Origin of the sequence: Geothrix limicola (assembly GCF_030268085.1) — a bacterium.
GTDB lineage: Bacteria > Acidobacteriota > Holophagae > Holophagales > Holophagaceae > Geothrix > Geothrix limicola.
Genome location: NZ_BSDE01000002.1, coordinates 173,015 through 229,571, shown reverse-complemented (window position 1 = coordinate 229,571; position 56,557 = coordinate 173,015). Strand labels below are relative to the sequence as shown.

Annotated in this window: 45 protein-coding genes (2 of these 45 cut by a window edge); 30 read left to right on the top strand and 15 right to left on the bottom strand. The window is 68.4% G+C overall.

The annotated features are described in order from the left end of the window. A protein-coding gene (locus tag QSJ34_RS06645; RefSeq protein WP_285572064.1) for a nuclear transport factor 2 family protein crosses the window boundary here: on the top strand, window positions 1-140 show its 3' end. Its footprint begins 226 nt before the window's first position; 140 of the gene's 366 nt are visible here — the last part of the coding sequence; its start codon lies off the left edge, out of view; the stop codon is at window positions 138-140. A 38-nt stretch (window positions 141-178) separates the two neighbouring features. On the opposite strand, the gene dnaE is transcribed toward QSJ34_RS06645, so the two are convergent. Next, window positions 179-3,805 carry a DNA polymerase III subunit alpha gene (dnaE, locus tag QSJ34_RS06640; protein WP_285572062.1) on the bottom strand — a complete coding sequence of 1,209 codons (3,627 nt, stop codon included), beginning with the start codon at window positions 3,803-3,805 and terminating at the stop codon, window positions 179-181. A 173-nt stretch (window positions 3,806-3,978) separates the two neighbouring features. After that, on the bottom strand, window positions 3,979-5,193 hold the full coding sequence (locus QSJ34_RS06635; RefSeq protein ID WP_285572059.1) for a 7TM diverse intracellular signaling domain-containing protein: 1,215 nt from the start codon (window positions 5,191-5,193) through the stop codon (window positions 3,979-3,981). Between the two features lie 115 nt (window positions 5,194-5,308). Between QSJ34_RS06635 and QSJ34_RS06630 the strand changes: the two genes are divergently transcribed. The 7 genes from QSJ34_RS06630 to QSJ34_RS06600 all read left to right on the top strand — a co-directional run bounded on the left by QSJ34_RS06630 (window position 5,309) and on the right by QSJ34_RS06600 (window position 14,314). Next, a complete protein-coding gene (locus QSJ34_RS06630) occupies window positions 5,309-6,232 on the top strand; it encodes an ABC transporter ATP-binding protein (RefSeq protein WP_285572056.1) in 924 nt (307 codons plus the stop codon). Between the two features lie 3 nt (window positions 6,233-6,235). Then, window positions 6,236-7,096 carry a hypothetical protein gene (locus QSJ34_RS06625; protein WP_285572050.1) on the top strand — a complete coding sequence of 287 codons (861 nt, stop codon included), beginning with the start codon at window positions 6,236-6,238 and terminating at the stop codon, window positions 7,094-7,096. Next, window positions 7,096-8,016 carry an ABC transporter ATP-binding protein gene (locus QSJ34_RS06620; RefSeq protein ID WP_285572037.1) on the top strand — a complete coding sequence of 307 codons (921 nt, stop codon included), beginning with the start codon at window positions 7,096-7,098 and terminating at the stop codon, window positions 8,014-8,016. Before QSJ34_RS06625 ends, QSJ34_RS06620 begins: the two co-directional genes overlap by 1 nt. A 166-nt stretch (window positions 8,017-8,182) precedes the next feature. After that, window positions 8,183-8,971 (top strand): hypothetical protein, encoded by a 789-nt coding sequence (locus QSJ34_RS06615; protein ID WP_285572029.1) that lies wholly within the window; start codon window positions 8,183-8,185, stop codon window positions 8,969-8,971. Between the two features lie 133 nt (window positions 8,972-9,104). Then, window positions 9,105-10,397 carry an immunoglobulin domain-containing protein gene (locus tag QSJ34_RS06610; RefSeq protein ID WP_285572025.1) on the top strand — a complete coding sequence of 431 codons (1,293 nt, stop codon included), beginning with the start codon at window positions 9,105-9,107 and terminating at the stop codon, window positions 10,395-10,397. 34 nt (window positions 10,398-10,431) lie between these two features. Further along, on the top strand, window positions 10,432-12,990 hold the full coding sequence (locus QSJ34_RS06605) for a DEAD/DEAH box helicase (protein WP_285572022.1): 2,559 nt from the start codon (window positions 10,432-10,434) through the stop codon (window positions 12,988-12,990). Window positions 12,991-13,045: 55 nt separating this feature from the next. Continuing rightward, on the top strand, window positions 13,046-14,314 hold the full coding sequence (locus tag QSJ34_RS06600) for a M16 family metallopeptidase (protein ID WP_285572021.1): 1,269 nt from the start codon (window positions 13,046-13,048) through the stop codon (window positions 14,312-14,314). A gap of 217 nt (window positions 14,315-14,531) precedes the next feature. Here QSJ34_RS06600 and pdxR read toward each other — a convergent pair whose 3' ends face one another. Further along, window positions 14,532-16,001 (bottom strand): MocR-like pyridoxine biosynthesis transcription factor PdxR, encoded by a 1,470-nt coding sequence (gene pdxR, locus QSJ34_RS06595; RefSeq protein WP_285572018.1) that lies wholly within the window; start codon window positions 15,999-16,001, stop codon window positions 14,532-14,534. Between the two features lie 86 nt (window positions 16,002-16,087). Here pdxR and QSJ34_RS06590 point away from each other — a divergent pair, with 86 nt between their 5' ends. From QSJ34_RS06590 to rlmN, 4 genes are read left to right on the top strand one after another with little or no spacing between them, the layout of a single operon-like run. Beyond that, window positions 16,088-16,528, top strand: coding sequence for a carboxymuconolactone decarboxylase family protein (locus QSJ34_RS06590; protein WP_285572016.1), 441 nt, complete (start codon window positions 16,088-16,090; stop codon window positions 16,526-16,528). 8 nt (window positions 16,529-16,536) lie between these two features. Continuing rightward, complete coding sequence (locus QSJ34_RS06585) at window positions 16,537-16,998, top strand: GNAT family N-acetyltransferase (RefSeq protein ID WP_285572013.1); 462 nt, start codon at window positions 16,537-16,539, stop codon at window positions 16,996-16,998. A gap of 36 nt (window positions 16,999-17,034) precedes the next feature. Beyond that, window positions 17,035-17,928: a DMT family transporter gene (locus QSJ34_RS06580; protein ID WP_285572010.1), complete on the top strand. Its 894-nt coding sequence runs from the start codon at window positions 17,035-17,037 to the stop codon at window positions 17,926-17,928. A gap of 20 nt (window positions 17,929-17,948) precedes the next feature. Next, complete coding sequence (rlmN, locus tag QSJ34_RS06575) at window positions 17,949-19,049, top strand: 23S rRNA (adenine(2503)-C(2))-methyltransferase RlmN (RefSeq protein ID WP_285572009.1); 1,101 nt, start codon at window positions 17,949-17,951, stop codon at window positions 19,047-19,049. Window positions 19,050-19,163: 114 nt separating this feature from the next. On the opposite strand, the gene QSJ34_RS06570 is transcribed toward rlmN, so the two are convergent. Together QSJ34_RS06570 and QSJ34_RS06565 are read right to left on the bottom strand one after the other, a co-directional pair. Further along, window positions 19,164-19,718, bottom strand: a complete 555-nt coding sequence (locus QSJ34_RS06570; protein ID WP_285572007.1) for a metal-dependent hydrolase — start codon at window positions 19,716-19,718, stop codon at window positions 19,164-19,166. A gap of 160 nt (window positions 19,719-19,878) precedes the next feature. Next, a complete protein-coding gene (locus QSJ34_RS06565; RefSeq protein WP_285572004.1) occupies window positions 19,879-20,979 on the bottom strand; it encodes a hypothetical protein in 1,101 nt (366 codons plus the stop codon). Between the two features lie 187 nt (window positions 20,980-21,166). Here QSJ34_RS06565 and dut point away from each other — a divergent pair, with 187 nt between their 5' ends. The 10 genes from dut to QSJ34_RS06515 all read left to right on the top strand — a co-directional run bounded on the left by dut (window position 21,167) and on the right by QSJ34_RS06515 (window position 30,071). Beyond that, complete coding sequence (gene dut / locus QSJ34_RS06560; protein ID WP_285572001.1) at window positions 21,167-21,622, top strand: dUTP diphosphatase; 456 nt, start codon at window positions 21,167-21,169, stop codon at window positions 21,620-21,622. A 128-nt stretch (window positions 21,623-21,750) separates the two neighbouring features. Further along, complete coding sequence (locus tag QSJ34_RS06555) at window positions 21,751-22,464, top strand: dienelactone hydrolase family protein (RefSeq protein WP_285571999.1); 714 nt, start codon at window positions 21,751-21,753, stop codon at window positions 22,462-22,464. Window positions 22,465-22,589: 125 nt separating this feature from the next. Then, window positions 22,590-23,432, top strand: coding sequence for a helix-turn-helix domain-containing protein (locus QSJ34_RS06550; RefSeq protein ID WP_285571996.1), 843 nt, complete (start codon window positions 22,590-22,592; stop codon window positions 23,430-23,432). A gap of 198 nt (window positions 23,433-23,630) precedes the next feature. Next, window positions 23,631-24,893 (top strand): porin, encoded by a 1,263-nt coding sequence (locus QSJ34_RS06545; RefSeq protein WP_285571993.1) that lies wholly within the window; start codon window positions 23,631-23,633, stop codon window positions 24,891-24,893. Between the two features lie 66 nt (window positions 24,894-24,959). Then, window positions 24,960-25,115, top strand: coding sequence for a twin-arginine translocase TatA/TatE family subunit (locus tag QSJ34_RS06540; protein ID WP_285571991.1), 156 nt, complete (start codon window positions 24,960-24,962; stop codon window positions 25,113-25,115). 79 nt (window positions 25,116-25,194) lie between these two features. After that, the gene (locus QSJ34_RS06535) at window positions 25,195-26,880 is read left to right on the top strand and encodes an FAD-dependent oxidoreductase (protein ID WP_285571990.1); all 1,686 of its coding nucleotides are present in this window, start codon (window positions 25,195-25,197) and stop codon (window positions 26,878-26,880) included. Between the two features lie 104 nt (window positions 26,881-26,984). Next, window positions 26,985-27,368: a cytochrome c3 family protein gene (locus QSJ34_RS06530; RefSeq protein WP_285571988.1), complete on the top strand. Its 384-nt coding sequence runs from the start codon at window positions 26,985-26,987 to the stop codon at window positions 27,366-27,368. Window positions 27,369-27,463: 95 nt separating this feature from the next. After that, a complete protein-coding gene (gene tatA, locus QSJ34_RS06525; RefSeq protein WP_285571986.1) occupies window positions 27,464-27,622 on the top strand; it encodes a twin-arginine translocase TatA/TatE family subunit in 159 nt (52 codons plus the stop codon). An 84-nt stretch (window positions 27,623-27,706) separates the two neighbouring features. After that, a complete protein-coding gene (gene tatC / locus QSJ34_RS06520; protein ID WP_285571983.1) occupies window positions 27,707-28,477 on the top strand; it encodes a twin-arginine translocase subunit TatC in 771 nt (256 codons plus the stop codon). Between the two features lie 31 nt (window positions 28,478-28,508). Continuing rightward, entirely contained in the window at window positions 28,509-30,071 is a 1,563-nt protein-coding gene (locus QSJ34_RS06515) for a M28 family peptidase (RefSeq protein ID WP_285571980.1), read from the top strand. Between the two features lie 12 nt (window positions 30,072-30,083). Here the strand turns inward: QSJ34_RS06515 and rsmH are convergent, their stop codons facing one another. The 3 genes from rsmH to QSJ34_RS06500 form a co-directional block, all read right to left on the bottom strand. Next, window positions 30,084-31,130, bottom strand: a complete 1,047-nt coding sequence (rsmH, locus tag QSJ34_RS06510; protein ID WP_285571978.1) for a 16S rRNA (cytosine(1402)-N(4))-methyltransferase RsmH — start codon at window positions 31,128-31,130, stop codon at window positions 30,084-30,086. Between the two features lie 23 nt (window positions 31,131-31,153). Then, entirely contained in the window at window positions 31,154-34,834 is a 3,681-nt protein-coding gene (locus QSJ34_RS06505) for an ATP-binding protein (RefSeq protein WP_285573576.1), read from the bottom strand. 138 nt (window positions 34,835-34,972) lie between these two features. After that, window positions 34,973-36,925 (bottom strand): TonB-dependent receptor plug domain-containing protein, encoded by a 1,953-nt coding sequence (locus QSJ34_RS06500; RefSeq protein WP_285571976.1) that lies wholly within the window; start codon window positions 36,923-36,925, stop codon window positions 34,973-34,975. A gap of 142 nt (window positions 36,926-37,067) precedes the next feature. Between QSJ34_RS06500 and tsaA the strand changes: the two genes are divergently transcribed. The 3 genes from tsaA (at window position 37,068) to QSJ34_RS06485 (ending at window position 39,072) form a co-directional block, all read left to right on the top strand. Beyond that, on the top strand, window positions 37,068-37,622 hold the full coding sequence (tsaA, locus tag QSJ34_RS06495) for a tRNA (N6-threonylcarbamoyladenosine(37)-N6)-methyltransferase TrmO (RefSeq protein WP_285571974.1): 555 nt from the start codon (window positions 37,068-37,070) through the stop codon (window positions 37,620-37,622). A 78-nt stretch (window positions 37,623-37,700) separates the two neighbouring features. Then, complete coding sequence (locus tag QSJ34_RS06490; protein WP_285571971.1) at window positions 37,701-38,267, top strand: hypothetical protein; 567 nt, start codon at window positions 37,701-37,703, stop codon at window positions 38,265-38,267. A 34-nt stretch (window positions 38,268-38,301) separates the two neighbouring features. Continuing rightward, window positions 38,302-39,072, top strand: a complete 771-nt coding sequence (locus tag QSJ34_RS06485) for a class I SAM-dependent methyltransferase (RefSeq protein ID WP_285571968.1) — start codon at window positions 38,302-38,304, stop codon at window positions 39,070-39,072. Window positions 39,073-39,078: 6 nt separating this feature from the next. Here QSJ34_RS06485 and QSJ34_RS06480 read toward each other — a convergent pair whose 3' ends face one another. After that, a complete protein-coding gene (locus tag QSJ34_RS06480; RefSeq protein ID WP_285571965.1) occupies window positions 39,079-39,948 on the bottom strand; it encodes an aldo/keto reductase in 870 nt (289 codons plus the stop codon). Window positions 39,949-40,117: 169 nt separating this feature from the next. On the opposite strand from QSJ34_RS06480, the gene QSJ34_RS06475 reads away from it, so the two are divergent. Next, window positions 40,118-40,318, top strand: a complete 201-nt coding sequence (locus QSJ34_RS06475; protein ID WP_285571962.1) for a hypothetical protein — start codon at window positions 40,118-40,120, stop codon at window positions 40,316-40,318. A gap of 115 nt (window positions 40,319-40,433) precedes the next feature. Further along, on the top strand, window positions 40,434-41,114 hold the full coding sequence (locus tag QSJ34_RS06470) for a hypothetical protein (protein WP_285571959.1): 681 nt from the start codon (window positions 40,434-40,436) through the stop codon (window positions 41,112-41,114). A gap of 13 nt (window positions 41,115-41,127) precedes the next feature. Here QSJ34_RS06470 and QSJ34_RS06465 read toward each other — a convergent pair whose 3' ends face one another. The 4 genes from QSJ34_RS06465 to dinB form a co-directional block, all read right to left on the bottom strand. After that, window positions 41,128-43,122 (bottom strand): ATP-dependent DNA helicase, encoded by a 1,995-nt coding sequence (locus QSJ34_RS06465; protein WP_285571956.1) that lies wholly within the window; start codon window positions 43,120-43,122, stop codon window positions 41,128-41,130. Continuing rightward, window positions 43,115-46,495, bottom strand: coding sequence for a UvrD-helicase domain-containing protein (locus QSJ34_RS06460; RefSeq protein ID WP_285571953.1), 3,381 nt, complete (start codon window positions 46,493-46,495; stop codon window positions 43,115-43,117). Before QSJ34_RS06460 ends, QSJ34_RS06465 begins: the two co-directional genes overlap by 8 nt. Further along, window positions 46,492-49,959 (bottom strand): exodeoxyribonuclease V subunit gamma, encoded by a 3,468-nt coding sequence (locus QSJ34_RS06455; protein ID WP_285571950.1) that lies wholly within the window; start codon window positions 49,957-49,959, stop codon window positions 46,492-46,494. Before QSJ34_RS06455 ends, QSJ34_RS06460 begins: the two co-directional genes overlap by 4 nt. 71 nt (window positions 49,960-50,030) lie before the next feature. Beyond that, window positions 50,031-51,209: a DNA polymerase IV gene (gene dinB, locus QSJ34_RS06450; protein ID WP_285571944.1), complete on the bottom strand. Its 1,179-nt coding sequence runs from the start codon at window positions 51,207-51,209 to the stop codon at window positions 50,031-50,033. A 191-nt stretch (window positions 51,210-51,400) separates the two neighbouring features. Here dinB and QSJ34_RS06445 point away from each other — a divergent pair, with 191 nt between their 5' ends. From QSJ34_RS06445 to QSJ34_RS06435, 3 genes are all read left to right on the top strand, one after another. After that, window positions 51,401-52,621: a hypothetical protein gene (locus QSJ34_RS06445; RefSeq protein WP_285571942.1), complete on the top strand. Its 1,221-nt coding sequence runs from the start codon at window positions 51,401-51,403 to the stop codon at window positions 52,619-52,621. 37 nt (window positions 52,622-52,658) lie between these two features. Then, window positions 52,659-53,228 carry a peptidylprolyl isomerase gene (locus tag QSJ34_RS06440; RefSeq protein WP_285571939.1) on the top strand — a complete coding sequence of 190 codons (570 nt, stop codon included), beginning with the start codon at window positions 52,659-52,661 and terminating at the stop codon, window positions 53,226-53,228. A 115-nt stretch (window positions 53,229-53,343) separates the two neighbouring features. Continuing rightward, entirely contained in the window at window positions 53,344-53,685 is a 342-nt protein-coding gene (locus QSJ34_RS06435; protein WP_285571936.1) for a hypothetical protein, read from the top strand. 19 nt (window positions 53,686-53,704) lie between these two features. Here the strand turns inward: QSJ34_RS06435 and QSJ34_RS06430 are convergent, their stop codons facing one another. Both QSJ34_RS06430 and QSJ34_RS06425 read right to left on the bottom strand, forming a co-directional pair. Continuing rightward, window positions 53,705-54,862: a DUF4382 domain-containing protein gene (locus QSJ34_RS06430; RefSeq protein ID WP_285571933.1), complete on the bottom strand. Its 1,158-nt coding sequence runs from the start codon at window positions 54,860-54,862 to the stop codon at window positions 53,705-53,707. A gap of 208 nt (window positions 54,863-55,070) precedes the next feature. Beyond that, a protein-coding gene (locus QSJ34_RS06425) for an IPT/TIG domain-containing protein (RefSeq protein ID WP_285571930.1) crosses the window boundary here: on the bottom strand, window positions 55,071-56,557 show its 3' portion. The gene runs 5,242 nt beyond the window's last position; the window shows 1,487 of its 6,729 coding nt (coding positions 5,243-6,729); the start codon falls outside the window, past its right edge — the gene reads right to left on this strand; it ends in the stop codon at window positions 55,071-55,073.

Below are 56,557 nucleotides of genomic sequence, written 5' to 3'. Positions count from 1 at the left end.
AGCTGGCCGTCCGGGTGGAATTCCGGGGACGGAAGAAACAGTTTCCGGCCGTCCTCGTGTTCAGGTTCGACGAGGCTGGGGCCATCCTGCGCCTGTCGATCCTCTACGACCTGCGGAAAACGGTGACTGAACCGTTCTGAGGCCCGGGCACCATCGTGGAAGGGTGAGACCAGGTGCCCTAGTAGGTCCAGCTCAGGGCGCAGCCCGTTTCCTTGGCGAGCTTTTCGGCCAGGTCCGGATCGTGTTTCAGGCGCAGGTCGTGTCCGGCCTTCACCCGGGCCGTGAGGCCCTCCTTCGATCGGTACTCGAAGGTCACGGGCAGGTCCCCCTTGTGATCGGCCAGCAGCGTCGCCATGCGTGGCGGGCATTCCCCCGGGGGCAGGCGGATGAGCGCGCCCGTGAAGCCCTGGCCCTGGAAGCTTTCCAGGGGCTCGAGCATGGTGGCGAAGACCTTCACGACGGTCTGCTCCTCGTCTTCTTCCCCTTCGGCGCCATTGCCGTTGCCCTGGATCGTCTCCACGCGCAGTTCGCCCGTGATGCGGAGCATGGCCTCGGGCACGGCGAAGTGGCGGTAGCGCTCGAAAGGCCGCATACCGGGTTTCTTGGTGACGGGGTCCCACTTGCTGGCCATGAGCAGCACTTCCATTTTGCCCGTGAGATCTTCCACCACCATGATGGCCCAGGGTTCGCCCTTCTGATTGGCCTTGAAGGCGACGGTCGAGACCATGGCGCCCAGCGTCACCTCGTTGCGGTCGCGCAGCCGCCCGGAGGTGGCATCCTCCACGATCTTGGCGAGGGTGCCGTGGGTGTGCACCTGGATGGCGTCCGCGAATTCCTCCAGCGGATGGCCGCTGACGAAGAGGCCCAGCACCTCGCGCTCCGCGGCGAGGCGCGTCTTGCGATCCCAGGGCTCGATGTTCTCGGGCACGCGCCAGTCCTCTTGAAGGGTGGCCATCTCCGCATCGTCGAAGAGGCTGGTCATGCCCGCGTCGTCGTTGCCCCGCGAAGCGGCGGACACGGCGTCCGGAAGGCCCTGCAGCAGGGCCGCGCGGTTGGGTTCCAGGCTGTCGAAGGCGCCGGCCTTGATGAGGCATTCCCACACCTTGCGGTTGGCCTTGGAGAGGTCGGTGCTCTTGAGGGCGTGGAAGAGATCCTTGAAGCGGCCCTCGGCCCGGCGGGCCTCCATGATGGCCTGCAGGGCGGCGTCGCCGAGTCCCTTGACCGCGGCAAACCCGAACCGGATCTGTCGTTCGGAAGTCGCCGTGAAATCCAGCGCCGATTCGTTGATGTCGGGGCCCAGCACTTCGATGCCGCCCTCGCGGCAGTTCTGCACGTACTTGGCCACGTCATCCGTGCGGCCGGACTTGGTGGAAAGCAGGCCCGCCATGAACTCCACCTTGAAGTTCGCCTTCAGGTAGGCGGTCTCGTAGGCCACCATGGCGTAGGCGGCGCTGTGGCTCTTGTTGAAGCCGTAGCCCGCGAAGAACTCGATCAAGTCGAAGAGCTCGGCGACCTTGGTCTTGTCGTATTTCCGATCGACGCCGCGCTCGATGAACTTGGTCTTCTCCTTCGCCATCTTCTCCTTGTCCTTCTTGCCCATGGCGCGGCGCAGCATGTCGGCCTCGCCGAGCGAATACCCGGCGATGAGGCTGGCAATCTGCATGACCTGCTCCTGGTAGAGGATCACGCCGTAGGTCGGGGAGAGGATGGGCTCCAGGTCGGGGAACATGTAGGTGACGGGCTCGCGGCCGTGGCGGCGCTCCACGTACGTGGTGCCCATGCCCGCGCCCAGGGGGCCCGGGCGGAAGAGCGCGTTGAGCGCGATGAGGTCGTCGAAGCGGTCGGGGCCCAGCTGTCGCAGCAGCTGCTTCATGCCGCCGGATTCGAACTGGAAGACGCCGTCCGTGTCGCCCGCGGCGAAGAGGTCGAAGGTCTTCTTGTCGTCGAAGGTGCGGATGGTGGTCATGTCCATGGGCTGCCCATGGCGCCGCGCGATGACCTCCTGGGTCTTGGCGATCTGCGTCAGCGTTTCCAGGCCCAGGAAGTCCATCTTCAGAAGGCCGGCGCGCTCGGCGTCGATCATGGTGTACTGCACCATCACCTTCTTGTCCTTATCCATGCTCAGCGGCGCGAACCGGGTGAGCTCGTCAGGGGCGATGATGACGCCCGCCGCGTGCACGCCGGTATTGCGGGCCAGGCCTTCGAGACGCGCCGAGATGTCGAGGATGTTCTTCACCTCGGGATCGCTCTCGTACAGCTCGCGCAGCTTGTCGCTCTTCTCCAGCGCCTCGCCCACGGTGATGGGCTTGCCGGGCTCCTGGGGCACCAGCTTGGTGAGGTTGTTGGCGAAGGCGAAATCCTTCTCGAAGACCCGCGCCACGTCCTTGATCACGGCCTTGGTCTTGAGCTGGTTGATGGTGACGATGTTGCTGACCTTGTCCTGGCCGTACTTCTCGGTGACGTAGTCGATGACGCGCTGGCGGCCGTCGCGGCAGAAGTCGATGTCCACGTCGGGCATGGATACGCGCTCGGGGTTGAGGAAGCGCTCGAAGAGCAGGTCATACTGCATCGGATCGATGTCCGTGATCTTCATGGACCAGGCCACGATGCTGCCCGCCGCCGAGCCGCGGCCGGGGCCCACGGGCACGCCCATCTCCCGGGCCTTGCGGATGAAGTCCCAGACCAGCAGGAAGTAGCCTGGGAATCCCATCTTCAGGATCATGTCCAGCTCGAAGGCCAGGCGCTCGCGGTATTTTTCTTCGGGATGCTTGAGGGCGCCGGCCTGCCAGAGGGGGCGGCATTCCGCCAGGCGCTGCTCGAAGGTCTCCTTGGCGATATGCACGAAGTAGGATTCCAGGTCGAAGCCCTCTGGCACGGGGAAGCGCGGGGTGACGGGCTTGCGCGTGATGGGGAAGAGGTCGACCTTGGCCGCGATTTCGAGGGTGCGCTCCAGGTATTCCGGGTGATCGGGGAACACGGCCCGCATCTCCTCGGGCGTTTTCACGAAAAACTGATCCGTTGAGAAGCGCATGCGGCGCTCCTTGGCCTTGGTGGTTTTGGTGCCGATGCAGAGCAGCGTGTCGTGCAGGTCGGCATCCTCGTGATTGAGGTAGTGGGCGTCGTTGGTGGCCACGAGCGGGATGCCCAGACGCTCTGCGAGCTGCTGCTGGAAGGGGATGATCTCCTTCTCTTTGTCGAAGCCCTGGTCCTGGATTTCCAGGTAGAAGTCCTCGCCGAAGAGGTCGCGGAAGTCCCGGGCCACGCGCTCCGCCTGGTCCAGGCGGTTCTGGAGGATGCGGGCCTGCACCTCGCCGCCCAGGCAGGCGGACAGCGCGATGAGACCCTCGCTGTGCTCGCGGAGGATGTCCTTGTCGATGCGCGGCTTGTAGTAGAAGCCCTCGGTGAAGCCCGCCGATACGAGCTTGGAGAGGTTGGCAAAGCCCACGGGGTTCTTGGCCAGCAGCACCAGGTGGTAGCCCGCGTCACGGCTGCCGCTGGGATCCACGCAGTCCTCCAGTCCCTCCTCGCCCGTCGTGTTCTTGGCCTCGAGCTTCCGGTCGAAGCGCGTCTTGGGGGCGACGTAGACCTCGCAGCCCAGGATGGGCTTCACGGCCCAGTTGCCATCGGCGTCCTTCGTCTTCTCGCAGGCGTCGAAGAGCTTCATCATGCCGAACATGTTTCCGTGATCCGTCACGGCCACGGCGGGCATGCCGGAGTTGCGGCATTTCTTGACCAAGTCGGGAATGCGCGTCAGGCCGTCGAGGAGGGAATGCTCGGTGTGCAGGTGCAGATGGGCGAAGCTCATGCGGCACCTCCTGTGCCGCACCCTTCGGGCTGCGGCTTCGCCAAAGTGGTATTTCGCTCATGCTTCATACTCATAAATCCATTCTCCGACGGATGCCGCGGTTTCGGGCAAGTGCCCCCGGGTCAGTGCCTGCCGGCCCTCACGGTCTCGGCGCCTGCCCGGCCTTCACGGCCTCAGCGCCTGGACAGGAGTTGCTCGAGGCTGTTCCGCAGGCTTTCCTCGGTGGGGCCGGGCTCCAGGCGGGCGTGGGGTCCCTTGGTGGCCGGGCCGCCGATCTGGATCCAGCGCGGGCGGCGCCGGAGCAGGTCATCCTCCCGCCAGACGGCGAGGATGCTCGGTTCCCGGGCCCAGATGAGCACACTGGGATAGGGTCCTTCGCGCGGAGGCACGGTGCCCCAGAGGTGCACGTTCGCGCCCCAGGAGCGCAACAGCCCCTGGATCCTCGCGCTTTCGATGGCGTTGTCCAGGCCGATGGCGACGGTCCACCCGGACAGGAAGCCTTGATTGCCGGGTTGGGCCTCCTCCTCGCGCTCGTAGGATCCGAGGCGTTCGTGGTCGTAGAGGGGTCGGCTGTGGACGCGGTAGGTGGCGCCGTCCGAGCCCACCAGCGAGGCCTCCGGCGAGGTCCGGATGCGGTCGGGCCAGCTCGTCCCGAAGAGGGCGTCCATGGCCTGGGAGGGGCGGTCCGTGCGGAACGCGTGGCCCGGGACGAGGCTGCGCCAGGTTTCGCTTTCGGTTTCGGCCGCGTGGATGCGCGATTCCATGCTGTTCACCACGAGCCACTGCCAGGAGGTGCCGATGGCCATGGCCAGGATCACGAGGCTGAAGCCCGAGAGGCGGATCTTGAGGTCGAAGAAGCTGAGGGCCGTGATCTCCACCACCACAGGCAGGGTGAGGCCCAGGAGGCCGAGGAAGAGCCGGCGTGCCATGGGATCCCCGTCCTGCCGCGCCCTCAGCGTCCAATAGATGAGGAAGCCGCAGCCCACCAGGTAGGTGACGTTCGCGGCGTTGTGCATGAACGTGTCCCAGAAGCCGGGATGCGGCAGCAGCAGATTTCGCGCGTAGTTCGGGACCATGCCCAGGGCGATCCATCCGGCGAAATGGCGCGGGAAGTGCCGGGGGAACAGGTTGGTCAGGGCGGCGCAGAGGGCGATGAACCCGCAGGTCACCAGCAGGCTCTGGGCACGGTCCACCAGGTCGGGGTTGAGGGTGGGCAGGGTGCCCAGGGCCAGCACGGCGTGGCGCAGGCCCACGAGGAGGCAGGTGACGGCCAGCCAGCCCATCATGCGGTCGCGGCGGGAGAGGGCGTCGGTGCCGAAGCTGAAGAACAGGGCCGCCAACGCCCCGGTCTGCAGGGCGTCGAGGAAGGGCCAGTCCAGGAGTTGCATGCGGGGCCTTCGGGGAAGTGGGAGGATGATGGTGGTCTACAGCCTAATCCATTCCCGCGCCCGCTCGTAGCCGCCAACATCCTGGAGCATTTGTGACCGCAGCCTGGAGGCCCCGTTGATCGCCTTCGAGAACCTGGAAGTGCGCTACGCCGCGACGTCGGCGCCCGCGCTGAAGGGCCTGACCCTCTCCCTCGACCGAGGCATCGTGGGCCTGCTGGGCCCCAACGGCGCCGGCAAGTCCACCCTGCTGAAAACGCTGCTGGGCCTTCTGGCGCCCTCCATGGGCTCGGGCACGGTGCTGGGCGTGGCCCTGGATGCCGCGGAGTCGGCGAAGCTGCGGGCCCGCATCGGCTACATGCCCGAGTACGACGCCCTCATCGAGGACGCCTCGGCCTACGAGCAGGTGGCCTTCTGGGGTGAATTGAGCGGCCTCGCGCCCGAAGCCGCGCGGGACCGCGCCCACGAGGTGCTCTACTTCGTGGGGCTCGACGAATCGCGCTACCGCCCCGTCAGCGGCTATTCCACGGGCATGCGCCAACGGGTGAAGCTGGCCCAGGCCCTTGTGCACAGCCCGGAGTTGATCTTTCTGGACGAACCCACCAACGGCCTCGATCCCGATGGTCGCCGCCGCATGCTGGACCTGGTGCTGCGCGTGCACGCCGAACTCGGCACGGGCGTCATCCTCGCGTCCCACCTGCTGGGCGACGTGGAGCGCGTGGCGGATCAGCTCGTGATTCTCGACCAGGGCCAGATCAAGGCCGCGGGCTCCATGGCGGGCCTGCGCAAGGCGCTGGCGAAGCGGGTGGAGCTGCGTTTCCTCGATCCGCTGGACGCGGCCCAGGAGGCGGCCCTGTCCGAACTGGGCGCCGTGCTGGAGGCTAGAAACGGCCTCTACGATCTGGAACTCACCGAGGCCGATCCCCGCGGTGCCTTCCGCTGGGCCGAAGGCCAGGGCGCCACCCTCGTGCAGGTGACCCCGCGCCACGACCGCTTGGACGAAGTGCTGCTCCGGGCCCTCCATCCTCAGACGGGAGCCTAGTCCATGCCCATCTACGCCCCCACGCTCCCGCCCGCGCCGGATCTGCACCTGGGCCAGCCTCCGGTCCTCGTGCTCATGCGCTTCGACTTCACGCGGCTCTGGCGCCAGAAGATCGGCCGCTTCTTCGGCTTCGCCTTCCTCATGCTGCTGCTCTGGAAGGTGGCTCGCATCTATGTCGACCACCTGCTCCACACGAACGAGGCTTTCAAGCCCATGCAGGATTTCGCGAAGACGATCCTGACCCAGGGCGCCGACTTCCAGGCGGACCTGCTCAACCCCGCCAGCTACCTGCTCTGGTTCCTCGTGGCCCTGGTGGGCGGCGGCCTCGTGGCGCGGGACACGCTCTACCGCGTGCGGCCCCTGATGTATGCCCACCCCGTGGCACCCAAGGATTACCTGCTCGCCAAGCTGGGCTTCGCCTCCCTGCTGCCCTTCACGATCCTGCTGCCCTTCGCCATCCTGCCCTGGCTCATGTCGCTCCTGCTGGCGGGCTTCCACGGCCCCGTCTGGGCCACGGCGCCCCTGCGCCTGCTGCCGGCCATGGCCATCGCCTCGGCCCTCATGGGCTCGCTGGCCGTGGGGGCCTCGAGCATGGCAGCCACGCCCCGCGCGGGCATCGGCTGGGTGCTCGGCCTCGTGCTGGGCGCCAGCACCCTGGCCTCCATGATCCACGGCCTCACGGGGATTGCCGCCGTGGACGCGCTGAACCCCATCATGCTGGCCGAAGCCTGGCCCCAGCTCTTCGTGGGTGTGGAGCGCCCCATGGTGGCGTGGCTGCCCGCCTTCCTCGGCACGGCCCTGCACATCGCCCTCTGGACCTTCGTGGCCGCCAAGCGCACACGACCTTCTGAAGCGGTGATCTGATGATCGTTCTCGATCGCGCCTCCCTGCGCTACGGCCCCATCCTCGGCCTCAGCCCCACCACCTTCGAGCTGCCGGACGGCGGCGGCATCACGGGCCTGCTGGGCCCCAACGGCGCCGGCAAGTCCTCCCTGCTGCAGCTGCTCTCGGGCCTGCTGCCACCCTCGGGCGGCGACGTGCGGGTCTTCGGCCAGGCCCCCTTCCGCAACCCGGCCGTGCTCGCGCGCCTGGGCCTCGTGCCCGAGGGCGACCGCCTGCCCACGGGCCTGCGCGCCGACCGCTGGCTGCGCATGATGGGCGAACTGTCCGGCCTCACGGGCGAAGCCTTGAATGCCGCAGTGGCCAAGGCCCTCGAGACCGTGGGCATGGCGGACCGCGCCCACCTCACCTTCACCCGCATGTCCAAGGGCATGCGCCAGCGCATCCGCCTGGCCCAGGCCCTCATGCACGGGCCCGAGCTGCTCATCCTGGACGAGCCCTTCAACGGCCTGGATCCCGAAGCCCGCCTCACGCTCATGGCCCTCCTGCGCGATCTGGCGGAGAAGGGTACGCGCATCCTCGTGTCGAGCCACATCCTCGGCGAGATCGCCCAGCTCACGGACCGCATCCTCCTGTTGTTCCGCGGCCGCCTGCTGGCCGAAGGCACGGTCACCGAGATCCGCCAACTGCTGGACCGCCATCCCGTGGAACTGCGCCTGACGGGCGAGGCCCAGGTGCTGGCCCGCTGGGCCGTGGAGCAGCCCGAACTGGCCGCGATGCGCATGGAGGAGGACGCCGTCGTCATCTCCGTGCGCTCCCCCCGCGACATCCTCCCGCGCCTGCAGAAGGCCGCGGCCGAAGGCGGCATACCCCTGCGCGCCCTGGATCCCCTGGACCTCAACCTGGACGCGGTCTTCCAGTATTTGACGAAGGATCACGCCTAATGCTGTCCGGGGGTTCCTCGCTGCGCGCCTCCATGTATCGCAACGCTGCGCGTTGCTCCCGCTCGCCGCTGGCTTGCGGACATGGAGCCTCCCCCCAGGCCCCCGCGCCTGGGCCAGGCGGAGCCTGTCCCAGGCTTGCTCCACACCGTTGTCATTCGAGGTGCCGATGAGCACTGCAATTCCTTCTCCCCTGGCGACGATCCGCGCCACGGCGCTGGGCTACGCGCCCCGCGTCCTTCAGGGCCGCGGCTGGGTGCTGGCGGGCCTCGTGGCCCTGCCGGTGGGCCTCAGCATCGTCATCTTCACCGTGACGCGCTTGCAGGGCGTGGAGGGCAATCCCGGCGAGGCCCTCAAGATCTTCCACGGCGTGCTGGTGATGATGATGCTGCCCATCATGGCCCTCGTGGCCGCCCCCGCGGGCATCCGTGAGGATCTCGAACAGCGCACCCTGGCCCTCATGCTCGTGCGGCCCGCCCCCGCCTGGGCGATGCCCCTCGGCAAGGGCCTGCCCTGGTTCTTCTGGGGCGCGGCCTGGCTGGTGATCGGCACGCTCGGCCTTCAGGTCATCGGCGGCGATCCCGCCCTGCTGCCCGGGCGCCTGGTGGCCCTCGTCAGCGCCTGGTGGGGTGAGCTTGCTTTGATGACGCTCGTGGGCCTGCTCTTCAAGCGCGGCACCCTCTGGGGCGCCCTCTATTTCTTCATCTGGGAGCCGCTGGTGCGGGTCTTCCCGCCCTTCCTGCAGCGCCTCACCTTCACGCACCACATCGAAAGCCTCGCCGGCAGCCGCGCCGCCGAGGTCCGCGCGAATCAGATGCTGGCCCAGGAACAGGTGACCACCCATCCGGTGCTTGCCTGCCTGGCCCTCCTCGCCTTCGGCGCTCTCTGCTGGGCCCTGGCCGGCTGGAAGCTGCACCGCACGCCCATCGGACTCGCGGGGAGCGAGGCGGAGGGCTAGTTCCAGCCTCCTCGCATCACCCCCAGGACTTAAGTCGGGATTCCTGAAATCAGGACTTTGGGTGGATGGACCGGACTGATCCCATCCCCATCTTCCTCCCTGTGAAGCCGGTTCTGGTTTCGCGGGAGGCCCCATGAACAAGCTCGCCGTGCTGTCCCTGATCGCCGTGTGCCTGGTCGTTCCAGGGTGCAGGCCCAAGGAATTTTCGTTTCCGGCAGATGCCTCCAATCCGTGGCCGCATCCCGTGCCAAGCAGTCCCTTCTTCCAGGTGTCTCCCTCGGATCAGAGCGTCAAGGTCGGCCAGTCCGCCACCTTTGTCAGCCTTGCGTCCGGTGTGGGGAGCCTGAGCTACCAGTGGTACCGCGACAATGCCCCCATCCAGGGCGCCCAGTCGGCGACCTACATCCTTCCGGTGGCGAAGCTGGAGGACGATGGCGCCCGTTTCCGGGCCTTGGTGGTCGATGCCCATGGCTCGGCCTGGAGCCTCCCCGCCCAACTCAAGGTGCAGATCTGGCTGGCGGACCTGGCGATCAGCGGCATCCAGGCGGTGCTTCCCGAGGGGCCATCCCTCCTCCCGGGCGGGAGCCTGCCACTGGTGATCGCGGCCACGCAGGCCTCGGGCCCGGCGCTGGCGACGGAAGGCCGCGGCGGCGGAAAGGTGGGCTGGGACAATTTCACCTTCCAAACCGAGGTGGTCGCCGTGGATGCGTATGGAATCGTTTCCCTGCCAGAGGATCCGCGGGTGAGCGATGGGGTGCTGCCCCACCTCCACGCTTCCGTCGTCGATCGCTCGGACCTTGCGGCGGACCTCGACATCCCCGTTCGCTACGACGGTGCCTTCCTTTGCGATGTGTCCGGGGCGGCCGGAGCCCAGGGCAGCAGCGGATCCGATGGCTATTCCGGATTCTCCGGAAGCATGGGCTCCTGTGACCCGGACAATCCGCAGGCCGGAGGCAACGGCACGGATGGCGGGTCCGGGGGCAGCGGTGGCGATGGGGGACCGGGGGCGCCGGGCCCCGATGTCCAGGCCTGGGTGTGCCTGCATCCGGGAGCCGTCCCGCGGCTCGAAGTGAAGGTCGCCACCCAGAGTCAGGTGCGGTATTTCTTGGTCGATCCCCACGGCGGAAGCCTGCTCCTGAAGGGCGATGGTGGGGCGGGCGGGCCCGGAGGCAACGGGGGACGGGGCGGCGCCGGCGGTTCCGGAGGGTACGGTTGTCCGAATGGCTCCGATGGGATGTCCGGTTCGGATGGCCCGGGCGGCTCAAGCGGTGTGGGAGGGCCGGGCGGCAGCATCACGGTGTGGGTGGATCCGGCCGCGAGCCCCTTCCTGTCCACCCTCCACTTCTCGAACAAGGGGGGCCTGCCCTACGGCCAGGACGGGCCGCCACCCGTCATTCACGTCACGCCTGTCGAACCCCTGTGGTGAGGGCGCCCCTGCGATGATGGGGGCTGGAGCCCTGATGCCGCTGTCCCTCTTCGAACACCTGCCCGCACCCGCCGAAGCCACGCCCGACGCCCTGCTGGGGGCCTTCCTGGCCTACGTGGAGACGAAGCGGCTGGCGCTCTACCCGGCCCAGGAGCAGGCGGTGCTCGAGCTCTTCGAGGGGAAGAACGTCATCCTCAACACGCCGACGGGTTCGGGGAAATCCCTCGTGGCCTCGGCGCTGCACTTCGCGGCCCTGGCGGCGGGACGGCGCTCGGTCTACACCTGCCCCATCAAGGCCCTGGTGAACGAGAAGTGGATGGCGCTCTGCCGCGAATTCGGGCCCGAGAACGTGGGCCTCTCCACGGGCGACGCCACGGTCAACCGCGACGCGCCCATCCTCTGCTGCACGGCGGAGATCCTGGCCAACATGGCCCTCAGCGAAGGCGAGGAGGCCGACGTGCGGGACGTGGTGATGGACGAATTCCACTACTACGCCGACCGCGAACGGGGATTTGCCTGGCAGGTACCCCTGCTGGCCCTGCCGCAGACACGCTTCCTCCTGATGAGCGCCACGCTGGGGGACACGACCTTTTTCGAATCCGAACTGACCCGGCTCAACGGGTTGCCCACGGTGGCCGTGAAATCCGGCGATCGCCCCGTGCCGCTGGCCTTCAGCTACTCGGAACTGCCCCTGTCCAGCACGCTGGAAACCCTGCTCGAAGAGGGCAAGGGGCCCATCTACCTCGTGCATTTCACCCAGGCCGAGGCCGCCGCCAGCGCCCAGGACGTGTCGAGCCTCAACGTGAGCACCCGCGAGGAGAAGACGGCCCTGGCCGCGGAGATCGGCGACTTCAAGTTCAACAGCCCCTACGGTCCCGATCTCAAGCGCTGGCTGCGCGTGGGCATCGGGCTGCACCACGCGGGCCTGCTGCCCAAGTACCGCCTGCTCGTGGAGCGGCTCGCCCAGAATGGCCTGCTCAAGGTCATCTGCGGCACGGACACGCTGGGCGTGGGCATCAACGTGCCCATCCGCACGGTGCTCTTCACGAAGCTCTGCAAGTACGGCGGCCAGAAGACCTCGATCCTCACGGCGCGGGACTTCCACCAGATCTCGGGTCGCGCGGGGCGCAAGGGATACGACACGGTGGGCTACGTGGTGGCCCAGGCCCCCGAGCACGTCATCGAGAATCTGCGCCTGTCACAGAAGCCCGGCAAGAAGTTCGTGAAGCGCCCGGCGCCAGAACGCAACTACGCCCATTGGGAGAAGGCCACCTTCGAGAAGCTCCAGGCCGCCTCGCCCGAGCGCCTCGTGAGCCGCTTCCAGGTGAACCACGGGATGCTGCTCAACGTGCTCAGCCGCCGTGGCGATGGTTGCGCCGCCATGCGCGGGCTTATCCACGACTGCCACGAGACCGAGCATCAGAAGGCGGCTCATTTCCGCCGGGGATGGCAGCTCTTCAAAACGCTCGTCGTGCGCGGCATCGTTGAATTCCAGCCACCGGACGAGCAGGGTCGCAAGCTGCGCGTGAACGCGGATCTGCAGGCGGACTTCGGCATGGACGAGACCCTCAGCCTCTACCTGCTGGACACCCTGCCGCTGCTGGATCGCGACTCGCCCGAGTACGCCCTGGACCTCATCACCCTCGTGGAAAGCATCCTCGAAGATCCTGACTTCATCCTGCGCAGCCAGCTGCACAAGCTGAAGGGCCAGGCCGTCGCCGAGATGAAGATGGCGGGCATCGAGTACGAGCAGCGCATGGAGGAGCTGGAGAAGCTGGAATACCCCAAGCCCCTGCGGGATTTCATCTACAGCACCTTCAACGAATTCTCGGACAAGCATCCCTGGGTGGGCCAGGAGAACATCCGGCCCAAGTCCATCGTGCGCGAGATGTTCGAAAGCTACCTGAGCTTCGCCGACTACGTGCGCACCTACGAGCTGCAGCGGGCCGAAGGTCTGCTGCTGCGCCACATCAACAGCACCTTCAAGGTGCTTTCCAAGACCGTGCCCGACGCCGCCAAGACCGACGAGGTGCGTGAAATGGAAGCCTACCTCGGCGCCATGCTGCGCCAGGTGGACTCGAGCCTTCTGGACGCCTGGGAGCAGATGCAGAACCCCGACTTCGTGCGTCAGGAGGAGGCTCTCGCCATGCCCGGCGCCGAGGAGGCCGCTCGCGACGTCACGCGGGACCGCAAGGCCTTCACCGCCGCCATCCGCGCCAAGCTCTTCGCCTTCCTCCACGCCTGCCTGGCCGGCGAATGGGACGAGGCCCTCGCGGGCCTGGGCGCGGCCGCGGAAGCGGAGCCCGGCGAGGGCGAAGCGGCCTGGACCCCGGATCGCCTCAAGGCCGCCTTCGCCGAGTACCGCGCCACCCATGACGGCCCCCGCCTCGATCCCGAGGGGCGGAACCAGCGCCACACCTACGTTCAGCCCAAGCCCGACGAGGCGGGCGTGTGGCTCGTCCAGCAGATGCTCGTGGATGCGGACGAACTGAACGACTGGGTGCTGGAGGTCGACGTGGATCTCGCCGCCAGCCGCGAGGCCAAGCAGGCCGTGCTGACCCTGAGGGAGATCGGCCCCTTCGGCGCGCGCTGAGGGCCGCCAAGCTTCCCCTCTCCGGCTCGGTCCCCCCAGCCTGTAAACTGGATGGATGGCTGAACTCACCCGCACCCTCACGCCCGAGGGCACCGAAATCCTCATCGAACCGCTGCCCCATGTGCGGAGCTGCGCGGTGGGCTTCTGGGTGCGCCGAGGCTCGCGCCACGAGGGCCCCGCTGAGGAGGGCCTGGCCCACTTCCTGGAGCACACGGTCTTCAAGGGCACGGAAGCCTACCCCACCCCCGATGAGCTGGCCGCCGCCACGGACCGCCTGGGCGGGCACGTGGACGCCTTCACGGGCAAGGAGGTGGCCTGCTTTTACGGCAAGGTGCTTTCCGATCAGCTGCCGGACCTGGTGCACCTGCTGGGCGAGCTGGTGACCGCACCGAGCTTCGACGCCGACGAGCTGGTGCGCGAGCGGGGCGTCATCCTCGAGGAGATCGCCCAGAGCGAAGACCAGCCTGACGACTGGGTGAGCGAGCTCTTCTACGGAGGCTTCTGGGAGGGCACGCCCCTGGCCCACCCCATCCTCGGAAGCCGGGAGCAGGTCTCGGCCTACGGCCCCGCCGAGGCCCGGGCCTTCTTCGACCACACCTACCGCGCCCCCAACCTCGTCATCGCGGCCGCCGGCGCCATCCAGACGGGCCCCTTCCTCGACCTGCTGAAGCCCATCCTCGACCGCCTGCCCAAGGGCGTATCGCAGGCGCCGAGCGCCCAGGCCCGGACCCGCCCCTTCGTTCTGAACGTGCCGCGCAAGGACTTGCAGCAGGCCAACCTCGTGATGGGCTTTCCCGCCCCGGATCACCATTCGCCGGATCGCGCGGCGGCCCACCTGCTGAGCCACGTGCTGGGCGGCGGCATGGCCTCGCGTCTCTTCATGGAACTGCGCGAGCGCCGCGGCCTCTGCTACCAGGTCGGCAGCTACCTGAGCCCCTACGCGGACACGGGCGCCCTGCAGATCAGCGCCAGCTGTGCGCCCGCCCAATTGCGCGAGCTGGTGCAGCGCACCATGGCCGAATGCGCGCGCGTACGCGCGCTGGGCGTGGAGGCCGACGAGCTTTCCCGCGCGAAGCTGCAGGCTCGCACGGGCCTCGTCTTCAGCCAGGAGAGCAGCAGCAGCCGCATGTTCAGCCTGGCCCACCAGGCCATCCACCAGGGCGAACTGCGCAGCCTCGATCAGCAGATGGCCGAGATCGAAGCCGTCACCCTCGACGACATGCTGCGGGTGGCCCGCGAGCTGCTGGATCCGGCCCAGCTGGGCCTCAGCGCCCTCGGCACCCGGCGCGGTTCCGACATCCGCCCGCAGGATCTGGTGGCCTGATCGCACAGCAGGGAACCGCGAAAATCCTGAAACGCCCTTCGGGCGCACGAAAAAGGGAATGGGTGCCTCTTTTCTGTATTCGCTCCACACCTTCCATGGTCAAAAACCTGAACCGCGAATGACGTGAATGTTCGCGAATGAAGTGGGGATGATCGTGCCTTGGGCAGAGGCGAATGCATGCCTGTCCGTCATTCGCGGTTCCCCGTACTTGCTTATTTCAGCACGGCAGGGCCCGGGCCAGGCGGCGGACGGCCTCTTCCAGTTCGCGCTCGTCCAACGAGGAGAAACCCAGGCGCAGGTTGGGCCGCGGGCGGTCGTGGAAATCGAAGCGGCGGCCGGTGTAGACGGCGATGCCGGCCTGCTGCGCGCGCTGGGCCCAGTGCTCCACGTCCACGGCGGGATCCACGCGCAGCCACAGGCTCATGCCGCCGGGGGGCAGGTCGAAGCTGGCGATGCCCGCGAGGTGCCGGTCGAGGGCCCCGGCCAGGGCCGTGCGGCGCGACAGGTAGGTCCGCCGCATCTTGCGGGCGTGGCGCTGCAGCAGGCCTTCTTCCAGCAGCTCGGCGGCGACCCGCTGCAGGGCCGGATCGCCTTGGCCGTCGGCGGCGGCGCGACGCGCGGCCAGGGTGTCCACGAGGGGCCGGGGGCCGCTGATAAAGCCGATGCGCAGGCCCGGCGCGAGGATCTTCGACAGGGTGCCCAGGTAGATCACGACGCCGCCCGGATCATCCCCGGCCAGAGGCAGCACGGGGCGGCCGTCGAAGTGGAATTCGTTGTCGTAGTCATCCTCCAGGATCGCCAGGCGGTGCTGGCGCGCCAGGTCCAGCAGGCGCAGGCGCCGCGCGGCGCCCATGGTGACCGTGGTGGGGAACTGATGGTGGGGCGTGAGGTAGACGGCGCGAAGCGGGCCCGACTGAAGGGCCTTCTCCAGGGCCTCGACCCGGAGGCCGGCCTCGTCCACGGGCACCGGCACCAGCTCCGCGCCGGCGGCGCGTAGGGTGGTCCAGGCCGTGGGGTAGCCGGGATCCTCCACGGCCACGCGGTCACCGGGACGGATGAGGGTGCGGGCCACCAGATCGAGGGCGCCCTGGCTGCCGGCGGTGATGAGCACGCGGTCCGCCGTGACCGCCAGTCCGCGCATCTCCGAGAGCAGGCGGGCCAGGGCCGTGCGCAGGCGCGGTTCGCCATGGGCGTCGCCGTAGCCCAGCAGGGAGGGCTCCTCGAGGGCGCGCCGGTAGGCCCGGGCTAGCAGATCCGTTGGTACCAGGCGCAGGTCCGGCAGCCCGCCGCCGAAGCTGAGCAGGTGGGCGGGATGCTCGAGGGCGCGAAGCTGGGAAGGCGCGGAATTGGGGCCTTCCAGATCGTAGCCCGGGCCCTCGTCGGCCCTGGTTCCTCGACGACGGTTCGGGGATGGCCCCTCGGGTAGATCTCCGGCCACGCGCGTCGTGCGCTGTTCGGAATGGATCCAGCCCTCGGCCTCCAGCTCGCGGTAGGCCGCCAGCACGGTGTTGCGGTGGACGCCCAGGGTCTGGGCCAGGCTGCGGGAACCGGGCAGGGGATCGCCGGGCCGGAGGCGGCCCCGGCGGATGTCGCCGCGGATGGCCTGGGCGATCTGCTGGAAGACGGGATTCCGCGGGCCCGATTCGGGGCCGGACTGCAGGGCGACGGGGAAGGTCCAGGGGCGCATGGTCTAGTCCGAATTTCAAAAGTGGATCTTTTCAGTGTGCCATACGGGGCCATTCTGGAAGGGCCGACCAGGCTTCCGGAGTTTCCATGCGCACGTCCAAACCCCATCCCGAATTCGCCCCCGCGGGCTTCCAGGGCTTCCTCCAGGTGGTCCGCTACCTGCACAACAGCAGCCTGGATCCGGCCCTCAAGCACCTGATCGAGCTGCGGGCTTCGCAATTGAACGGCTGCGCCTACTGCATGGACATGCACGCCACCGACGCCCTCAAGGGCGGCGAGACCCAGCGCCGCCTGAACCTCGTGGCTGCCTGGCGGGAAGCGCCCTGCTTCACGCCCCGCGAACGCGCGGCCCTGGCCTGGACCGAAGCCCTCACGGAACTGGGCCGCCACGGCGTGGACGACGCCCTCTTCGAGGCCACCCGCCAGCATTTCAGCGAGCAGGAGGTGGTGGATCTCACCTACGCCATCGCGCTCATCAACGCCTGGAACCGCCTGGGCGTGGGCCTCCTGCCCGATCTTCCCGAGTGAGGATTCGCATGACAGAAGCCATCACCTACCATCCGGACTGCTGCCCCGGCGTGGAGGCCATCCGTGCCCTCTATGCCGCCGCGCCTCTGCGCCGCCCGGTCCACCAACCCGAGCGAATCCGCCGCATGTTCGAGGGTTCCAACGTCGTGATCTCGGCCTTCGTGGGGGAGCGCCTGGTGGGCCTGCTGCGGGGCTGGACGGACTTCGTCTACGACGGCTACATCTGCGACCTGGCCATCCACCCGGCCTATCAGAACGCCGGCGTGGGGCGCCGCTTGCTGGACGAGGCCCTGCGCATCGGCGACGGCGTCCAGTGGGTGCTGCTGGCCTCGCCCATCGCCAAGGACTACTACGCCCACGTGGGCTGGGAGAAGGTGGAGAACGGCTGGAAGGTCGCCCGCGGCGGCTGGAACCCACCCAGCCTCGAAGCCTTCCAGGCCGAACACGCCGACTTGGCGGCAAAGGCATGACAGTCCCTCGCGGGCCCAGTGCGATGATGGCCCCCCATGAATAACCTCACGCTCTACCTCGCCTCCGTGCTCATCTGGGGATCCACGTGGATCGCCATCACCTTCCAGTACGGCCGCGTGGCACCCGAAGTCTCCGTGGCCTACCGCTTCGGCCTCGCCGCCCTGATTCTGCTGGTCTGGTGCCTGCTCCGCGGCCTCAACCTGCGCTTTTCAAAGCGCGAGCACGGCTGGATCGCCCTCCAGGGGGCGACCATGTTCGGGATGAACTACGTCTTCGTCTACCTGGCGGAACAGCGCATCCCCTCGGGCCTCATGGCCGTGATCTTTTCGCTCATGGCGATCATGAACCTGCTGGGCGCGCGGGTCTTCTTCGGCACGGCCCTGCCTCGGAAAGCCTTGTGGGGTGCGGTGCTCGGCGTGACCGGCGTGGGTCTCATCTGCCTGCCCGGCGCCGCCGGATCGCTCTACGGCGCCGGCATCCGCACGGGCCTGATCCTCGCCCTGGCGGGCACGGTGGCCGCGAGTTTCAGCAACCTCATCTCCCAGCGCAACCAGCGCTCGGGCATCCCGGTGGTGCAGGGCAACGCCCTGGGCATGAGCTACGGCGCCCTCTTCGTCGCCTCCTACTGCGCCCTGGCGGGGCGTCCCTTCCTTTTCGATCTCTCGCTGCGCTACGTGGGATCGCTGGCCTTCCTCGCGGTATTTGGATCGATCCTCGCCTTCGGCGCCTACCTCACGCTGGTGGGACGCATCGGCGCGGGCCGCGCGGGCTACGCCATGGTGGTGATCCCCGTGGTGGCCCTGGCGCTCTCCACGGTGATGGAGGGCCTCCATTGGCACGCCTGGCTGGTGGTGGGCGTCGCCCTCTGCCTGCTCGGCAACGTTCTCGTTCTGCCCAAGGCACCCCGGGCTGAAGAAAGCCCGGCCTGAACGCCCGGTAGAATGGTTGAATGACGAGAATGGCCGCCATGCCCTGGGATCAGCCCGCCCCTGAACGGGAGGGGCTGCCCTCGGCCTGGTCGCTGTTTCCCGAAGACCTGGAGGCCCTCGGCTGCCCCGGCAGCGCCCTGGAGACCTTCCGCCGACTGCACCGGCCCTGGACCTGGAAGGACGGCGCGCCGGAGCTGGGCGTGAGCATCCGCCGCTGGTTGTCGGGCGTGGCCGACCTGAACCTGCCGCGCCTCGCGGAGAAGCAGCCTTCCGAAGACGGCTCCACCAAGCTGGCGCTGGAACTGGCGGACGGCAAGCGCATCGAGGCCGTGCACATGCCGCGCAAGGTGCGCAACCCGCGCGTGACCTACTGCATCTCCAGCCAGGTGGGCTGCGCCATGGGCTGCACTTTCTGCGCGACGGGCAGCATGGGCATCCTGCGCAACCTGCAGCCCGGCGAGATCCTGGGCCAGGTGCTTTCGCTCATGAGCGAACTGGGCCCGGACCGCGGGCACCTGCTCACGCTCGTCTTCATGGGCATGGGCGAGCCCCTGCACAACCTGGACAACCTGCACCGCGCGATCCGCCTCATGTGCCACCCCGCGGGCCTGGGCCTGGGGAAGAACCGCATCACCGTGAGCACCTCGGGCCTGGTGAGCGGCATCGAGAAGCTGGCCTTGTTGGAGCCGCGTCCCCTGCTGGCCCTCAGCCTCAACGCCACCACGGACGAGGCGCGCAGTCGCACCATGCCCGTGAATCGCGTGTGGAACCTGGCGCGCCTGCGGCGGGCCCTGGACACATGGGGCGCCAAACGCGGCGAGAAGTTCTGCTTCGAGTACGTGCTGCTGGCGGGCGAGAACGACACCGAAGCCGATGCGGAGCGCCTGGCGGACTGGCTGGGCGACCTGCGCTCGGGCCACAACCTGAACCTCATCCCCATGAACGAACACGCCGCCAGTTCCTTTCACCAGCCCAGCGAGGACCGCGTGCAGCAGTTCGCCGAATGGCTGAAGGCCCGGGGATGCTTCGTCACCGTGCGCCGCAGCCGGGGCCGGGACGTGCAGGGCGCCTGCGGGCAGCTGGTGAAGGGGAAGGCCGGCAGCCCGACTGAAAATACGTGAACCGCGAATGACGCGAATGGGCGCGAATGAAAAACGAGGAATCTATTGGGATTTTTTTATTCGCGTGGCCGAAGGGCGATTCGCGTCATTCGCGGTTGATCGCTTTTGGCAAGATCAGGGAGTGTCCTCGGAACCTTGCCACCTCAGCCTCGCCCACTGGATGAGGCGGGGCGCGGCGAAGATGAGGGCGGCGGGAATGCCGATCCACACGAGTTCGGTGCCCAGGGAGAAGAGCAGCCAGTCGAGCAGCTTGCCCGACAGGGGGATGGGCGAGACGAAGATGGGCTGCCAGACGCAGACGAAGCGGGCCGCGGAGAAGGGCAGCAGGAAAGCCACGCCCGTGCCTCCGAAGGTGCAGGCATCCAGCAGGCCGTGGGAGAAGGCCGCCATCAGCATGCAGGCCCAGTGCCTTGGACTGCGGAGCTGATCCCGGAAGCCGAGGAGCATGGCGGCGGCGGCGATGAGCAGGGCGGCGAGGAGGGAATGGCTCAGGCCCCGGTGGCTGAGGCTGCTGTGATCCGCGAAACCCAGGAAATCCGTGAACCAGTCCAGATCCGGCGCCACGGCGCAGGCCATGGCCAGGGCCCAGGTCCGGCGGGGGGGCCGGCTTTGCGTGGTGGCCGCGCTGATGGCCAGGCCCGCGAGGGCGTGTCCGAAGAGGGAGGACATGGGGGTTCCAGGGGGATGAAGCGACAGACTCGGCTCTGAGGGAACCGAAACCTTCTTGCGGGGCCTGGCCGATGGAAAAGCAGATGCGACGATCGGCAAAGCCGGAACTTCCATGGTACCGCCAGGGGCCGGAGGGGTCCAGCCTGGCAAGATGGAGGGGTTATTCCACGACGGCGAAGACCACCTTGTCGTTCTTGAAGCGGGGCGGGGCGAGCAGTTCCACCGTGGCGGTCTGCCGGTCGGCGCTGAGGGTGAGGCGGTAGTGCTCGCCGGCCACATAGGAGCCGGGGACCAGGCTCACCTGGCTGATCTGCTTCAACCCGAGGTCGCGGGCCTGGATGACCAGCGTGGTGCCAGCGCGCAGATCCAGATGCTGGGTGAAGACCGCGTCCCGCCAGTTGGGGCCCGAATGATCCTTGCCGATGAAGGGCACCTCGATGATGCCTTCGGTCTCCAGCCTGTCCCGCACGCCCACCAGGTAGTGCAGGGAATTGAGCCGGGCCGCCTGCTGGGCGTTCTCGGATTGCAGCTGGTTGCGCCCTTCGAGGAAGGCCCTGCGCTCCTCCTGGATGGCCCGGATCTCCGCCTCGATCTGCCGTCGCTGGCCTTCGAGTTGGCTCAGCTCCTTCTGCAGGCGGCGGCCGGTGGCCACGGCCTGGTCCCGCTCGCTGGCCAGGTCCGGATCCTGGTGGGCCAGCTCCCGCGGGGAGATCCAGGCCCTGCCCTGGGACACCCAGGTGCCGTACTGGCCGTGGACGTAGAAGTGGTAGACCTCGAAGCCCGGGACTAGGCGCTCTGAGATGGGCACGTGGTTGAGGGCCCTGCGGGCATCATCCTCCGACAGGCCCTGGCCCTTCAAAAAACGGAGGGCCAGTCCGTAGTGGCTGTCGTTGGGCCGTACGATCTCGGGCTCGGGCAGGGCGGCCCTGAGGCCAGTCAGGTGGTCGTTCAGGGCCCGGAGCTCCACGTCCTTGTCCAGGATTTCGCGGAGGAGGCCCCGGCGTGAATTGTCCTTCTCGGCCCTTACGCGGGCCTCCAGGGCCTGCTTCTGCTCGGCCGTGAGCAGCATGAGCTCCGTGCCGGGAGTCAGGCCCTTGATCCGGGCCAGGTCGAGCCGCCGGAACTGCGCGCTCCAGGCCTGCCGCAGCAGCTGGGCGGCCTCGTCGGCCTGGGAGGCTTGCTCGGTAAGGGCGCGGATCTGGGGATCCTCGCGCTTGCAGGCCAGGGGGGTCACCAGCAGGAGGGCCGGCAGGGAAGCCATGAGGCCCCTGGCGCGTCGCTGGCCGCCGCAGGTCCCTCCGCTCATCCCACCCCTGATCCCACCTCTGATCAATGAATTCCCCCAAGGACAGCCCGGAACATCCGGGCAACCTTCGAGTGTATTCAGGCCGCCGAAGGGATCCGCGATTTCTCTTTGCGACCGGGGCCCTTCTGTGGAGTCTTTTCCTATGCGCATTCCCGTTCACCAGCTTCCCCACGGCCTCGGCCTCGACCTTCCTGCCGCCGCCACGCCCCACGCCGCGGGCATGGATCTGCGCGCCGCCATTCCCGAGGGCCACACCTGGACCCTGGCCCCGGGCCAGCGCCGTCTGGTGCCGACGGGCCTCGTGATGGCCATTCCGCCGGGCTTCGAAGGCCAGGTGCGGCCCCGCTCGGGCCTGGCCCTGCGCCACGGCCTCACGGTGCTCAACGCTCCCGGCACCATCGACGCGGACTACCGCGGCGAGGTGCAGGTGCTGCTCATCAACCACGGCGAAACGCCCTTCGAGCTGCAGCGCGGCGAACGCATCGCCCAGCTCCTCGTGGCGCCTGCGGCCAGCTGGACCTGGGTGCCCGAACCCAGCGTCGAGGCCCTGGGCGACACCGAGCGCGGCGGCGGCGGCTACGGCAGCACGGGACGCTGATCCTGGAAAAGGGTTGCGTTTCTGTTCCGCTGGATCGCCGGTCGGAACCGCTATAGCATCGGTCTCCCATCCCAGGAGGTTCTATGCGTCTGGCCGCCCTTGCCCTCTCTCTTTTGGAGCTTCCTGTGATGGCTGGCCAACCCCTGAACTACGCGGACGGCGCCACGAAACTCGCGGGTTACCTCGCGCGGCCCGAGGCCGCCAAGGGGAAGGCGCCGGGCGTGGTGGTGGTGCACCAGTGGATGGGCCTCACGGATCACGAGCGCAAGGTTTCCGACGACCTGGCCCGCTTGGGCTACGTGGCCCTGGCGGCGGATATCTACGGCGAAGGGGTGCGTCCCAAGGACACGGCCGAAGCCGGCAAGATCTCGGGTGCGTTCAAGGGCGACCGCGCCCTCTACCGGCGCCGCATCGCTGCGGCCCTCGACACGCTCAAGGCGCAGAAGGGCGTGGATGCCGGACGCCTGGCCGTTATCGGCTTCTGCTTCGGCGGCACCGGAGCCCTGGAAGCCGCCCGCGCGGGCCTGCCGGTGAAGGGCGTCGTATCCTTCCACGGCGGGTTGGACGTGCCCGCGGGCTTTGAACCCGGCCCCATCTCCGCCAAGGTGCTGGTCTGCCACGGGGCCGATGATCCCTTCGTGCCCGCCAAGGATGTGGCCGCCTTCCAGGAGGAGATGCGGAAGGCCAAGGCCGACTACGTCTTCGTGGCCTACGCGGGGGCCGTGCACGCCTTCACGCAGAAGGAGGCGGGCAGCGACAACAGCAAGGGCGCGGCCTACAACGAGGCGGCCCACCGGCGGAGCTGGCAGCACATGAAGAATTTCTTCCAGGAAATCTTCTAGCTCGGTCCGGAGTGCTTGAGCGAATCCGCCCCACGGGTGGTTGGCCCTCGGGTAGGGGCTTGTAATCGACAACCCACTGGACAAAATAGACCTCGAAGGTATTTATGCCTTCCGGAAGTTCCATTATGGATACGCTCTTCTCGGTCTGGCCCCTCGACGAACGCAGCAACCTGAACTGGCGCTTGGGGGAACCTGCGCTCCACTGCCACCCCTTCCACCAGGTCTTCTTCGTTACCGAGGGCACCGGCACCCACTGGGTGGATGGCGAGGAAACCCGTATCCACGGGCCCTGGGTGATGCTGGTGGCCAAGGGCAAGACGCACCTCTATCTTCCGGATGTGCAGGCCGCCGGCTGGATGTTCGATTTCGGCGAGGACTTCCTGGATGCCGACGCCTCGTGGCTGTTCTCGGACTTCCTCGCCTCGCCGAATCTTCCGTTGCCCAAAGACGAACTCTTCCAGCAGGCCTCCATCCTGGCCCGGCTCATCTGGGACCTGGGGAAGATCAAGAACGACGAAGCGCGTCCCGTGTTGCGCCATCTACTGTCGGCCTTCCTCCACCTGCTCCAGGGGCGGATTCGCGAACAGGCTGCGCACAAGGAGGCGCACCGGACCTCCGACTTCAAGCTTTTCCAGGCCTTCCTGCGGCTGCTGGACGCCAGCTTCGCGGCTGAGAAGGAGGTCGAGTTCTACGCCAGGAAGCTGCGTTGCACGACTCGCAGCCTGGCCTCCGCCTGCAGGCTCGTCCTCGGCAAGAAACCCCAGAGTCTCATCAACGAGCGCTGTATGCTGGAAGCCAAGCGGCTGCTGCTCCACTCGGATCTGAGCATCCAGCAGATCGCTGCGGAGCTGGGCTGCGAGGACCAGTCGAACTTCACCAAGGCCTTCCGAAAGGCCACGGGGGAGACGCCCTCCAAGTTCCGGAAGTCACGAATCCTGATCCAGCCCGGCTCTGGCACGAAGAGCTAAGGCCCGCCGGAGCACCCCCTCCGCGTGGATCCGGCTCGTCTGATCCGGGATTTACCAAAATTTGGTCGCCGCGTACCAGGAGGAAAAGGCCTTCCGGAGCTAATCTCTGGCCATGTCATGGGTAATAGAAAACCCATGAGTCGTCATTAGCTAAAACAGTTGAAATGTTGCCACTTGGCAACCTGACGGAGGTCTGTCGTGACATCGAATAAAACCCTTCTTTTCACCCTGGCGGGCGCTTGCGCGCTTCCGCTAAGCCTGTCGGCGCAGGCGAGCGAGCTGCAGATCTACGGCACGTTCCTGCCATTCGTGGACCATGTGAAGACCAGTGGCGCCACGGCGCCGGGCCTCTCTCCCGCCAATGGCGGCGCCACCCAGGTGGCGGCCTCGGCCTACACGGGCGACCTGGGTAACCTGCCGGCGCGGAACCGCATAACCTCGGGCACCTCGAACCTGGGCTTCAGGGGCAGCTACAAGGTGAGCGAGGATCTGAAGATCATCTGGCAGATCGAAAGCGCCGTGAGCCCTGATGGTGATGCGCCCAACAGCCTGACCAGCCGCAACAGCGCCCTGGGTCTGGAGGGTAGCTGGGGCCGGGTGTTCTTCGGCAACTGGGACACGCCCTACAAATACCCGCTGCTCTTCGTGGGCGCGCTGCGGGGCCTGAACCCCTTCGACAATGCACTGACGGCCAATCCCGGCTTCAACGTGCCCGGCACCACCACCCAGAACGGACGGGCGAACACCTCGGCGGACGCGGCCTTCAACCGCCGACAGGGGAACAGCATCCAGTATTGGAGCCCCGTGGTGAACGGCTTCTCGGGCCGGATCGCCTACTCGGTGAACGAGGGCAAGAACACCGCCACCACGACGTTGCCTTCGGTCAGCCCGGACCTGTGGTCGGCGCTGCTGAGCTACAAGGCGGGCGCCTTCAACATCAGCTACGGGTTCGAGCGACACAACGACTATTTCGGCCTCGCTCAGCTGGGTGGTTCTGCGGGTGCCACGGCCACCAACACCGGTTCCAAGGATGTGGGCCACGAGCTGGTGGCCAGCTACGGGTTCAGCACGGGCACGAAGGTCTCGGCCATCGTGGAACGGCTGAGCTACGACTCGGACGACACGGTGGTGGGCAAGGTGAACCACTACGAGCGAGACGCGTGGTACGTGCTGGTGCAGCAGCGCTGGGGCGCCCACCAGCTGTTCGGGGCCTATGGCAAGGCGAACGCCGGCAGCGCGACGCTGGTGGGCGGAGGCCCCGTGACGACGAATGGCCTGGGCGGCGCGCAATGGAGCGCGGGCTACACCTACAGCCTGACGAAGACGGCGGACCTCTACACGTCCGTCTACGGGATGACCAACGAGCGGTCCGCGACCTACGCCTTGTTCCCGCCCGTGGGCAGGGTCGCCCCCGGCGCCTCCACCACCGGCTTCGGTCTCGGCATCCTCTACACCTTCTGAGGGGCCGGCGGAGGCGGCCCAGCCTACCGCTTTCGCGACCCGACACCACACCCTACGGAGTACACCATGGGCAACTTGGGTATGACAGAAATCCTGTTGATCGGCGCGGCACTGCTGATCTTCTTCGGCCCTTCGCGGCTGCCCGAACTGGGCAAGTCCCTGGGCAAGAGCATTCAGGAATTCAAGAAGGCCGGCCGCGAGATCACGGACCCGGCCAAGTAGCCAGGGAGCAGGGCGGGCGGTTCCATTCCGCCTGCCCCGACCCTGTGACATGAACCCGTCCATCAAGGAGGCATGAGGCATGAGTCAGGACCATTTCCAGGAAGACCAGGAAACAGATCAATACACGAAGCAGACCATCGAGAACGGTTTCTCGCGTCGGAGCTTTCTGTCTCGGGCTGCCGGAGGAGCGGCCGCCGCGGGTCTCTTCGGGCTTTCCAGCCTGCCGGCTGCGGCCGCGGGACCCACGAAAACCAAGGATCTGGAGTTCGCAACGAGCACGGATGGGGGAGCCACGCTTTCCTTCCTTCCCAAACCCAAGCCCATCCGCGACCGCGAGATCGCGGAAACCCTGACCTTCGATGTCGTGGTGGTCGGTGCGGGCGCATCGGGCGTTCCCGCGGCCCTTTCGGCGGCTGAGAATGGCGCCAAGGTGGCGGTGATCCAGAAGGCGCCCTTCGCCCTCTCCCAGGGCAACACGGGATCCGGCGTCGATCTGGCCACGAGCGAGAAGGCCGGCATCGAGGCGCTGGTCGCGAGGCTCATCGCCGACAGCAATCACCGCTGCAATCCCAAGCTCATCCGGCAGTGGGCCTACCACTCGGGCGAGGCAGTGCGTTGGGTCATCGACCGCGCCAGGCAAGGGGGCTCTCCGGTTGTGGACCAGGGCAGTCCCGCCCAGCGGGCCATCCTCAAGGTCAACGGCTACAGCATGGGTTACGTCACCTCCTTCTTTGGACCGAAACCCTATACCACCGGTGACGGCATGCGCCACCTCGCCAAAACCGCCGAGAAGGCCGGTGTCCGGTTCTTCTACCGCACCCCCGCGGTCCAGCTCGTGCAGAACAAAGCCGGTGAAGTCCTGGGCGTGATCGCCAAAGGTCCCAATGGGAAGTACACGAAATTCCTAGCCAAGAAGGGCGTGATCCTGGCCACGGGCGACTACCAGAACAACAAGGCCATGTCCGACTACTTCGTGCCCGATGTGAAGCACCTGGAGCGCAAGCAGCTCGACAAGACCGGCGATGGCTTCGCCCTGGCCTACTGGGCCGGCGGGGTGATCGAGCCCATCGGCCACACCAAGATGCTTCACGACTTCGACGCGGGACCAGCCTCCATGTGCGACATGCCGTTCCTGGCCGTGGACCGCAAGGGCCGGCGCTTCGTGAACGAGACCGTGGAGATGTCCCTGCTCAACAACTACCTTCGCGACGCCGAGAACGCCGGACACTACTCCCAGATCTTCGATTCGAACTACATGACCCAGGCCGCGACCTGGCCGGGCAAGCTGGTACCGCCCGAGGGCCTGAAGAACTACATGCCCGATGATCCAAGCCCCAAGAAGGGCGTGTTCGAGTCACAGGTCAATACGCACGTGGCCGACACGATCGAAGAGCTCGCCCGGAAGCTCGAGGCGGACCCCGCGATCCTGGTCGCCACGGTCAAGCGCTACAACGAGGTGGTCGCCTCAGGCAAGGACAGCGACTTCGGCAAACCCGCCGACCGCCTGATTCCCGTCGTCAAGGCGCCCTTCTACGGCATCCACCGTCGTGTCCGCGTTTCCGCCATCTGCTCCGGCATGCTGGTGGACGAGAACCACCAGGCCCTGAACGCCGAGGGCAAACCCATCAAGGGGTTGTTCCTGATCGGCAACCTCGGAGGCGGGTTCTACGGCGGGGTGGATTACCCGCTCACCGTCTTCGGCCTCTCGCTGGGGCGCTGCTACACCTTCGGGTACCTCACCGGAAAGCATGTCGCCAAGCTCTAGACCCAAGCTCTAGGCCGAGGCCCGGGAGGTCCCTCCAACGATCCATTCCAAGCTGAGGAGGCCCCCCGACCGCCTTCTCAAAAGACGCCACGATGGGAGAAGAAATGAAACAGATGATCGTTCCAAAACAGGCTGCCGCACTCCTGGTGCTGCTCCTGACCGCCTTGCCCGGGGGCAGTCTCGCCGCCGGGCCCGTTGTGAAGGGTCAGGTGGCTCGCACATCCAAGCACGCCACCCAGGGGATCACCTGCGCCCAGTGTCACGGGAAGGCTGCCAAGAAGTCGGTTGTGGCGATGCAGCAGTGCCTCGGCTGCCATGGGGACACGAAGGAACTCGCCGCGCGGACCGCCCAGGTCAAGCCGACGAATCCCCACGAGAACCGCCACTTCGGCACGGAGGCAGATTGCAACCGCTGCCACCACGAACACGCGACCTCGGAGAACCTCTGCCTGCCCTGCCATCTGCGGTTCGGTTTCAAGGTTCCCTGATCCGGCATAGCGTTAGGGGCGGGGCTCTGGCCTCGTCCATTTCAGTCTCCCGCTGGTGGGTCGACCGTCCCACAGCACCCTCCCTGGAGTCCACGATGGGCAACCTCGGCATGATGGAAATCCTTCTGATCGGCCTCGCGCTGCTGATCTTTTTTGGGCCCTCCCGCTTGCCGGAACTGGGCAAGAGTCTGGGCAAGGGCATCCAGGAGTTCAAGAAGGCCAGCAAGGAGCTGACGGATTCCGTGAAGGAATGACGCCGTCATCGACCGCGGGAAACAGCCCATGAATCTCCACCGCCCGGCCTCCCTCGGGGCCGGGCGCTTTTCTGATCGGACACCATGCCCATTCCGGCCACGCCGCCTGAAAAGATGAGCTTCTGGGAGCACCTGCATGAACTGCGGGTGCGCCTCGTGCGGTCTCTTCTCGCGGTGGCGGTGGTCTTTGCCCTCACCTACGCGTTCCGCTTCAAGCTGTGGATCTGGGCCCAGCGACCCTTCCTGGAGGCCATGGCGCGCCAGACGGGCAAGGCCGTCTCCAGCCTCGATCCCTTCGCCTTCACCGACCTCACAGAACCCTTCTTTAGCATGATGCGGCTCTCGCTTTGGACGGCGGCCTTCCTCGCGGCGCCCTTCCTCTTCTACCAGGTGTGGGCCTTCATCCGGCCAGGCCTGCTGCCTCAGGAACGCCGCCTCGTCATCCCCTTCGTGCTGGTGACCTCGGGCTGCTTCATGGCGGGCGCGGCCTTCGCCTACAAGCAGGCCTTCAGGTTCCTGGGCGACATCCTGTTCCAGGAGGCGGCCTCCGCGGGCCTGCGGGCGAACCTGCACGCTTCCGATTACCTCGACCTGTTCATCTCCACCACGCTCATCACGGGCCTGATGTTCGAACTGCCCGTGCTGTTCTTCTTCCTGGCGCGCTTCCGCATCGTGACCGCGAGGCTGATGCTGAAGTACTGGCGCCACGCCACCCTGGCCATCCTGATCTTCAGCGCCTTCTTCACGCCGGGTGATGTGGTCGTCACCACCCTCTTCTTCAGCGTGGTGCTGCTGGGCCTCTACGTGATTTCCGTCATCGTCGCTTGGATCGCCGAGCCCCGATCGGCCAAATAGGCGGCACCATAAGGGATCCATGGAGGCCGCCTTGCGACCCGTTATCTGCGCTGTTCTCGCCGGCCTCTTCCTGATGGCCCAGGTTCCGAAGCAGGGGCCAAAGGAGGGGGCAGGGGTGGACGAATCCGCGCTGCGGGCCCACCTCGCCTTCCTCGCTGATGAGGTGATGGAGGGCCGCGGCACGGGGCAGCGGGGCGGGGAGCTGGCCGTGCGCTACCTGGAAACCCAGCTGCAGGTTCTGGGCCTCATCCCCGCCCAGGGCGCGAGCTACCGCCAGTCCGTGAAACTGGCCGGCGTCCGGCTGGATGCGGCCGCCAGCGGCCTTCGCTTCGAGGGGCCGAAGGGCGCGCTGGCGCCTTCCTTGGGCTCGGACCTGGTGATGGGTGCGGCCTCGGCGGAGAATGCCACGGCGGTGGACGCGCCCCTGGTCTTCGTGGGCCATGGCATCACGGCGAAGGATGGCAGCCGGGACGATTTCAAGGGCATGGATGTGCGAGGGCGGATCCTCGTGATGCTGGTGGGGGATCGCCACAGCGGGCCGCCCATGCCCCTCTGCTGCGAGGCGGAAAACCTCGATGGGCGCTGGACCACCAAGTTCGAAGAGGCCCGCCGCCGCGGTGCCGCGGGCGCGCTGCTGGTGCATACGGATGCCTCCGCGGGCTACGGCTGGCCGGTGGTACGCAACGGGTGGACCCAGGAACGCTTCCAGCGCGAGGGCGCGGGACAGGCCGGCGCCGTGCAGGGCTGGATCACCGAGGCCACGGCCAACCGCCTCTTCGCCCTGGCCGGCCAGGATTTCCGGTCGCTGGCGGCCGGCGCAGACACGCTGTCCTTTCGGCCCGTGGCGCTGCCCATCCAGGCCAGGGGCCGGCTGAGCTCGTTGGTGCGAACCCTGGAGCAGTGGAACGTGGCCGGCATCCTGCCCGGCACCGATCCGGAGCTGAAGCGGGAGCTGGTGATCTACTCGGCCCACTGGGACCACTTCGGCAAGGGGCCGGACGGGGCCATCTACGCCGGGGCCGTGGACAATGCCTCGGGTTGCGCTGCGGTGCTGGCCCTGGCCCAGACTCTGGCTCGCCAACCCCTGAAGCGCAGCGTGATGTTCCTCTTCCCCTGCGCCGAGGAGCAGGGCCTGCTGGGCACTTCCGCCTACGTGGCCGCGCCCCTCTGGCCTTTGGAACGCACGGTGCTCGACATCAACCTCGAAAGCCTCAACGTGGTGGGCCCCACCCGGGACATCGGCCTGCTGGGTTCGAAGGAACCGGGGCTTCGCGCCCTCTGCGCTCAGGCCGCCGCGGCCACCGGGCTGATCCTCTCGCCGGCCAAGGCCGATCCCGCCGGTCTCTGTTTCCGCTCCGATCACTTCCCGTTCATGAGGGCCGGCGTGCCGGCCCTGTCGCCTGGCTTCTCGCTGGATGGCGGTTGGGACTACCTGGGCGACAAGGCCGCGGCCCAGGCCAAGGCTTCGGATTTCCTCAACCACTACCACCGGCCCTCGGACCGCTATGATCCCGCCTGGAACCTGGCGGGCCTAATGCAGCAGGTCCACTTCGCGCTGGAGCTGGGCCGATTGGCGGGCACGGCCCACCGTTGATCCTTCGCTGACCTAGGCGCGCCTGGCCCAGCGCAGCTTGGCGCTGGTGGAACGCGGGTTGGCGCGGCGCTCCTCCGGCGAGGCGCGGATGGGCTCGGGGGCGACCTCGGCGTAGAGGCCCGCGCGAAGGCCCTCCAGGAAGGCCTTCTTCACGCGGCGGTCCTCGCCGGAATGGAAGGTGAGGATGGCCACGCGGCCACCCGGCTTCAGGCAGTCCGGCAGCAGGGCGAGGAACTGGTCCAGCACGGTGAACTCGTCGTTCACGGCGATGCGCAGGGCCTGGAAGGTGCGCTGGAGGGCCTTCTTCGTTTCGTCGTCGCGCTCGCTCTCGTGCCAGAGGCCGTGCAGGGCCGCGCGCACCTCCCGGGCGAGGTCGCGCGTGGTGCGGATGGGACGGTCGGCAAGGTAGCAGAGCTGATGCGCGATCGCCGCCGCATTGGGCTCGTCGGCGTTTTCGACGAGCAGATCCGCGAGGCTCTGTTCATCGAGGCTGGCCAGCAGGTCCGCGGCGGAGCGTCCGCGCTGGGGGTTCAGGCGCAGATCCAGCGGGCCTTCGGCCTTCCAGGTGAAGCCTCGCGCCGGGTTGTCGATCTGCATGGAGGAGACGCCCAGATCCGCCAGCACCACGTCGAAGCCGCCGGATTCGGCCCTCAGGCGCGGCAGCCCCGCGAAGTTCATGCGGCGCACGATGAGCACCTCCTCGCCGAAACCGAGGCCCCGCAGGCGGGCCTCGGTGCGGGGCAGCTCGAGGGGATCCACGTCCACGCCGAAGAGCCGTCCGCCGGGCAGCAGGCGGGGCAGGAGCTCGCGGGTGTGACCGCCGTAGCCCAGGGTGGCGTCGAGGGCCACTTCGCCGGGCCTGGGATCGAGCACCTCGAGGATCTCGGCGACGCAGATGGAGCGGTGCGTACCCGCGGGCGTGTGGCCCCGGGCCTTCACCTTCTCCAGCTCGTCCGCGTGCTGTTCGGGCGAAAGCTCCTTGTACTTCTGCTCGAAGCGGCGCGGGTGGGTGCCCTTGTAGCGCACGCGGCGCTGGCGCGGAGGATCGTCTTGGCTCATGACTGAATCCTACCCTTCAGGACTCAGAGTGTGGGCAGCAGGTGGGCGGCAAGGGCCTGCAGATCCTCGCGTCGGTGCAACTGCCGCGCCTGGGGCAGGCCCGACAGGCCCGAATCCGGCGCAGGGAGGAGGGCCACCAGGGGAAGCATGGAGAGTTCGGGCAGGCGGTGGATCTGATCCAGCAGGTGGATGCTTTCAGAAGCGTCGCTCAGGTCCACCAGCAGCAGATCCTTCGCCGTGGCACGCAGGGATTCCATGGCGGCCCGGGTTTCCTCGAAGGTCTCGAGCCCCCAGCCCTTCGCGTGGGCGAGGATGCTCAAGGTGCGGCGGAGCTCCGGGTCGCGCGTCAGGAGCAGGGCCTCTCCGCCCCGGGCTTCGAAGTGGCTGGCGAGGGTGGTTTCGAAGGGGGCGGTCAGCAGTTGGGGCAGCGGGATCACGAGGCCCTTCGTCCCATCCTCGTTGAGGTGGGCCAGCAGCACCGAAGGGTGGCCGCACTTCGCCTCTTGCTGCAGCTGGCGGAGCCGGGGCCCGCCCTCGTCCTGGGCCAGGCGGAGCCCGACGATGACGACGGCAGGGTGGATCTGCTGCACCAGCCGGATCCCCTCGTCCCACCCCTTCGCCGTGCCCACCCAGTAGCCTTCGCGGCCCAGCATCCTTGCGAGGAAGTCGCGGTGCAGCGTATCGGATTCGAGGACGACGGCTTTGGGCCGGTCCCCTTCCAGGGCGCTGAATTCGGCGGGCTCGGCGACGGGGACATGGACCTTGGGGATCGTGAGCCGGAAGGCCGTGCCCTGGCCGATCTCGCTGGAAACGGTCAGGGTGCCGCCGAGGAGCTTGGTGAGTTCGACGCTGATGACCAGGCCCAGCCCGGTGCCCCCGTACTGGCGCTCGATGGAGTCATCGGCCTGCACGAACTTCTGGAAGATCCGGCCGAGTTGGGCGGGGGTCATGCCGATGCCGGTGTCGGTGACCTCGAAGACGATGCCTTGCTCGGCCTCGCTCACCTCCAGGCTCAGACGGCCGTCCTTGGTGAACTTGTTGGCGTTGCTGAGCAGGTTGAAGAGGATCTGGCGCAGCTTGGTGGGGTCGGCCTCGAGGCTTTCGGGGGCGCGCTCTACCTGCAGCTGGAGCTGGTTGCCCCGGGCGTCCACGAGCGGCTTCAGGGTGCTGTGGATCTCGGCGAGGAAGGGCTCCAGGGCGATGCATTCGATCTGGACGCGGGCCCGACCGGCTTCGATCCGTGCCAGGTCCAGCAGATCGTTGATGAGGGTGAGCAGGTGCTTGCCCGCGGCGGCGACCCGGCCCAGGTCCCGCACGGCCTTGGCCTGGCCGGCCTCCCGGGCCGATTCCTGCAACAGTTCCGTGTAGAGCAGGATGGCGCTCAGGGGGGTGCGCAGCTCGTGGCTCATGTTGGCGAGGAACCCGCTCTTCGAGCGGTTGGCGAGATCGGCCTGCTCCTTGGCCAGCAGCAGCTGGGTGCCGATCCGGGCCACCTCGTCACCCCGCTCGGCCACCATGCGCTCGAGCATGCGATTGCGCTGGCGCAGCTGGGCCACCCAGATGCGGATGGCCGTGGCGGCGAGGGCGAGGAGCCCCAGCCAGGCCGCGGCTCGCGCCCAGAGGGTCTGCCACCAGGCGGGGGCCACGCGGAAAGCCAGGCTGGTGACGGGGCTCTGCAGGCCTTCGGGCAGGACGCTGCGCACCTCAAGCTGGTAGGTGCCGGGTCCCAGGCCGCGCAGGGCGAGGCGGGACTCGTCCAGGGACTCCCAGGCGCTGTTCAGGCCCAGGATCCGCACCTGGTGGCGGATGCGGGCCTGGAGACCGAAATGCAGGCACTGGAAACGGAACTCCAGGGTGCCGGGCCGGGAGGGCAGTTCCAGCGTTCCCTCTTCGGCCGCCAGGGATCGCCCCTGCAGCCGGATCGACGTGATCAGGGGGGCCGGAAGGGCCGACACCGGGCGTTCGCGGGAACCCTGGAACAGGGCGAGGCCGCCGGCCGTGCCCACCCAGGTGTCCCCGTTGGGCTCGGGCAGGATGGCCAGGGCGTTGCAGTCGTTGCTGGGCAGGCCCTCGCCCTTGGTCCAGCGCGTGGTCTGGCCCGTGCCCAGCTCCATCCGCATGACGCCTTCGCTGGTGCCGGCCCACAGGTGCCCGGTGCCATCCACCTCCATGGCGAAGAGCAGGTAGGGCCCCAGCGAGGGCGGCAGGGTCACCCGCCCCGAAGGCGAGAAGCCATCGCCTGCGGGCTTGAACCTCAGGATGTCGTGGGAATCGTTGTTGCCGAGGAAGAGCTCGCCGTCGCGGGAGAAGGTGAGGTACTGGGGCGACCACTCCGCCGGGCGCGACAGCACGAGCCGGGCCTGGGCGCCCTCGAGGCGGTAGAGCCCGCCCGGGGCCGTGAGGTAGACCCGTCCGTCCGGCGCCTTGCGCATGTAGCTCACGGCCGTGATGGGGGACCCTCCGAGCAGCACGGGGGACCAGCGCCAGTCCCGGCCCTCCGCATGACCGTAGTAGGCCCACCCGGGCACTGGCCAGCGGGGAAAAACCCAGGCCTCGCGGGCAGTGCGCCCGGGGATCACACCCCGGAACTGGGCCGGTTCGGGGGTCGGCAGCCGGAAGGTCTCCACCGCGAGGCTCTCTGGATCGACGCGGTGCACGCAGTCCCGCGGGTCGCCGGTGGCCCAGATCCCGCCTTCGGGATCCTCCTGCACCGAGAGGATCTGACGCCCGGGCAGGAGCACCTTCCAGCCCCCGGGAACGCCCAGGCAAAGCCCCTTGCCGCCGCCGACCCAGAGGCGCCCGCGGCGATCCCGGATCATGCCCCAGGCGCCGGGCGCGGGCAGGCCTTCGCGCTCATCGAAGATCCGCCACAGGCCCTCGCCCAGGGTGCGCTGGACGCTGTAGGCCCCCAGCCAGAGCACGCCTTCGCGGTCCATCAGCGCGGCGCCCACGCCGGGGGCCGCCTGGAAGACCTGGAGGGTGTGGCTTTCGAGGACCTCGCCCTTGACCCACCAGGCGTGGGCGTGGGCGTGGAGCACGATGCCGCCGCCGACGCCCGCGTTCAGCCGGGTGGGCAGGCCGAAGGTGAAGCGGGCGCGCTGATCGACCCAGACCGTGCTGCCTGGGGCCTGGCGCCAGAGGCCGCGCTGGCTCAGCAGCCAGAAGTAGCCTTCGGCATCCTCCGCGGCCTGGAGGAGGCTGTCGCCGGGCTGGAGGCGGGGCAGGGACATGTCCCGTTCATCCAGGATGCGTCGGATCCCGTGGGCGCTCAGAGCCCAGGTTCCGCCCCGCGCCGGGGCCCAGAGGAGGTCCAGCAGGGGCGTTTCGCCCAGGCCCGGGATCGGTTCGAACCGGCTGCCGTCCGCGCTGCGGTAGCCCCGGTTCTCGCAGATGACGAAGATGCCTTCGGGGCAGGCCAGCACCCGGCGGTAGGCCCCGCCCTCAGGCAGGCCCTGGGCGGGTCCCAGGGTCTGGAAATGGGCCCGATGGCGCAGGGCCAGGGCATGATCCGAGGCCACCCACAGATCGCCCTTCCCATCCACGGCGAGATCCAGCACGGTGCCGCCCGGCGCGGGATCGACGAGTTCGAAACGCGTGCCATCGGTGCGGAACAGGCCCGACCAGGTGCCCGCCCAAACAAGGCCGTCGCCGCTTTGGGCCAGGCAGTTCACCAGCGGGTTGGCCAGTCCTTCTTCGAGGCCCATGACGTGCACGGGCCGGCGTCCAGACCCCTGGGCGAGCAACCCCAGGCTTCCCGGGAGAAACAAGGCCAGTACCCATGCGCTCGCGCGTGTCATTGGAAGAGTATCGGCTACGAGTCGACTTCATCCAAGAACTGGAGCCTAGAAAACGAAGCCCGCGCTGAGGGTGAAGGAGCGCCCCGAGGAGAGGGGGATGAGGGTGTTCACGGCCTTGTTGGGATAGTCGGGATAGGTGATCCCCGAGCCGAACAGGTTGTCGCCATCCAGCGTGATCTTCACGGCGTTCTTCTCCTGGAGCCAGGTGGTCCAGGTGAGGCGGGCCGTGAGCCAGTGGGTGGCCCCGGCGGGCCGGTTCACGACGGCGCTGCCCGGGTTCACGAGGGTGGTGGAATGGGCGGCGGAGCTGTAGGCGTCGAAGAGTCCCGCGCTCCAGGTCTCGCCCTGGTAGATGCCGCCGAGCTTGACCATGGTGTTCGGATGCAGCGCGGCGTCCTTGAGCCCGGCGGGGTTCTCGTTGGTCTGGTAGCTGGCCGAGCCGGTGATCAGCAGGCCGTGGGAGAGGCTCAGCTTCCCCTCGAGCTCCACCCCGTGGTACTTCCAGGCATCGCCGTTGAAGTACTTGAGATAGATCGGAGGCAGGCCCGGAGGCGGCGTGCTGAAGGGCACCACGCGGCGGATGATGGTGTCTTCCGTCCGACTGGAGTAGAACGTGAGCGTGGCCCCGCCGGTCTTCCCCTGGTAGAAGAGCTGGGCCTCGGTGGTGGCGATGAGTTCGGGTTTGAGCTCCAGGTTGCCGCGGAAGAGGGGATGGTTGAAGCCCGTCTCGAGCGGGTAGCCCTTCCTGAAAGCGGTGCTGTAGAGGACCTTCCCGCCCAGCTCCGGCGTGAAGTCGGCCACCACGCCCAGCCGGGGCGAGGCCTTCCCGGCGAGGCCTTCCAGCTTGTTGTACTGGAGGCCGCCGATGAGCTTCACGGCTTGGATTTGGTAGTCCATTTGCGTGTAGAGGAAGTTGGAGGTCTGGTTGCCGAGGACCAGCAGGCCCGTGCCGTTCCAACTGGCCCGTTCGCCGCCGCCGCCGAAGACGACGTTGAAGCCCTCGAAGGGCCGGACCTGCAGCGTGCCCTCGTACAGCAGGGCGCCGGCGGTGGTTTCCACGGGGTTGGTGACGGGCTCGGTGGACCACTCGGTGCGGTTGTAGGTGAGGTTCCCGCCCAGGGTGATCTGATCGTTCAGTTCTTTGGTGTAGCCGAGGTCCGCTTGGGTGAGGATCTGCCGCTGAAGGTTGGCGGGATCCCAGGCTTCGGAACCGCCGTTCAGGGAGTAGGACTGGAAGGAGCCCCGGTAGGCGTTCAGGGTGAGGCCGCGGTAGGCCAGGTTGGTGACGAGCCCCGAGGTGCGTCGGTCAAAGGCGTGGTGGTTGTCGACCCCGTTGTAGTCGGTGAAGGCGAAGTCGGGCCCCTTGTCGCCGAACTGGGAGAAGGAGACGAGGCCCTGGAACTCGCCTTCGCGGATCAGCACCTGGTCCTGCTGACCCAGGCCTCCGTAGGTGTCGCCCCCCACGGTGACCGAGCCGCTGAGTCCGCTGTCCTTGGCCGTCTTGGTGGCGATGTTGACGACCGCGGAATAGGCGCAGGAACCGTAGAGCACCGAGCCCGGGCCGCGGATGATCTCCAGGTGATCGAGCGAAGCCAGGGGGAAAGCGTTCCAGATGGAGCCGTTCAGGCCGCCGGAGACGGGGTCGCGCAGCGGCCTTCCGTTGAGCAGCACGAGGATGTGGTTGTTGTAGGGCGTGTTCTCCTGGCCGCGCACGACGACGCTCTGGCCCACGAAGATATCCGGCGAGAGGAAGGCCGCTCCGACCACGCGGCTCATGACCTCGCCCAGGTTCTTGGCGGCGAATCCCTCCAGCTCGGCCTTGCTGATGACGGTGACGACGCCGGGCGCCTGGGCGACGGATTCGGCCTTCTTCGAGGCCACGCTGACGGGCGTGTTCAGGAGGTTGAGCAGCTCCTGATCGAGCTTCTGCTGATCCTGTTCCTGGGCGCTTCCGGGCAACCCGAGCACCAGGAGCAGGGTGGTGCGTGCGAGCTTCATGCGTGGCTCCCCATGGGAAGGGTCCCATGTCCAGTTACGTGCGCCACTGTCCTCTGATGGACCACTGCCAAAACCTCGTCGGATCTTGCCGGGTACATCGGGCCGGCGGGGGCGAACTCAAATTCCGGCGTGCCGAGGCACCATGACGCCGGGCGCGCCCCGGGGCTACCCTTCAGGCATGGATGCCTTCACCTATCGCCCCATCGGCTTCGTGCGCACGCCCTACGCGCGGCGCATCGACGCACCCCACCAGCCCACCGTGGTGGCGGGCACGGAAACGGGGGCCCCGGCCGAGGCCACCCTGGAGCTGGACGCCTCCCTGCCCGAAACGGTGCTGCGGGATCTGGCGGGCTTCGAGCGCGTTTGGCTCATCTTCGCCTTTCACCTGAGCGAGGGCTGGGCACCGCTCGTGCAGCCTCCCCGGGGGCCAAAGGCCAAGCGGGGCGTGCTGGCCACCCGCTCGCCCCACCGCCCCAACGCCATTGGCCTTTCGGCGGTGGAGCTGCTGGCCGTCGAGGGCCGCACCCTGCGCCTGCGGGGCGTGGACTTGCTGGATGGCACGCCGGTGCTGGATCTCAAGCCCTACGTGCCCTACGCGGACGCCTTCCCCGGCGCCCGCGCGGGCTGGATCGATGCCATCGACGCGGCCACGGGGGCCCATTCGGCACCGGGCCCAAAGAAACCCCGCCGTTCCTGAACCCCTTGACCGGTCTGACGGGGCAGGCCACCCTACCAGCGCCCCCCTCAACCTAAGTTCTGATCACCAGGAGTCGTCATGGTCACGGTTTCCCTCGCCCACCTCTGGCTTCCCATCCTCCTTTCGGCGGTCTGCGTGTTCGTGGCCAGCAGCCTCGTCCACATGGTGCTGAAGTGGCATGCCTCGGAGTATCGGCCCCTGCCGAACGAAGACGAGGTTCGCGCCGCCGTCCGCAAGGGCAACCTGAGGCCCGGCCAGTACGTGATGCCGCACTGCGCCGACATGAAGGACATGGGCAAGCCCGAGGTGCAGGAGAAGTACAAGGAAGGCCCCGTGGGATTCCTCGTGGTCCTGCCCAACGGCGCGCCCGCCATGGGTGGCGCGCTGGCCAAGTGGTTCCTCTACACGGTGCTGGTGGCCTTCGTGGCCGCCTACCTGGCCGGCCGCACCCTGGCGCCGGGCACCCACTACCTGCAGGTGTTCCGCGTCGTCGGGGCCTTCTCCTTCGTGGCCTACGGCTTCGGCAGCATCCCCATGGGCATCTGGATGGGCAAGCCCTGGAGCAGCGTGATCAAGGATCTCGCCGACGCCCTCATCTACGGCCTGCTCAGCGCCGGGGTGTTCGGCTGGCTGTGGCCGAGGTAGGCGAGCGGCGGGCGGGCCGGGGTAGACTCCAGCCATGAGCATGGACGCCCCGGACTCCTACGCGCGATTGGCCTACCGCGGCCTCATCGCCTGGCCCGAGCGGCTGCAGCGGGAGGCGCCCCTGTTCCAGCGGGTGCTAGGGGCCGCACCCTCGAAGCGCGTGCTCGACCTGGGCTGTGGCAGCGGCGATCACACGCGCTTCCTGAAGGCCCTGGGCTTCGATGTCACGGGCGTGGACCTTTCGGAGTCGCAGGTGGAGGCGGCCCGCGCCGCGGATCCCGAAGGCCGCTACGTCCAGGCCGGGCTCACCGAGCTATCGGGGAAAGTCGAAGCGGGGCAGGGCGGCGCCTACTGCGTGGGCAACACCCTGCCGCACTTGACGGAGGCGGATGAGGTCCGCGCCTTCTTCGCGGGCCTGGCGGCCTGCTTGGTTCCGGGCGCGCCCTTCCTCCTCCAGCTGCTCAACTACGACCGCATCCTCGAGCGGGGCGAGCGGACCTTCCCGGTGGTGCTGCGTCCCGGCGAGGCCGAGGGCGAGGACACGGTCTTCCTCCGCCTCATGACCCATCACGGCGGCGGGCGCCTCACCTTCACGCCGGCCAACCTGCGCTACCGCCCCGGAAAGGAACCCTGCCTCGAGGTGGTCGCGGCCCAGGAGGTTCCCCTCCGGGGATGGCGCCGGGCCGAGGTGGAAGGGATGCTCGACGCCGCCGGATTCACGGTGCGCGAAAGCCTGGGCACCATGACCGGCGAGGCCTGGAGCGCCACCTCCTCGGATCTCGTGCTGGTGGCGGAGCGCCGCTAGGCCGTTTCAGGGGACCTTGTGCCCCACGGCCGCTTCGAGGAGTTCGAACCAGGCCTGGAGGTCCAGGCTGAGGTTCTGCGCCTCGGCCAGCAGGCGGATGCGATCCAGCTTGCCCGAACCGAGCACCGGGTGGATGTGGGCCGGATGGCGCAGCAGCCAGGCGATGGCCAGCTGTTCGGGCGTGGCGTTCAGCTCCTGGCCCAGACGCGCCAGCGCGCGTCCCAGGGGCGAATCCGGCTCGCGGCTTAGGCGGCCCCCGCCCAGGGGGGACCAGGCCTGGGGCTGGAAACGCAGCCGCTGGGCCTGGTCCAGGCTGCCGTCGAAGAGGGGCGCGGTGTGCAGCAGCGAAACTTCCAGCTGGTTGGTGACCAGGGGCTGGTTGAGGCGGCTCTGGAGCAGCTCGAACTGGTGGGGCAGGAAGTTGGACACGCCGAAGGCTGCGACCTTGCCTTCGCGCCGGAGCTGGGCGAAGGCCTCGGCCACGTCGTCGGCATCCATCAGGGGGTCGGGGCGGTGGATCAGCAGCAGGTCGAGCCGCTCGAGGCCCAGGTCGGCCAGCGAGTGCTCGACCGAGGCCACGATGTGGGCCCGGCTCGTGTTGTAGTGCTGCACCCGGTGGAGGGGCCGGTTCGGCTTGACGAGGGCGATGCCGCACTTGGAGATCACCTTGATGCGCGCCCGCAGGCCGGGCGAGGCGTCCAGCGCCGCCCCGAACATGGCCTCGCATTCATAGCCCTGGTAGATGTCCGCCAGGTCGAAGGTATCGATACCGAGGTCGAGGCAGCCCTCCACCAGGCGAGCGATGCCGGCCGGGTCCAGCCCCCAGGCGCCGATGCGCCAGGCCCCCAGGATCAGGCGGGAAAAACCATCGCTCATCGTCGTCTCCTGCTGGATCTGGTCCATCCAGGATACCTGCGAGAGGAGGCGGGAGGCCTGGCCGATCCTGCTTGTCTGTCGCAACAAAAAACCTCATGCCCCCCGGCTCCCAGGCCGATACTGAGAAGGTGGCCGGCGATCCCGCCATCCACATGCTTGTGGAGGCTCCATGAATCCCGTTTCAGGAGCCCGAGGTGTGAGTACGCCTCCGGCCCCCGTCATCAAGCCCCCAGCCGCCAAGCCCGAGGTCCAGGAATCGGCACAGGTCGAGCGCACCGAAGCCCAGCGCGGGACGCAGGAAGCCGGGGAAACCCAGGCCGCTCCGCCCGCCAATCCTTCCGTGGGGACTCGCCTCAACGTCACGGCCTGAATCCGGGCCTGCTCCAACCACTAACCCCTTTGCCGAGCCCCGCACCGAGAGGATGTGGGGCTTTTGCGTGTCCGAATCGCTGGATCAGGCCGCCGGCTGGATGCTCCAATGACGGATGCAACACGCGACGATGGCGAGTCGGATCTGGGGACCTTGGGCGGGCGGATCGGCCCTGCCCTACGTCTATCTGGCGGCCATGGCGCTCATGCTCTGGCTGCTGAACCAGGCCCGGCGGTCCTTCTGGTTGTGCGCCCTGCTCGCCTGGCCCGGCACGGTCTGTCACGAGGCCTGCCACTGGCTGGTGGGCCGGTTGCTGAACGGGCAGCCGGTCCATTTCACCGTGCTTCCCCGCCGCGAAGGCCGCGGCTTCGTGCTGGGCTCGGTGGCCCTGCGGAACCTGCGCTGGTACAACGCCTTCTTCGTGGGCCTGGCGCCCCTGATCCTGCTTCCGCTGGCCTACGGCCTGCTGCTCTGGCGCCTCGGCCGGCAGCCCGCCTTCGGCTGGGCCGAGGCGTGCATCGTGTTCCTCCTGGCGAACCTCGTCTTCGCGTCCGTTCCCTCCTGGCAGGATCTGCGCGTCGCGGCCCGCTCGCCCGTCGGCTGGCTGCTCCTGGCCGGCGCCCTCGGCTGGGGCTGGATGCGGTACGGGGCACCGGCCCTGGACCCATCTCATTCCAAGCATTCGACCCCGAAGGAGACGAGCCGCGCTCCGGGCGCAAACGGTCAAAGGATCACAGCGGATCCTCCCTTTTCATTCGCGCCCATTCGCGTCATTCGCGGTTCCCTTCCTTCCTGAGTCGACCGGAAGATCAGGTCAGCGCTTCTCCCAGTCCTGAGCGCCGCGCCACGCTACGCCCGCAGGCCGCGTCCACCGCATCTGGCGCGCCGAGCAGCAGCACCTCCTCCTTGGCGCGGGTGAGGGCCGTGTAGAGCACTTCGCGGGTGAGGGCCGGATGTTCGGCGGGAGGCAGGACGAGGGCCAGGGCCTTGAACTCGGAGCCCTGGGACTTGTGGACGGTCATGGCGTAGGCGTGATCGAGGCCGTCCTGGATGGAGGGCAGGGGGAAGGCCGCGAGGCCCTCGCCGCGGGGGAACAGCACCTCCAGGTGGGGCGTCCCGTTGCCGCGCCTGACGGGCATCACCAGGCCCTGGTCGCCGTTGAAGAGCCCGCGGCGCGGATCGTTGGCGCGCACCGCCACGGGTTCGCCCGCGAGGAAGCGCGGCTGCCACTCCAGCGTGTCGGCCGCCGCCTCCAGCGCGAGGGCGTGCAGGTGCTGGTTCATCGGATCCACACCGACGAGGTCCGCCCCCTCGTTCACAGGGCAGAGCAGGCGGAAGCCGTCGAAATGCGCCAGCAGGGCCCGGGCCCGCGCCAGATCCACCTCGGCCCAGCCCCCGGGGCCGAGCGCGAGGGGGCTCAGGACGCGGGCGCGCCAGGCCGCGGAGCCCTCGCCGTTCCAGATCCGCGCCTGCATCCAGTGCTCCAGGAAAGCGGCCATCCATCGGCGCTTCGGTGCCTGGGGCTCCACCAGCCACACGCCGCCCGAGGCTTCGTTCAGGGCCCCGCGACGGAGGCCGTCCTCGCCCCACAGCTCCGCATTCCTGGCGGGATCCTGGATGCGTTCCGCCTGCAGGAGGATGTGGCGCCCTTTCGGGTTGCGGGGATCCATGCGGTAGCTTTCGCGCAGGGTGACGGTGGCTTCGGGCAGGCCCGCCACCAGCTCGCGGAAGGCCGCGCCGGCATCCACCGAAGGCAGCTGGTGGGCGTCGCCCAGCAGCACGAGCTTCGCCTCAGGGGCGAGGGCCTCCAGCAGGCCTTCGAGGAGTTCGAGGCCGATCATCGAAGCCTCGTCCACGAGCACGAGGTCGGCGGGAAGCGGGTTGTCCGGGCCATGACGGAAGCCGCCCAGATCCGGGTGGTAGCCCAGGGCCCGGTGGAGGGTCATGGGCTCGGGGGCATTCTCGCGCAGCGCCAGGTCCAGGGCGTCGGGCGCGTGGAGGCCAGCCAGGCCCAGGCGGAGGGCCTCGCCCATGCGCTGGGCGGCCTTGCCCGTGGGCGCCGCGAGAAGGATGCGATCGAGGGCGATGGGCTGGGTCTGGCGTTGTATTGCCCGCAGCAGGGCGACGACGATGGAGGTCTTCCCCGTGCCCGGCCGCCCGGTGATGAGGCTGAGGGGCGCGTTCAGGGCCAGCGCGACGGCGCGGGCCTGTTCGGCGTTGAGGCGCACCGGATCCTCGATCACGCGCTCGCAGGGCGCTTCGCTGAGGCGCGTCGCGGAGAGCCGCGCCTTCACCGCGCGTGCGACGCGGGTTTCCGCGGCGCGCAGGCGCTGGGAGGACAGCCAGCGGCCTGCCGTGAACGAGGGGAGACCGCCCAGACGCTTTGCGTCCTCTGCGTCCCCCCTCGTGCTCCCCCACGCGGCGCCTGAGCCAAGCCCAGGCGCCGCGTCTGTGCGGATCAAGGGGCGATCCTGAAGCCCGATGAGAGAAGCCATGGCGGGGCCGTCGAGGGCCGCGCGCAGCGGCTCCCAGGGCCCCATGGCGCGGGCCAGGGGCTCGGGCCAGGCGGGATGATCCAGGTCCACGCGGCTGTGCCCTTCGCCTTCGGAGGTGAGCACGCCGAGCAGGATCCAGAAGGCGGCTTCTTCGGCTTCCGGCGCCAGGCGCGCGAGGCGGTGCGCCAGGGCGGCGAGGGCGGGATCGAGGCCGAGATCGCCGAGCACCTCGCGGGCCTGCTCTAGCCGCTCCTGCCAGGGGCGGGGGCCGAAGCAGCCGACGGGCGGGATCCAGCGGGGTTCAGGCATGGATCACCTCCACCTGGATCACCTTCGCGTGGACCTGCGCCAGGTTGCGCTTCCACCCCTGCACTTCGGCCCAGGTGGGCCGATGGAACCAGGTGCCCTTCCCGGGCAGGCCTCGAAGAAAGACGTAGAGGATGCCGCCGAAGCGGGCCGCGTAGGCGGCCTCGTCGCGGATGTCGAGGAAGGCGAGGCAGGCCAGGAGGTAGACCTGGGCCTGCAGGAGGTAGTGCCGCGACACCGTGTCCTGCAGCGTTTCCGGTTCGTAATCGGGCAGCAGGTTGCTCTTCCAATCCAGCAGGTAGACGCGGCCGTTGAGCTCGCAGAGCACGTCGATGGAACCCTTGAGCAGATCCTTGGCTTCGGGATGGGATTCGGCGTCGAGGAAGCGCGAAAAGAAATCCACCTCGCGCAGCAGGCGCTCCGCCTGGGACACGACCAGCGAACCCCCATCGGGCAGGGGCAGCTCCGAAGCCAGGCCCGCATGGACCACCTCGGCCACCCGCGGGGCGAGGTGGCGCGGCAGGCCGTGAAGGTCCAGCACCTCGCGGAGCTTGGTCTGCACCTCGGGGCGCTGGGACCAGGCGGCGAGCGGGCCCAGGGTGGCGGTGTCGACCCATTCCAGTAGCTCGTGCAGGGCCTGGCCCGTGGGCGTGCCCTTGGGCAGGTCGCCGGGCGAAGGCCGCAGACCGGGCTGGTCCTGATCGCCCCGCAGCGGGGCCTCGGCGGCCTCCAGGCGACTTTGGAGGGCTGTGAAGGACGTGGTCACGAAGGGCCGCGCGGACCGCGCCAGGGCCGCGTGATCGAGAGCCGCTTGCGCGGGGACGGCGGGCAGGACGAGGTCGTCGGGCAGCAGGGGCGCGGTCTCGCCCGGGTCGGCGCCGTCCAGCATCGAGACAGGCTCCCAGGCGAAGAGATCCTCCCGTTCGCCCTGCATCTCCACCAGGCGGCGGTTCAGCGCGTCGTAGGCGCAGCGGAGTTCCTTCAGGTCGCCCTTGCTGGTGCGCTGGGTGAAGGCGCAGAGGATCAGCTTGGCCTGGGCGCGGGTCAGACCGACGTAGAGCAGGCGCTCGTGCTCTTCGCGCGCCTCCTGCTTGGCCTTCGCCTCGATGGCCGCGGAGGTGGCACCCAGGCTGAGGCAGCGCTCGCCATCCCGATGGAAACGCTTCGGGCCCGTGGCGCGACCCTGGCCGAAGGCGAAGAGCGCGACGATGGGGGCCTCCAGGCCCTTGGCCGCGTGCAGGGTGAGCACCTGGACGGCGTTCCGGTCGCCCTCCAGGCGCTGCAGGTCCGCTTCTTCCGCGGAAGGTTTTTCCGCGCCGCGGCGCCAGCGTTGCAGCTGCCGGATGAGGTCTTCCAGGCGCATGCGGCGCCGGATGCTGAGGTCGGTGAGCGTTTCGGCGATGTGGCGGAAGTTCACGAGGGCGCGGTAGCCCGCTTCGGTGAGCAGCAGGCGGCGCGCGAGGCCGCTCTCTTCGAGCATGAGGTCGAGCAGGTCGCCGAAGCGCTGCTGCTGGGCGAGGGCGCCCCAGCGCAGCAGGCGCTGCAGGGCCGGATGCTCCTCGCTCATCGAAGGCAGGGCCTGCAGATCCTCCAGGTCGTAGCCGAAGAAGGCGCTGAGGAAGGCGCGCAGCTGCAGGGAACGATTGCGGGGATCCGCCACGGCCCGCAGCGCGTCCAGCCATTCCTCGGCCTCGCGGGTCTGGAACAAACCCTTCTGCTTGTAGAAGGCACAGGGGATGCCCTCGGCCCGGAGGGCCTTGGCCACCAGCTCGCCTTCGGAGGACTTGCCCACGAGGATCTGCACGTCGCCGTAGCCCAGAATCCTTTCCTGCCCGGGTTCTCCGAAGCGGATGTCGGAGGCTATGAGCGCGCGGACGCGCCGCGCCAGCTGCCGGGCCAGGCCCTTCCAGAGCCGCTGTCCGCCTTCCGAGCTGTCGAGCACCAGCACGTCCACGGGGCGGATGGGACAATCATTGTCCAAGGCCTGCAGATCCGGCCGGCCGCAGCCCACGGGATGGGGGTAGAGGGCCGCGTCACCGAAGAAACTGCCGGGCCCGTTCCCGCTGAGGATGTGGTTGTAGGCCGCGATGACCTGGGGGGTGGAGCGGAAATTCTGTTCGAGCCGTTTCGGCTCGGCGCCGCCGAGCAGCTCGCGGCAGGCCTGCTGGTAGGTGGGCAGGTCCCCGCCGCGAAATCCATAGATGGCCTGCTTGGGATCGCCAATGATCACGAGGCGGCGGTCCTCGCGGAGGAAGATCCGGCGGAAGACCTTCCACTGCAGCGGGTCCGTGTCCTGGAATTCGTCCACCAGGGCGATGTCGTAGCGCTGCCGCAGCCGCTGGGCGAGGGCTTCTCCGTCCGGCGCGTCGAGGGCCTCCACCACGCCGTGGATCATGCCCTGGAAGGTGAAGAGGCCTTCGGCTTGTTCCATGCGCCGCTGCGTCGCGCGGACCTCGCGCAGGAAGACGTGGGCCTGGAGGGCCTCGGGGCTGAGGCGCGACGAGCCCGCCCGGGCCAGCCAGGCCGACAGGGGACCGCACTTCCCGGCCACCTCATCCAGCCCGTCCATGGCCTTCCACAGAGAATCGAGGTTGGAGGTTTCGAAGGCCCTGGCGCGCTGCAGGTCGCTGGTGGCCTCCTGCAGGGCCTGGCGAAGGCGCTCGAGCCCGCGTCGGGCCGCGCCGATGGTGTTCCCGTTGACCTTCGCGACCTTCCAGGCGGCGGCGAGGGCTTCTTCTTCGGCGAACCAGCTCGGATCCAGATCCCCGATCCAGGCCTGCCAGGCCTCCAGGTGCGGCAGCAGTTCGCCGCCGTCCGCATGGACGCTCCAGAGATCCTCCTCCAGCCCTTCCATGGTGTGCCCGGCGGCGAGAGAGGCCGCGAGCATGGCCCGCTGGTCGGGATCCTGCGTGAAGACCCGGCTCAGGGCCTCGCGGAAGGCGCGGCCGAAGAGGGTGCGCTCGTCGATCAGCTCGCGGTCGAAGAGGGTGCGGCCTTCCAGGGCGGCCTCCTGGAGCACCTGGCGGCAGAAGCCGTGGATGGTGGAGACGGGCGCGCGTTCGAAGCCGCGCAGGGCCGTCGCCAGACGCTCGCGTGCCGCGTCGTCCACGATCCAGAAGGGGCCCGTCTCGTCGTCCCGGGTCTGATCGTGGACTTCTTGCAGGTAGCCGCGGATGCGCGTGCGCAGCTCCTGGGTGGCCTTGTCGGTGAAGGTGACGACGAGGATGCGGTCGATGGAGGATTCGCCGCGCAGGATCAGGTCGGCGACCAGGCGCTGCAGGGTGAAGGTCTTGCCGGTGCCCGCGCTAGCCTCGACGACCTCGTGCGCGGCGCGCAGATCGTCCAGGAGGGCGGGCTTGCTTACGCGCACGCTCACATCGCCTCCCAGGCGGACTGCAGCTCGAGGAAGGCGCCCAGGCGCTGGCGGCCCCGTCCAAGATCGTCGGCGGGCAGATCCTTCACGCGGGGCACGGGGCCGCGGAAGCTGCTGAGGCCGGGGCGGTCCGGATCCTCGGTCTGGTCCTGGATCCAGGCCTGCAGGTCGGGGATCTCCTTGGCGCCCAACAGGGCCTCGATGGGCAGGAGCCCGGGGGTGCCGCCGTGGAGGATCTCGCGGCACCAGGTTTCAATCTGAGCCCTGGCGTCTTCCGGCGCGAGGGCGGGCAGGGGCAGCCTCCAGGCGCTGTTGGAGCCGTCCTTTGGCGCGCAGTGCAGCCGCGCGGCGCGGGGTACGGCCTCACCCTGCGCGCAGAGGATCAGGTGCGAAAGCCAGGCGCGCAGGGCGGCCATCTTCCCCCGCTCCTTGGGGCCCGTCTTCGTGCTGTCACCGGTGGAGAGCAGAAGGAAGGTATCTTCGAGCAGGGGTTCGCTGAGGCCTTCGAGGTGCACGTCCGTGGCGCCCTGGGGGTGGTCGAGGTGGAGGACGAGGGCGGGCTGATCCTGGATCGGGATCCCTCGGGTTTCGCGGGGCTGACCCGAGCCGAAGCGATGCAGGACGACGCCGGACGTGTCGCCCGCCAGGGCCTCCCAGCGGTACAGGAGGGCCAGGTGGCGCTGGCTTTCACCTTCCCCCAGGGCGCCGATGGGGGCCTTGGCGCGAGCCTCGGCCTCCTCACGCAGCCGAGTGTAGATGGATTCGATATCGGCCCGCGTCGCTGCGTGGCGCCAGAAAGTCCCATGGAGCAGGTTCCACTGCGCCAGACCCTCGGAGTCGACGGGGAAGTCCTCCCGCTCGGCGGTGTCGTCCGCCTCGGCGACCTTCACGCCGAGGCGCAGTGCCACGCCGCCCTGGACGGGGCATTCCAGCCATCGGCGCAGCTCCTGGAGCGTGATGCGCAGGCGGCTGGGCGGGCGCGGCTCGGTTTCCATGAGCGGCCCGCAGCCGTCGAGGCGCTGCTCCAGGGCGGCACGCAGGGCGGGCCCGCCACCCATGGACGCGACGCGCCGGGGCAGGTCGCGCTGGCCGATCTGCCGACGAAGGTGGAGGCCCAGCCAGCGGGCCTCGGCCTCGGCGCGGGCCGCGGGGATGTGGCGGGACAGCACGGCTGGCGTCTCCGCCACCGCGCGTTGCGGATCCAGATCCGGAAACAGAGACAGGTCGTGCCGGTGCAGGGGCTGTTCGTGACCGGCCACCTGGCGCCACAGCTCGGGGCCTAGGGCTTCCTGCAGGTCCAGCAGCAGCGGCGAGGGCGCGCAGGCATCCCCCGTGGTGGCTGTGCGGCTGGGATAGGTGCAGACCAGGTGCTGACGCGCGCAGAGCAGGGCCTCCAGAAAAAGCTGACGCTCCTGCTCGGGGCGCGACACGTCGCCCTCCCGCCGTGGGCTGGAAGCCACGAGGTCGAGGGGATCGGGCCGCTCGGTGCCGGGGAAGAGGCCTTCGCCGAGGCCCATGAGGAACAGCGCCTTGAAGGGAATGGCGCGCAGCGGGGTGTAGCAGCTCACCTGCACGCCTCGCCCTGGTGGCAGGGCGTTGTCGGAGAGCAGGCTTTCCATGGCGGACTTCAGGAGGGGGCGCGCGGCCTGGAAATCCAGCTCCACGGCCGCGAGGCCTTCCACCTGGGCCTGACTGAAGGTCTGCAGGGCGGCGCGGACCTTCTGGAAGGCTTCGGCCTCGGGTTCCGAAGCCTCCTCCGGATCGGGGCCCAGGTAGGTGCGCAGAAAGAGATCCACCCGCGCCTGCCACGCCTTCAGTGTGAAGCGGCCCTGGGCGAGCCCCCGCAGATCCTCCGCCAGCGGACCGAGCAGGGCCAGCAGGGCGGGCGATTCGGGGCGGCCCACGGGACGGCCCATGTGAAGGCCCATGTGAAGACCGTTGGATCCGAGGGCTTCGACGGGCGCGTCGTCCTTCATGAAGCGCCCGAGCGCCAGCCGCGTCAGGCCTTCGTTCCAGGTCCAGCGTCCGCCCTCCAGGTAGGTGCCTTCGGTTTCAGAGGCATCCAGCCTGGCCACGATACCGGCTTGATCGCAGAGGGGCCCCCAGATTTCCGGAGCGACGCCCAGGCGCGCCTCGATGAAGGGATGGCTGACGGCCTGCAGCAGTCCGGCCCGCGTGAGCTCGCCCCCGGCCAGGTCGAGCAGCAGGCCGCAGGCCTCCACGAGTTCGCGCAGCATCCGAGAAGCGCCAAAGGCCCGCGCCCAGGGGATGTGGTGGGCATCGCGGAAGGCCGCCCCCAGGTGCGCTTCGTAGGCTTCCTGTTGGGAGGCCGGTACGAGCACGCCGATGTCGCCGAAATGGAGGTCGCCCTCGGACTGTTCCACCAGATCCCAGACCAGGTTGGCCACGGTCTCGGCCTCGCGCCGCGGCGAGGGGCAGGGCAGCACCCGCAGGGACGTGTCGTCCTCGAGGCATTCCGCGGAAGGCGCGGCTTCGGGCTTCAGGATCCGCCGCTGCAGGAAGGCCAGCCGCGTGGGGTCTTCGGGAACCTCGAAGCGGCCCACGAAGTCGCCCTGGGCCAGGCCCGCCAGCAGTCTCAGTTGTTCGCGGGCCGGGCGCGCCCAGCGCTGGAGGATCACCTCGCCGCGATCCTGCAGGAGCGAGAAGGGATCCTCTCCTTCGGGCGGCGTGTCGACATCTGTGCTCGGGGCGGGGCGCTGCCGGGGATCCAGATCCCAGGGCTCCTCGCAGGGGTTGACGAGGTAGAGATGCACGGCGCTGCGCGCGCCCACCTTGGCGAGGGCGTGGTGGTAGACGGGCGCCATGTGGCTCATGCCGAAGAGGAAGACGGCCTCGGGGAAGGGCGCCGTCCCGAAGGCGGGATCGTCGATCCAGTCCATGAGGGGCAGGGGCGGTTCGGCCAGACCCTTCCAGACCCGGCGCAGGCGGCGCCAGAGGGCCCGCTGCCAGGCCTCCACCGCGGGCGGCTCCGCACCCCGGGCGCCGAGGCCGCGATCCCAGGCGCGGATCCAATCGGGCCGCTGCAGGAGGAGGCGCTCGTACTGCTGGGCCAGGCGCTGGCCGAGCTGGACGGCCTTGAGATCTTCCGGGGCGCCCTCCAGGTAGCGGACCAGGGGCTGAAGGCTGCTGTCCTGGCGGGTCTCGGGATCCTGGAGGATGGCCAGGATGGAGCCGAAGAGCGTGGCGCGGTCCAGCAATCGCCGCGTGGCGTGCTGCTTCCAGAACCCCTCGAGGTAGCGGAACTGCAGGTTGGCCACGGCGCCGAAGGCTTCGGCGAAGGCGGCCCGCAGGTAATCCTTCACGTTCGGATTGGGCACGACGAGGGTGGCGGGCTTCCAGGCGCCTTCGTCGCCGCGGAACAAGGCCAGGTCCAGCGCCAGCTGGGCCGCGAGACGCTCGACCTGGTTGGCGTAGAAGACGTGGAGTCCTCGGGAGGGGGCGGACATGACTCCACTCTAAAGGAGGCGGATGGACAATGGCTGACGCATGGATGCGATCGGCCTTCTTCGCCCTGAGTTCAGCCCTCCAGGCCCTCGAAGAGACCGGGCTCGGAGACCTGTGCGGGGTCGGGAGCGTGGGCCCGGTACTCGTCGGCCCTGATCAGCGAACCGGCGCGAATGCCCAGGAGGCGCAGCTTGCGGTCGAAGGTGACGCGCTTCAGGCTGCTGCGGGCGGCCTCGAGGAGGGCGGCGCCGTCGGCGACGGGCAGGGCCAGGGCGTGGTCGCGGGTGACGGTGGAGAAATCCTCGAAGCGCAGCTTGATGCCGACGCTGCGGGCCAGGTAGCCCTTGCGGACGAGATCCTGCGCCAGGCGCTCGCAGAGGTCGATGAGGATGCGGGAGAGGATTTCGCGGTCCTGTCGCGCGTGCAGGTCGCGTTCGAAGGTGGTCTCCCGGCTGATGGATTTGGGTTCGCGGAAGATGGTGATGGGACGCTCGTCGTGCCCTTGTGCCACCTCCGAAAGCCAGGCCCCGTACCTCGGCCCGAACTGCGCGTTCAGCAACTCGGGATCAGCCTTTGCCAGATCGCCGATGCGGCGGATGCCGAGCGCCTCCAGTTTCACGGTGGCCTTGGGCCCGATGCCGTTGATGGCCGAGCAGGGCAGGGGCCAGATCCGCGTCGGCACGTCCTCCAGGCCGAGGATGGTGAGGCCGTCGGGTTTCTGCAGTTCGGAGGCCATCTTCGAGAGCAGCTTGTTGGGCGTGATGCCGATGGAACAGGTGAGGCCCGTGGCCTGCTTCACCGCCGCCTTCAGGCGCAGCCCGAGGTCGTGCGAGGCCTCGGGCAGGTCCGTGAGGTCGATGTAGATCTCATCGATGCCGCGGTCTTCGATGGCCGGCGCGATCTCGGCCACGGCGGCCTTGAAGGCCCGGGACACGCGGCCGTAGGCCTCGTGGTGGGTGGGCAGCAGGATGGCCTCCGGCGCCAGCGCGGCGGCCTTCATGAGGCCCATGCCCGAGCGCACGCCGAAGACGCGGGCCTCGTAGGTGGCCGTCGTGACGACGCCGCGGCCCGCGTAGGTCTTCAGCCGCTGATGCCCTTCGGCGCCCGGCGCCGCGCGCCTTCCCCCGATGACGACGGGTAGTCCGCGAAGTTCGGGGTGTTCGAGCAGCTCCACCGAGGCGAAGAAGGCGTCCATGTCCAGGTGCGCGATGCGCCGCGGCGGGCTGGGTGGAAGGGCGGGATCGGAGGACATGACGGTGGCCAGTATGACGAATCAAGGACGGAATCATCTGCCATGACCCGGGGGGACCGTCCGGACCCTGCACGCCCTCTGCGTCCCCCCTCGTGCTCCCCCACCTGATGCCTGGGCCGAGCCCAGGCATCAGGTCCTGGATCCTCGTCACGCCCATCCCGTGTACATTCCAAGGCAAGGAGCCGAACGCCATGTCGCTTTCCAAGTGGGCCATCGACTACGTGAACCTGGTGCTGGCGGTGGGCCGCCACGATGCCAATTTTGTGGACGCCTACTATGGGCCCGCGGATCTGAAGGCGGCCGCCGATGCCGGCGAGCCGCGTCCGCTGGGTGAATTGAAGGCCGAGGCGGGGCGGCTGCTGGCGGGCATCGCGGCGGCGGAGGTGCCGGCGGTGGAAACCGTCCGGCGTGACTACCTGCTCGGTCAGCTCGGCGCCGTGGATGCGCGCCTCGCTCACCTGGCGGGCCACCCCTTCAGCTTCGATGACGAGGCCGAGGCGCTCTACCAGGTCCGTCCCGCCCACGTGCCTGAAACCACCCTGCAGGAGGCCCTGGGGCGGCTGGACGCCATCCTCCAGGGCTCCGGCTCCGTGCAGGACCGCTACCAGCGCCTGCGGGAGCGCATCCTCGTGCCGGTGGATCGCGTGGACGCGGTCTTCCAGGCGGCCATCACGGAGGCCCGCGAGCGCACGCGGCGCCGCGCCACCCTGCCCGACCCCGACCTCTTCCGCGTGGAATACGTGAAGGACAAGCCCTGGTCGGCCTACAACTGGTACCAGGGCGGCGGGAACTCGGTGATCCAGGTGAACCTGGACCTGCCGCTGTCCATCGACCGGGCCCTGGATCTGGCGGCCCACGAAGGCTATCCGGGCCACCACGTCTACAACGCACTGCTGGAACAGCGCTACGCCCAAGGACGAGGCTGGGTGGAATTCACGGTCTACCCGCTGTTCTCGCCCCAGTCCCTCATCGCCGAAGGCACCGCCAACTTCGGCATCGAGGTGGCCTTCCCGGGCCAGGAGCGCCTGGCCTTCGAGCGCGACGTGCTGTTCCCGCTCGCGGGTCTGGATCCCCGTGACGCCGAATCCTGGGCGCGGGTGCAGGCCGAGATGAAGGTGCTGGCCTTCGCCGACAACGAGGCCGCCCGCGGCTACCTGGACGGGCGGCTCGACCGAGCCCAGGCCGAGGCCTTCCTCGTGAAATATTCCCTGCGCACCGAAGCCCAGGCCGCGCAGCGCCTGCGTTTCATCGACGCCTACCGCAGCTACGTCATCAACTACAACCTGGGCGAGCAGCTCGTGCGGGACTGGGTGATCAAGCAGGGCGGCACCGTCGAGAATCCCGCCCGCCGCTGGGAAGTCTTCGTCGATCTCATCTCCAGCCCGCGGCTGCCGAAGGCGCTGGGGCTGTAGGCATCCAAGGCGACACCTCTTTCCTGCCGGAGTCCGCATGATTCCCCGCCTGCTCGGCTTTCTCCTGCTGGCCCTTCCTCTGGCGGCGCAGTCGCGCGTCGCCATCGAGACCGAGCTCGGCACCCTGGAAATTCTGCTGGAGGATGCCAAGGCGCCGCGGACCGTGGCGAACTTCCTGCGCTACGTGGATGCGGGGGCTTACAAGGAGGGGCGCTTCCACCGCACCGTGAGGCCAGACAACCAGCCCCAGAACAAGGTGAAGATCGAGGTGATCCAGGGCGGCGCGGCGCGCGAGGACCGGGACTTCCCGCCCATTCCGCTGGAGCGCACCCGCGACACGGGCCTGAAGCACGTGGACGGTACCCTCTCCATGGCCCGGGACACGCCGGACAGCGCCACCAGCGATTTCTTTATCTGCGTGGGCGACCAGCCGGAGCTGGATTTCGGTGGCCGGCGCAACCCGGATGGGCAGGGCTTCGCGGCCTTCGGGCGCGTGGTGAAGGGGATGGAGGTGGTGCGGAAGATTCAGGCCCGCCCCGCGAAGGCCCAGGCCCTCACGCCGCCGGTGAAGATCCTGGCCGTGCGGCGGCTGCCGGCGGGGTCCTGATCCCATGCTCGAAGGCGGACGCTGAACCAGGCCTCAACCTTCGCCGGGTTCAGCACCTCCAATCATGAGGAGGCCCGGCCTCCCAAGCCCTTGTCTTCTTCTCGGAGTCACAGCCATGAAAGCCGATCGTTCCATGATCCTCATCGCCGCGCTGGGGCTGCTCAGCACGGCCTGCGTGGTGACGCCGCGCGGCCGGGTGGCCGTGATCGCGCCGGTTCCCGTGGTCCGCTACACCTATGTCGAGCGCGAACCCCCGCCGGTGCGCTACGAGCGGGTTTCCGAACCGCCCTCGCGGGACCACTACTGGGTGGCGGGCCACTGGAGCTGGGAGGGCCGCGGCTATGTCTGGGTGCCCGGCTACTATCACGTGAGGCCGCGCCCCAGCGTCGTCTGGGAGGACGGCCACTGGGAACGGCACGAGCGCGGATGGTACTGGATCGAGGGCCACTGGCGCTGAGCGCCCGAAGACCGAAGGCTCAGAGCGTCAGGTTCACGGTGGCCGTCGCCCCGGCGGTGACCGTGGCGGGCTGGACCGTGGAGGACGTGATCGTGGTCGTGCCATCCAGGTTCAAGGTGGCGCGCAGGGCCTGAAGGCTGTACGAACCCGCCGGCAAGGAGGTGAAGCCGTAGGTTTCCGTAGAAGTCCCCGCGGTGGCCATGCCGCTGCGCAGAATGAAGGTGTGGTTGCCGCTGGACGTGCTCAGGGACTGGAAAAGGCGGACCTGATCGCTCTGGCTGCTCGTGGCGAGAGGGGTCAGGTTTCCGGACACGCCTCCGACGGCCGTGTCGGCGGTGAACGCGGCGCTGTAGGTGAAGACCGGCGTCGCGGCGCTCAGCGCAAAGCCGTCGCTGGCCTTGGCGTCGTAGACCGTGAGGGTGGTGGATCCGAGCACGGGCTGGCTGACCACGTAGTAGGTCGAGCCCACGGGCAGAAGATCCAGCGTGTAGGCGCCGGTCGCGTCGGTGGTGGTGGTGCGGGCGAGGAAGGCGTTGCCCGAGCCGTCGAACCCTTCGGCGTAGACCGTCGCGCCGGCCAGGGGCGCGCCTCCGGCCGCATCGGTCAGCACGCCGTGGATGGATCCGGTGACGAGCTTATCGAAGGCCCAGATGGTGGGGCGGAGGATGTACTGGCCCGAGGCACCGGCCATGATGACCTGGATGGAATGGGCGGCGTCGAAGTCGATCCACACATCCTTCGTGGTGCCCGCGGCCACGTCGAAGTTCACGATGAGCTTGATGCCGCTTTCCATGCCCGAGGGCACCTTCAGGGGCTGCACGGTGCCATCCGACAGCTTGACGGTGTTGCCCGAACCGAGGATCAGCCGCATCTGCCCGTACTGGCCCGCGGGCAGGGTGGCACCCGAGATCAGCGTCTCGTCCACGCCGCCCACGAGGTTCAGCAGGTTCACGGTCCTGTTCGGAGTGCCGAGGGTGGTCCAGGTCCCGGCACTGTTGATTTCCACCTTCTGGATGTTGACATTGACCTCCTGGAAGCCCGCGATGGGGCCGTCGACGAGGTGCACGTTCATGGTGGCCGAAGTCCCCATACCGGACGTCCGGCTGCTTCCGGATCCGCCGCAACCGAGGAATAAGGCCAGGCCCAGACCACTGACCAGCGCGAAAGATCGATGCATCCGAAACATATCCACCTCCTTCTCCCCATCCAGGGAATGGGCTTTGAGGCCGTCATCATGGGCTCCTCAAATGAAAAACGCCACGAAATATTTTTATGTAAGATGAATGAAATATTGATATAGATCATTCGGACTACCGTGAGCTGAACCCACAGAGGTACATGGGCAGGCCCCCGGACGGGGGCCTGTCGCATCGGATCGCGGCGGTCTACTGGACGTCGATCGCCTGCTTGAAGCTGGTGGCGCCGTCGGAGAAGTCCACCTCCAGGCGCCGGCTCTGGGTGGGCAGGTCGATGGCGCCGCCGCGGGCGAAGGCGATGACCTGGCCCTTGTCATTGCGGATCATCGCCATCGGGTACTTGGTGGCGTCCCAGGTGAAGCGGACACCGCCTTCCTTGAGGGTGAAGGCGTTGGCGGCCGCACTGGAGGCGCTGGCGCCTGAAGCAAGGGCCTCCTGAGCCGTGGCGCCCTTCGGGACCTCACGGGCGGCGAGGGTTTCCCCGTTGCGCGTGACGCGGAGGCCCGACAGCGCGGGAAGGGCGGGGTTTCCGTTCGTGGCGCCGGTGGCACCTGCCTTGGAGGCGGTCAGGGGCACGGCGAGGGCGAAGCCCATGGACCTTCCACCGTTTTCGCAGCTGGGCTTGGGCTCGAACTTGGCCTGCCCGATGACGCCGCCCGCGGCGTCCAGCAGTTCCACCTTGTAGGTGGCACCCTTCTCGGGCGCGGTGGGCATCGTCTGGAGGCTGAACCCGGGGTTGAGGGTCATCACGCCATCGGTCATCGTGCCCCAGACCAGGAGGCAATCCTGCGCCGCCGCACCGGGAGCCGGTGTACTGATCGTGGGATCCTGGCCGCTGAGGCGGTAGTCCAGGACCTTCTTGTAGCAGTAGTCGGAGACCCAGGTGTAGCCGCAGTAGGCCATGACGTCGGCCGTGTTGGACGGATCGTAGTTCACGGGCTGGCCGGCCTGGGCCCAGAGGTCGTAGCCGGGGACGCCGATGCTTCCATCCGCATACGGGTAGTCGGGATCGGGGCTTCCGGCGCCGCCGCAGGGGCTGTGGCGCCGGCTGAGGCTATGGCCGAGCTCGTGGTCCACGGTGCCCGCCAGGTAGTTGAAGGTGGATCCGCCGGGGCGGTAGTCCCAGTCGGTGCCCATGGCCACCGGGCTGGCGAGGAAGGCCATGCCCGTGCCGCCGGACCAGAACCAGGGGTCGATGATGCCGTAGTAGTAGCGCTCGGGGTGCTTCTCGGCCACGCGGAGGGCGAGGAGTTCGGTGAGCACCTGCTCCCAGGTGCCGGACTCATAGTTGGCGCCGGGATCGGCGGCGGACACGAACACATCGTGGGACTGCACGTCCAGGGCGTCGGGCAGGGGCCAGACGCGACTGATGCCCGTCGTGTAGTCGGCCAGGCTGTGGTTGACCTGGGTGTCGCCCAGGATGCCGGTGTAGGTCTTGCCATCGGCCTTGTGGGTGTATTGCACGGGCACGAAGTAGGCCGAGAAGGTCTTGGTATCCTTCGGCGCCAGCGCCAGGGGCTGCCCATCCGCGGGCCAGGTGCGGTGGCCGGGATCCACGGCGGGGATGCTGCCGGAAGGATCCAGGGTCACGAGGAGGGTCGTGTCGGCCGCCATGAGGTTGGCGGGGACTCGCAGGTTCCAGGTGGCGTTCACATCCGCGAAGTCCACGGTCTCGG

Excerpts from the sequence above, each read along its gene's own strand:
- dnaE (WP_285572062.1), bottom strand. The coding sequence starts at position 3,805 with ATGAGCTTCGCCCATCTGCACCTGCACACCGAGCATTCCCTCCTCGAC.
- QSJ34_RS06635 (WP_285572059.1), bottom strand. The coding sequence starts at position 5,193 with ATGCAACTCCTGGACTGGCCCTTCCTCGACGCCCTGCAGACCGGGGCG.
- QSJ34_RS06625 (WP_285572050.1), top strand. The coding sequence starts at position 6,236 with ATGCCCATCTACGCCCCCACGCTCCCGCCCGCGCCGGATCTGCACCTG.
- QSJ34_RS06620 (WP_285572037.1), top strand. The coding sequence starts at position 7,096 with ATGATCGTTCTCGATCGCGCCTCCCTGCGCTACGGCCCCATCCTCGGC.
- QSJ34_RS06615 (WP_285572029.1), top strand. The coding sequence starts at position 8,183 with ATGAGCACTGCAATTCCTTCTCCCCTGGCGACGATCCGCGCCACGGCG.
- QSJ34_RS06610 (WP_285572025.1), top strand. The coding sequence starts at position 9,105 with ATGAACAAGCTCGCCGTGCTGTCCCTGATCGCCGTGTGCCTGGTCGTT.
- QSJ34_RS06605 (WP_285572022.1), top strand. The coding sequence starts at position 10,432 with ATGCCGCTGTCCCTCTTCGAACACCTGCCCGCACCCGCCGAAGCCACG.
- QSJ34_RS06600 (WP_285572021.1), top strand. The coding sequence starts at position 13,046 with ATGGCTGAACTCACCCGCACCCTCACGCCCGAGGGCACCGAAATCCTC.
- pdxR (WP_285572018.1), bottom strand. The coding sequence starts at position 16,001 with ATGCGCCCCTGGACCTTCCCCGTCGCCCTGCAGTCCGGCCCCGAATCG.
- QSJ34_RS06590 (WP_285572016.1), top strand. The coding sequence starts at position 16,088 with ATGCGCACGTCCAAACCCCATCCCGAATTCGCCCCCGCGGGCTTCCAG.
- QSJ34_RS06585 (WP_285572013.1), top strand. The coding sequence starts at position 16,537 with ATGACAGAAGCCATCACCTACCATCCGGACTGCTGCCCCGGCGTGGAG.
- QSJ34_RS06580 (WP_285572010.1), top strand. The coding sequence starts at position 17,035 with ATGAATAACCTCACGCTCTACCTCGCCTCCGTGCTCATCTGGGGATCC.
- rlmN (WP_285572009.1), top strand. The coding sequence starts at position 17,949 with ATGACGAGAATGGCCGCCATGCCCTGGGATCAGCCCGCCCCTGAACGG.
- QSJ34_RS06570 (WP_285572007.1), bottom strand. The coding sequence starts at position 19,718 with ATGTCCTCCCTCTTCGGACACGCCCTCGCGGGCCTGGCCATCAGCGCG.
- QSJ34_RS06565 (WP_285572004.1), bottom strand. The coding sequence starts at position 20,979 with ATGGCTTCCCTGCCGGCCCTCCTGCTGGTGACCCCCCTGGCCTGCAAG.
- dut (WP_285572001.1), top strand. The coding sequence starts at position 21,167 with ATGCGCATTCCCGTTCACCAGCTTCCCCACGGCCTCGGCCTCGACCTT.
- QSJ34_RS06555 (WP_285571999.1), top strand. The coding sequence starts at position 21,751 with ATGGCTGGCCAACCCCTGAACTACGCGGACGGCGCCACGAAACTCGCG.
- QSJ34_RS06550 (WP_285571996.1), top strand. The coding sequence starts at position 22,590 with ATGGATACGCTCTTCTCGGTCTGGCCCCTCGACGAACGCAGCAACCTG.
- QSJ34_RS06540 (WP_285571991.1), top strand. The coding sequence starts at position 24,960 with ATGGGCAACTTGGGTATGACAGAAATCCTGTTGATCGGCGCGGCACTG.
- QSJ34_RS06535 (WP_285571990.1), top strand. The coding sequence starts at position 25,195 with ATGAGTCAGGACCATTTCCAGGAAGACCAGGAAACAGATCAATACACG.
- QSJ34_RS06530 (WP_285571988.1), top strand. The coding sequence starts at position 26,985 with ATGAAACAGATGATCGTTCCAAAACAGGCTGCCGCACTCCTGGTGCTG.
- tatA (WP_285571986.1), top strand. The coding sequence starts at position 27,464 with ATGGGCAACCTCGGCATGATGGAAATCCTTCTGATCGGCCTCGCGCTG.
- tatC (WP_285571983.1), top strand. The coding sequence starts at position 27,707 with ATGCCCATTCCGGCCACGCCGCCTGAAAAGATGAGCTTCTGGGAGCAC.
- rsmH (WP_285571978.1), bottom strand. The coding sequence starts at position 31,130 with ATGAGCCAAGACGATCCTCCGCGCCAGCGCCGCGTGCGCTACAAGGGC.
- QSJ34_RS06505 (WP_285573576.1), bottom strand. The coding sequence starts at position 34,834 with ATGGGCCTCGAAGAAGGACTGGCCAACCCGCTGGTGAACTGCCTGGCC.
- QSJ34_RS06500 (WP_285571976.1), bottom strand. The coding sequence starts at position 36,925 with ATGAAGCTCGCACGCACCACCCTGCTCCTGGTGCTCGGGTTGCCCGGA.
- tsaA (WP_285571974.1), top strand. The coding sequence starts at position 37,068 with ATGACGCCGGGCGCGCCCCGGGGCTACCCTTCAGGCATGGATGCCTTC.
- QSJ34_RS06490 (WP_285571971.1), top strand. The coding sequence starts at position 37,701 with ATGGTCACGGTTTCCCTCGCCCACCTCTGGCTTCCCATCCTCCTTTCG.
- QSJ34_RS06485 (WP_285571968.1), top strand. The coding sequence starts at position 38,302 with ATGAGCATGGACGCCCCGGACTCCTACGCGCGATTGGCCTACCGCGGC.
- QSJ34_RS06480 (WP_285571965.1), bottom strand. The coding sequence starts at position 39,948 with ATGAGCGATGGTTTTTCCCGCCTGATCCTGGGGGCCTGGCGCATCGGC.
- QSJ34_RS06475 (WP_285571962.1), top strand. The coding sequence starts at position 40,118 with ATGAATCCCGTTTCAGGAGCCCGAGGTGTGAGTACGCCTCCGGCCCCC.
- QSJ34_RS06470 (WP_285571959.1), top strand. The coding sequence starts at position 40,434 with ATGCAACACGCGACGATGGCGAGTCGGATCTGGGGACCTTGGGCGGGC.
- QSJ34_RS06465 (WP_285571956.1), bottom strand. The coding sequence starts at position 43,122 with ATGCCTGAACCCCGCTGGATCCCGCCCGTCGGCTGCTTCGGCCCCCGC.
- QSJ34_RS06455 (WP_285571950.1), bottom strand. The coding sequence starts at position 49,959 with ATGTCCGCCCCCTCCCGAGGACTCCACGTCTTCTACGCCAACCAGGTC.
- dinB (WP_285571944.1), bottom strand. The coding sequence starts at position 51,209 with ATGTCCTCCGATCCCGCCCTTCCACCCAGCCCGCCGCGGCGCATCGCG.
- QSJ34_RS06445 (WP_285571942.1), top strand. The coding sequence starts at position 51,401 with ATGTCGCTTTCCAAGTGGGCCATCGACTACGTGAACCTGGTGCTGGCG.
- QSJ34_RS06440 (WP_285571939.1), top strand. The coding sequence starts at position 52,659 with ATGATTCCCCGCCTGCTCGGCTTTCTCCTGCTGGCCCTTCCTCTGGCG.
- QSJ34_RS06435 (WP_285571936.1), top strand. The coding sequence starts at position 53,344 with ATGAAAGCCGATCGTTCCATGATCCTCATCGCCGCGCTGGGGCTGCTC.
- QSJ34_RS06430 (WP_285571933.1), bottom strand. The coding sequence starts at position 54,862 with ATGCATCGATCTTTCGCGCTGGTCAGTGGTCTGGGCCTGGCCTTATTC.